This is a genomic window from Microbispora rosea (genome assembly GCF_044460045.1).
Lineage (GTDB): Bacteria > Actinomycetota > Actinomycetes > Streptosporangiales > Streptosporangiaceae > Microbispora > Microbispora rosea.
The window spans coordinates 794231-850801 of the sequence record NZ_JBITJO010000002.1 but is presented as its reverse complement, the minus strand read 5'-3'; the positions used below and the strand labels follow the sequence as shown (position 1 = coordinate 850801).

The window sequence follows — 56571 nt, the reverse complement described above, 5'->3', positions numbered from 1 at the left end:
GTGTTCCTGCTGTTCCGCCGGCTCACCGAGCGCGCTTTCGTGGCCTGCTTCGTCGCGGGGGCGTTCGCGATCCATCCCGTGAACGTCGACACGGTCGCCTGGATCTCCGCCCGCAGCAACCTGCTGGCCACGCTCTTCTCCCTGGCCGCGATCCTGGTCTACCTGCGATATGTCAGGTCGCTGCGCCGGCAGCCGCTGGCCTGGTCCGTGGTCCTGTTCGGGCTGGCCGCGCTGTCCAAGTCGACCGCCGTCGCGCTTCCCCTGGTGCTGTTCCTCGTGGACCACGTGCAGGGCCGCAGGCCGAGCCGGCGGCTGTTCCTGGAGAAGATCCCGTTCGCCGTCATCGCCGCGGTCACGGTTCTCGTCGCGCTGAACGTGCGGCAGGACGTGGTCCCCCCGCAGGGATACACCGTTGCCGACCGGATCCTCCTGGCCTGCTCGGCGGTGGTCAACCACCTGGTGCAGGCGGTCTATCCGTTCCACCTGTCCCTCGCCTACGCCTACCCCCACAAGCCCTTCCCCTGGTACCTCTACGCCTTCCCGCTGGTGCTCGCAGCCGGGGGCGCCGCTTTGTGGCTGGTGAGGCCGGCGCGCAGAATCGTCGTCTTCGGGCTCGGGTTCTTCGCGGTCACCATCGCGCCGACCCAGGCCGTGCTTCTCATCGACGGCTACCACGCGAACCGCTACGCGTACCTGCCGTATCTCGGCCTCTTCTTCATTTGCGGATATCTCGCGGACGCGGCGCTCCGGCACCGCGATCGCCGGCTGCGTGCCGGTGCGATCGGGGCGATGGCGGTGTTCGCGGTCCTCTTCACCATGCTGACGGTCATCCGGAACACGGCCTGGCGGAATACGGAAACCATCATGAGCGACGCCATCGCCAAAGAGCCGGGCATCGCGCTGGCCTACAGTAGCCGGGGCATCGCGAGATTCCGCGGCGGCGACTACACCGGCGCCACATCCGATCTACAGCGCACCGTGGAACTCGACCCGGACTTCGTCCTGGCGCACCACTATCTCGGTCTGATCAAGTACTACAACGGCGACTACACCGGGGCGCTCGGCGAGCTCGACTATGAGGTGTCGCGGCTTCCGACCTTCGCGGTCGCCTACAGCGAGCGCGGTAAGACGAAAATCGCGCTGAAGGACTACTCGGGCGCGTACGCGGACCTTTCCACGGCCATCGCCTACGACCCGCAGCAGGCGGAGGCCTACTACTCCCGCGGAGTGGCCGCGATCGGACTGGGTGACCCGCGCGGGGCGATATCCGATCTGAACGCGGCGCTCGGGCTGATCCCCCAGTATGCCGACGCGTATCACCAGCGTGGAGTGGCCGAGTCGCGGCTCGGCGACACCGGCGCCGCCTGCGCCGACTGGAACACGGCGGCGTCCCTCGGCAACCCCGACGCGAACACGTCCCTCAGCGACAACCACTGCACGGGGTGACCGGACGTCCTCGGGGGGCTCCGCTTGACCTTGACACGATGACAAGGTCTTCACTGTGGCCCGAGGAGGTGGTCGCGATGACCATGCCGGAAGACGACACGAACACGTTGCGCGCTCTTCGAGGATTGGAGGACGGCAACTCGTCGGTGCGGCTCAAGGCGGTGCTGGCGGTCGGCACGAACCCGGACCCGCGGCTCGTCGACAAGCTCATCGAACGATGCGCGATCGAGCCGGATTTCTACGTGCGCGACATGCTCACGTGGGCGCTCACCCGCCACTCGTCGGCGATGACGGTTCCGAAGCTTGTGGACGAACTTCGTTCGGAGCGTGCGCAGGCGCGGAGCCAGGCGTTGCACACGCTGTCCAAGATCGGGGATCGGCGGGCGTGGCCGGCGATCACACGGGCGCTGCTGACCGACGCCGACGACGAGGTGGCGCGGAGCGCCTGGCGGGCGGCGGTCGTACTCGCGCCCGAGGAGGAAGAATGCGAATTGGCCGAGGTGCTGGCGGCACAGCTCGGACGCGGCGGGCGTGAGACGCAGTTGAGCCTGAGCCGGGCGCTGATCGGGCTCGGTGAGGTGGTCGTGCCGTTCCTGCGCGGCGCGATGCGGAATCAGGACCCTGGCGTGCGCCGGCACGCGATCGCCACGGAACGGCTGCTGCGCGATCCGGATGCGGGATTCGAGTTCGCGATCGAGGAGGCGAAGCGCGTCGCGGTCCTCGGCACGGCCGGCCAGGAGGGGTGACAGGCGGTGTTGATCGGTGAGGTGGCGAGACGGTCCGGGGTCAGCGCCCGCATGCTCAGGCATTACGAATCGCTCGGCCTGGTGCGGCCGACCGGTCGCAATGAGGCCGGCTACCGGGAGTACTCCAGCGAGGACATCCGGCGGATCTTCCATATCGAGAGCCTGCGGTCGTTGGGGCTGTCGTTGCGTGAAGTCGGGCGCGCACTGGACGATCCCGGCTTCACGCCCTCGGAACTCGTCGACGACCTCGTCAGCCGTACGCGGGAACGCATCGCGGCCGAGACGGAGCTGCTCACGCGGCTGCGCCGGATCGGTGCCGCGGAACCCACCGGGTGGGAGGACGTTCTCCGGATCGTGGCACTTCTCCAGGCCCTGGGATCGGAGAGCGCCGGCAAGCGCCAGCACGCGGCCCTGTCCTCGACCGACGAGGCTCCGGCGCCCGTGGAGGCTCTGGTCGAGGCGGCGTTGAGCGAGACGGACCCGAACGTCGCCGGAACCCTTCGATGGGCTCTGGCGCGATCGGGCGAGGGCGCGGTGGCGCTGCTGGCGGAGGGCCTCGGCTCACCCGTGGCCGAGGTGCGCAAGCGTGCCGTCCAGTCCGTCGCCGAGATCGCGGGCGACGCGGCGACCGCACTCCTGCGGGACGCTCTCACGAACTCCGACGTCGTGGTCCGCAGGTGTGCGGCTCTGGCGCTGGGGGCACGCGGTGCAGCCGGCGCGGTGCCGACGCTCATCGACATGATCGTCGAGGGGGCGAACGACGTCGACGCGGCCGACGCGCTGAGCGGGCTGGCGGCCGATCCCGCGCTGGCGGATCAGATCGCCACCGGGCTCGTCGGCCGCCTCGCCCAGGGCGGCGTCGAATCGTCCGCACGCCGGCGGCTGACACAGGCGCTCGCGGACATCCCGGGGGTCACGACCTCACGAGCCCTGGCGGACCTGTCGAACGACGACGACCGTGCCGTCGCGCTCACCGCGACATACCTGCTCACACTGCGTGGCACGCAATGACGGATCTCCTCCGGGGAGACCGGGTGGTTATCTCAAGGCCGGGGTTTGCTCCCGCGGACATCGAGCGAGCCCTGGCCGAGGATCAGGGACTCCCGGCTGACCGTCTCCCCGTCTGTCCGCACTTGGTGTGGGCCACCGAAGGCATCGGAACGGAGCCGGAACCGGCTCACGTCGTTCACGTCGAGAACGCGCAGCCGCCAATTCCGGCTCGGGGACTCTCCGGTGGGCGGGTGCGCGAGAAGCACGACGGCGGAGGAGTCCCTCGGCGTCTTGTAACGGGTGTGTGCGGCTGTGTACTCGGCGAGCCGGAGCTCAGCCTTCAGCGGTGGGTCGAGATCCTGCCCTGTCCCGAGGTGCGGGAGCGCCGCCCTCTGTGCGGTGACTTCTTCGATCCATCCTCTGGTGGTGTCCGGGAGCAGTTCCGAGCTGGCGACCTGACGTAGCTCATCGGTGAACCAGGGTGCCAGAGCGGGACCGCCGTTCTCGATCCACGTCTCGACCAGGTCGCGGAAGGCTCTCTCGCGGCGTCCGCCTCGGAGGGCGCCTGCGTCCAGGATGTCCGTCCCCGCGCCGACGAGCGCGCCGGCAAGCAGCCGGACGGGGATCCGATCGGCGTAGTGGGTGGCGTAGCCGGCCACGCGGATCTCCAGCATCACGATGTGCACGAGCCTGGCGGCGACCAGGGCCGCGGCCTCTGGCCGCGGTCGCCGTCGCTCAGGTGTGCGGCGGGGCCGTTTCTCACGAGGCGGGGTCCGCTGGTCGGCGGCACGGCCGGCGGTGGAAAGACGCCAGGTCGGGTCATCGAGATACACAGTGCCGCTGGTGGCGCGCAGCCTTCCGCCCGCGCCGACACCGATGACCGTCTCCTCCGCTCGGCAGCGCAGGACGGCTCCCCGCCGGTCGTCGGAGTCGAATCGTACGTCGGTGACATCCTCCAGCAGCAGGTGCAACTCGGGCGGATCTCCCGCCTGCGCGCCGCCGTCGTAGCGGCGCGAGGCGACCAGGACGAGTGACCCGGTCAGTCGTGTGCCGACACGTTCGATCAGCAGGGAGCGGACCTCGGCGGCGGCGAGGTCGTAGTCGGTCGCGAGTTCGAGCGCGGCGTCGGCCGTCAGTGGCATGACCGAGGGAGTCACGTGCCCTTGGTAGTCCCTGGTGCGCAGGGGTCTCGCTACCGGCGGCGGCAGTAACCGTTCCACCGGATGCCCCGCCGCCGCGGCCTGCTCGACCATCCAGCGCCGCCGCTCCGATCCGAGCTCGGCCATCCACGCAAGGGCTGCGCGGGCACGCCGTTCCCGCCCGACAGAGATGCGGGCGGTCGCAGCGTCGAACAGAGGGAAGGTGTTGTTGTCCCACGCGTCCGCGACCTCGTTGATCGTTCGCCGGTCGTACGTCCGCGCGTCTGCCGAGGCCTCCGCGATCTGCGCGAGCGACCTGTCCAGCAAGGAGCCCAGGGCGCCCAGTGCCGTCCCCTGCCTGGTCAACCGGTGTACCGATGAAGGACCGGTTCAGGGCGGCCGGCAGGACGGCGGGGGGTGGGGAAGTCGCGTAGGGGGTGGAACGGGCTGAGCAGCAGGATCGCGACCGAGAGGAGCTGGATGACGGCCATCAGGATCATGGTCTCACGTACGCCGATCGCGCCCCCGAGCAGTCCGCCGAGCAGCCCGCCGAGGGGGATCGCGCCGTAGTTCAGGGCCGAGGTGCTCGCGGTGATCCGTCCGAACATGCCGGCTGGGCAGTAGTGCTGGCGGAAGGTGCTCGTCAGGATGTTCGAGGCCACGATGCCGAGGCCGGTGCCGAAGCCCGCGGCGCCGAACAGCACCAGACCCGCGCCGCCGGTGCCGATCGGCCCGAGCAGAGCCATCGGTGCGGCGAGCGCCTCGCACAGCAGGAACCCCCGCGCCGTTCCGAACCGCGTGGCCATCCGGCCGGACAGTGCGGCGCCGAACAGCCCGCCCGAGCTCGCCACCGCCAGCACGACGCCCACCTGTCCCGCGCCCGCGCCGAGATCCCGGGTGAGAAACACGATCTGGATCGACGAGTAGCCCATCAAGGCGATGTTGGACATCGCGCTGAAGGCGGTGAGCGTGCGCAGGTACGGATCGTGCGCGACGAACCGTAGCCCGTCGCCGATCTCCGCGCGCAGCCGCCGTTTCGCGTCGGTCTCCCGGCGGGTCTCGCGCGTGCGCACCGAACGCAGGCACACCACGGCGATCGCGAAGCTGACCGCGTCGGCCAGCACGCCGCTGACCGCGCCGAACCACTGCGCGAGCAGCCCCGCCAGCCCGGGGCCGGCGATCTGCGCGGCCGATTCGCTGCCCTGGAGCTTGGCGTTGGCGTCCAGCAGCCGCTCACGCTCGACCAGGACGGGCAGGTAGGCCCGGTAGGCGAGGGTGAAGAACACCTTCGCCGCGCCGGCGGTCGTCGCCGCCACGAGCAGGTGCGTCGTCGTCAGCGCACCGAGCCATGCCACGATCGGCACGCTCGCGAACACCACCGTCGACACGGTGTTGCACACCAGCATCACCGGCCGTTTCGGCATCCGGTCCACCCACGCGCCCGCGGGCAGCCCGACCAGCAGCCACGGCAGCCACGCGGCCGCGGTCAGCAGCCCGACCGTCAGGGGGCCGGCGTGCAGTGTCACGACGGCGACCAGCGGAAGCGCGACGCCGCCGACGGAACTGCCGAGCGTGCTCGTCGTCTCGCCGATCCACAACAGCCGGAAGTCGCGAGTCGCCGGCAGCCCGCCGCGTACGTCCGGAGTGGTGGTCACGGCCGGCCCGGCACGGCGCGGACGGTGAGGAAGACCAGATTGCGTTCTTCCCCGTCGTCGGGGACCTCCCGGTCGGCCAGCGAGGAGAACAGGGCGAAAATCTTCTCCTCCAACTCGGCGAGCTCGGCGACCGACAGCCTCGCCCAGTGGTCGGTGGTGAACGCCGCTCGCCGCCACGCCTCCGGATAGCCGTCGCGCTCGGCGAACCACTGCCGTACGAGCGCGGTCTGCCGGTCGAGGACGAGGGATTCCGCCGCCGCGGCCACGGGATCGTCGGGGAAGTCCGACGCCGACCAGCTGAGGACGTCCGGCGACCTGCGCCACCAGCGCTCCCGGCGGTCACGCGCGAGCTCGGGCACCTCCTCGACGAGTTCGCTCGCGGCGAGGACCTTCAGGTGATGGCTGATGTTGCCGACGGCCTGCCCGGTCCTTCCGGCGAGCACCGACGCCGTCGAGGGCCCGTCCACCCGCAGGATGTCGAGCAGCCGCCGGCGCAGCGGGTGGGACATCGCGGCCAGCACCTTCGAGTCGCGCACTTCACGCGTCGGACGATCGCTCACCCGCTCACCCTAGACGTGCAAGAGTTGTTGTGCAATTGCTCTTGTGTATCTGGACGCCCCGTCGCGTGGCCACCTGGACACGCCGCGTTCGCACGTGGTGGGGGACGCACGCGAGCCGTCTTTTGCCAAGGCAAGGCCCTACGGGAACCACGAGAAAACCACTCTTTGCGTAGGTTGAATACCCGAGATTCGACGTATCGAGGGCGCCCTATGGCTACTTTCTGGGACCTCAAGCACTGGTTGACCGACGCGATCAACATGCACGACATCCGGGGAATACTCTCCTGCTACAGCCCCAACGCCGTGTATGTGACGCCGTCAGGCGTGGCGGAAGGCCACGAGCAGATCGCCTGGATGTACCAGCAGTTCTTCACGGCCTTTCCGGATTTCCATGTGACGGCCTGGTTCGAGCTCGGCGACTGTGAGAACCCCGCCGTCACGGAGTGGACCTATACCGGCACCCATAAAGGTCCATTCCTGTTGCCGGACGGGCGCGAGATAGAGGGAACGGGCCGTCACATCGCCCTGCGCGCCACCTGCTCGACCTTCGTCAAGGACGACAGGATTGTCACCCACCGCGAATACTTCGACCAGCTGGAGCTCTACAGCCAGCTCGGCTTCGGGCTGACGAAGATCGAGCACGGGTGACCGCGGCCGGGAGGCGTCGTCCTCCCGGCCCGCATCGGTGTCCGCCGGCAGGCGGTCACATGTCAGAGCGCGGAGACGATCTCCTCGACGCGCTGCCGGGCGTCGCCGAAGAGCATCCTGCTGTTGTCCCGGAAGAACAGCGGGTTCTGCACCCCGGCGTAGCCCGTGGCCATCGACCGTTTGAAGACGATCACGTTCTCCGCCTCCCACACGCGCAGGACGGGCATCCCGGCGATGGGGCTGTCCGGGTCCTCGACGGCCCCGGGGTTGACCGTGTCGTTGGCGCCGATGACGAGGACGACCGACGTGGTGGCGAAATCGTCGTTGATCTCGTCCATTTCGAGGACGATGTCGTACGGCACCTTGGCCTCGGCGAGCAGGACGTTCATGTGACCGGGCAGACGGCCGGCGACCGGGTGGATGCCGAAGCGCACCTCGACGCCGCGCTCCCGCAGCCTGCGGGTGAGTTCGGCGACCGGATACTGCGCCTGCGCGACCGCCATGCCGTACCCGGGGGTGATGACGACGGACTTGGCCTCCGTGAGCAGGTCGGCGGTCTCGACGGCGGTGATCTCCCTGTGCTCGCCGTAGTCGTGGTCGCCGCCGGGGCCCGCCTCGATGCCGAAGCCCCCGGCGATCACGGAGATGAACGACCGGTTCATCGCCTGGCACATCACGTACGACAGGTAGGCGCCGGACGAGCCGACGAGGGCGCCGGTGACGATCAGCAGGTTGTTGTCGAGCAGGAACCCGGACGCCGCGGCCGCCCACCCGGAGTAGCTGTTGAGCATCGAGACGACGACGGGCATGTCCCCGCCGCCGATGGAGGCGACCAGGTGCCAGCCGAGCAGCAGCGCCACGGCGGTCAGCGCGACGAGCAGCCCGAGGTTCGGGGAGACCACGAAGAGCACGGTCAGGACCGCGAACGCCGCGAGCGCGCCCAGGTTCAGGGAGTTCTTGCCCGGCAGCATCATCGGACGGGAGTCGATCCGGGCCGACAGCTTGAGGAACGCGACGATCGACCCGGTGAAGGTGAGCGCTCCGATGAACACGCCGATGGACACCTCGGCGTGGTGGACGCCCAGCAGCGAGCCGGACACCTCCGCCTGCGCCCCGCCCCCGTTCTCGACCTCCAGGAAGCCGTTCCACCCGACCAGTACGGCGGCGAGGCCGACGAAGCTGTGCAGGATGGCGATGAGCTCCGGCATGGCGGTCATCTCGACGATCCGGGCCCGCCAGAGCCCGACGGCGGCGCCGATCGCCATCGCGACCAGGAGCAGGACCACCGCGAGCGTTCCGCTGCCGTCGGCGGTGAGGACGACCGTCGCGGCCAGCGCGATGACCATGCCGGAGATGCCCAGGACGACGCCGGAGCGGGCGGTCTCGTGCTTGGACAGGCCGGCGAGGCTGAGGATGAACAGGAGAGCGGCGACGATGTAGGCGGCCTGCGCGGCCGTGGAGAGGGTCACGGTCAGCTCCTCGTGAACATGCCGAGCATGCGCCGGGTCACGGCGAAGCCGCCGACGATGTTGACGCTCGCCAGCAGGATGGCGACGAATGACAGGACGGCGACGACCGCGCCGCCCTGGCCGATCTGGAGCAGCGCGCCGACCACGATGATCCCGGAGATGGCGTTGGTGATCGACATCAGCGGCGTGTGCAGCGCGTGGTGGACGTTGCCGATCACGTAGTAGCCGATCACGATCGACAGGACGAAGACGGTGACGTGCTCGATCAGCGCGTTCGGCGAGAAGGCGGTCAGGAGGAACAGCGCGACGGCGACCGCGGCGGTGACCAGATGACGTCGCCGCCCGGGCGGCGAGGGCGGTCGCCCGGCGGGCGCCGCCGCAGTTTCCCGCACCGGGGCGGGGGCAGCGGGGGCCGCGCTCACCGGCACGGGCGGCGGCGGCCAGGTCTTCTCGCCGTCGCGGACGACGGTCATCGCGCGCTGCACCACGTCGTCGAAGTCCAGCACGAGCCGGCCGTCCTCGCCAGGGGTCAGCAGCTTCATGAGGTTGACGACGTTGGTGCCGTAGAGCTGCGAGGCCTGCGCCGGCAGCCGCCCCGCGAGGTCGGTGTAGCCGATGATGGTCACGCCGTTCTCGGTGACGACCGCCTCCCCGGGCCGGGTGCCCTCGACGTTCCCGCCCTGCGCGGCGGCCATGTCGACGATGACGCTGCCCGGGCGCATGCGCGCCACGTGCCCGGCCGTGAGCAGCCGGGGGGCGGGACGCCCGGGGATCAGGGCGGTGGTGACCACGATGTCCACGTCGGCGGCCTGCTCGGCGTACATCTCGGCGGCGCGGCGATCGTAGTCCCGGGAGGTCTCCCGGGCGTACCCGTCCGTGCTCGCCGCCTGGGCGACCCCGACGTCGAGGAACTCCCCGCCCAGCGACCGCACCTGCTCGGCGACCTCGGGACGGGGGTCGGTCGCCCGCACGACCGCGCCCAGACTGGTCGCCGTGGCGACGGCCGCCAGCCCCGCCACGCCCGCGCCCGCCACCAGGACCTTGGCCGGGGGGACCTTCCCCGCCGCGGTCACCTGGCCGGTGAAGAACCGCCCGAACGCGTGCGCCGCCTCGATGACGGCGCGATAACCGGCGATGTTCGCCATCGAGCTCAGCACGTCGAGCGACTGCGCACGGGAGACGCGCGGCACGGCGTCCATCGCGAGCACGGTGATCGGCCGTCGCGCGAGCGCGTCGACCAGGTCGGCGTCGGCCGCCGGGCCGATCAGGGAGACGAGCGTGGATCCGTCGTGCAGCGCCGCGATCTCGTCTGCCGACGGCGCGTTCACCTTGAGCACGACGTCGGCGTCCCAGGTCTCCTCGCGGCCGGCGATCCGCGCCCCGGCTGTGGCGTACGCGTCGTCGGTGAAGCCCGACCGTCTGCCCGCGCCCGATTCGACGATCACCTCGTAGCCGAGCGAGACCAGCTGCGGGACGGTCGCCGGGGTGGCCGCCACGCGCGTCTCGCCCGGCGTCGATTCGGCGACCACGCCCAGGCGTTGCGCTGATTGACTCATCACGAACCTTTCTGTCGGGCGGGTCGGGTTGGCCGACCCTGCGGTCGCCGCCGTCCTCCGCTCACTCGTGGGTCGCGGTGGTATGGAACGGCGGCATGCCACGCGTCGCCGTACGGGCGGCGGTGAAAGGGATGCATGCGATTTGACGTGAATATCGGGGAAATTGTCCCGACTTTCCGGCGTACGGATCAAGGTGTACCTGCCGGCGGCTGTCCACACGGCATGAGTTCTCGATTCTCCCAGTTCAGAGACGCTGTTCAGTGGCGCTGTTCAGTGAGCATTGTTCGGCGGGTGCTGTTCGGCGTGCGCTGTTCGGTGGGTGCCGTTCAGGGGAGTTCGGTCCACCCGGCGCTGCAACTTTCATCAGAAGCGCCGGACGCCCCGGCTCGTCAGGGCGGAAACCCGAGGTCACCGCGGCTCGCGCGGGCGGCCCCCGGAGCCGCCCTGGCGCGAGGCCTCGGGCGGTTGGCATCATTGGCGATCATGGCGCGGCCGCCGCTCGCCGTGTGGGGCCCAGGGGGAGTAGCAGGTCCGGGGATGGACCCCGCTTCGAGCCGTAAGGACACGTGCTCCGAAGCGATAGGACCCCGCGCGGCGAGGACCGGCAGGTGCGAGAGGAGACGGCACGTGACGGCTTTCGTCGAGGAAGCTGAGCACGACCCCGAACGCGGGGAGCGTACCGGGCCGGACGGGGAGGCCGCCGGGCACAAGGGTCTCCCCGGTGGCGAGACCGCCGCCGAACCACTGCGGCGCAGCGCCACCGTCCGGGACGCCCTGCTGCTGTGGGTGGGCACCAGGGCGGGCATGCTCCTCGTGGCGGTCTACGGAGCCCTGATCGTCTCCGGTCAGAACCACGCCCCGCTGCTGGAGCGGTGGAAACACTGGGACGTCGGCCTGTTCCGGAAGATCGCGGAGTTCGGATACGACGGCGATCCGAAGCTGGAGCCCGACCCCGGGCTGCCGGCCATCTTCCCCGGCATGCCGCTGGCGATGCGCCTGGTGCATCTGGTGGTCGGCGACTGGATCCTGGCCGGCCTGATCATCTCGTTCGTGGCCGGCGCGGTGGCCGTGGTGGCGCTGGCCAGGCTCGCCGACGTCGAAGGGCCCGTCGGTGCGGGCCGCTGGGCCGTCGTGGCGCTGCTGCTGTGCCCGCCCGCCGTCTTCCTGTTCGCCGGTTACTCCGAGGCGCTGTTCCTCGCCTTCGCGCTGCCCGCCTGGCTGGCGGCCCGCCGCCGTGCCTGGCCGCTGGCCTGTGCCCTGGCCGCCGGGGCGTCCTGCGTACGGATCACCGGCCTGTTCCTGGCCGTCGCCCTGATCGTCGAGTTCGTGGTGAGCCGCATCCGGAGGGACGGCTGGGCGGGCTGGCGGCGGGGAGCCTGGCTGGTGCTGCCGTTCGCGCCGCTCTTCGCGTACGCCGCCTATCAGTACTCCCGTACGGGTGACTGGCTGGCCTGGAACAACGCGCAGCAGACCGGATGGGGACGGACACTGGTCTGGCCCTGGGAGGCGTTCCGCACGACCTGGGACTCGACCGGCGGTGACGAAGGGTTCGGGCCGATGTTCCGGCTCGAGATCGCGGCGGCGATCGTCGGGGTGCTGCTGCTCGTCTGGCTGCTCGTCACCCGCCGCTGGGCCGAGTTCGTCTACGTCGGGCTGCAACTGGGCGCGCTGGTCACCTCCACGTTCTACATGTCGATCCCCAGGTCGGCGCTGCTGTGGTGGCCACTGTGGGTGCTCGTCGGCAGGGCGGGCGCCCGTCACCGTTCGGTCATCATCGTCTACGCCACGGTGATCGGCCCGCTCATGGTGCCGATGCTGATGTCCTTCCTCAACAGCTCCTGGACCGGCTGAACCGCCGCCCTGACGACAGCTCGACACGGTGGTGCCGCCGCCATGGCCACTCCGGGGAGGCGTACGGGTTCGGTGACGTGCGGGCGGGCGGGCGAAGACAAATGCAGATGCGAATGTTTCATCCGGCTTGACAGGATCGCGGGGTGGATCGACAACTGCTCAGCGCCATCGCCCATCGTGATCACCCCATCGCCGCGCCCGTCTCGGCCGCCAACCTCGACCGGCTGCTGCGCCGGGCCGCGCTGCCGGAGGGCGCCCGCATCCTCGATCTGGGATGCGGCGCGGGCGAGTGGTCGCTCCGGGCGCTCGAACTCGTCCCGTCCGCCGGCGCCGACGGCGTGGACATCTCGCCGCACGCCGTGGCGTCCGCGAACGAGGCGGCCGTCGGACGAGGGCTGGCCGACCGGCTGACGCTGCACACGATGCCTGCCGACGCCTTCACGCCCGCCCAGCCGTACGACCTGGCGCTGTGCGTGGGGTCCACGCACGCCTTCGGCGGGCTCGCGGAGACGATGGAGGCGCTCGCCCGGTTCGTACGGCCCGGCGGTCTCGCGCTCGTGGGGGAGGGCTACTGGGAACGCCCTCCCGCTCCCGAGGTCGTCGAGGCCGTGGGCGAATATCCGGATCTCGCGGGCACGGTGGACGCCGCCGAGTCCAAGGGGTGGCTGACCGTCTACGCCCACGTGAGCGACCTGGCGGAGTGGGACGAGTACGAGTGGTCGTGGACCGGCACGCTGGCGCGCTGGGCCGCGGACAACCCGGGCCCCGACGGTGAGCAGGCCCTCGCCGTGATGAAGGAGCATCGCGGCATGTGGCTCGGCGGCTACCGGGGCGCCCTCGGTTTCGTCACCCTGCTCCTCCGCCGCATGTGACCCCCGGCGGTCAGCGGCGCAGCAGCCGTACCAGGCGGAACCCCGCGAGGACGCCGACTCCGAGGTGGGCCGTGACGAGGGCGATCTGGAAGACCCGCTGACCCGCCGTGAGGTCGGCGACGTAGCCGCCGTCGTAGAAGCCGGACATGAAGGCGAGCACTCCGGCGACGATCAGGAGGGCCGAGGCCGGGACGGCGACGCCGCGGCGACGCCGGGTCGCGCCGACGACCAGCAGGACCTGCGCGATCATCATGGGAATCGGGGCCGACAGGCGCGCCTGCGGCCCGAGGGCGTCGAGCAGGGTCGGGCTGAGGCCGGCGGACAGGGAGATGATCGCGCCGGCGACGTCCATGGCGATCAGCAGGCCCACGCCGGCGACGAGCGCGGACGCGAGCGGGCGGGCGGCGGGCACGGTGGGGGGCGCGGTGGCGGGTGTGGCGGTGGGTGCGGACATGTCCTCTCCTCGAAGAACGCAGTGAATGGGTGCGGGTTCGAGAGTCCGGCAGGGGACGTCCGGCCGGCATGAGCCGCCGGTCCCGCGCACGACGGGACATCTCGTCCCGTGACGACGGGACACGCGGATGGCAACATCCCCCTCATGACGCATAGATCGGCCAGGCGTGCCGCCGTGGCGGCGGGCGCGCTGCTCGTCCTGGTGCTCGGGACGCTGGTCGTCGAGCCCCGGCTGCGGCAGCTCGGCGTGACGGGGATCGTCGAACGGTTCGACGCCTTCCGCGCGGTCGCGGCGCTGTCGTTCGGCGTACCCGGCCTGTTCGTGGTGGCGCAGCGGCCGGGCAGCCGGGTGGGTTGGGTGATGGTGGCCGTAGGAACGGCCCAGGGGCTCGGGCTCGCCCTCGGCGCGTACGGCCTGCTCGGCATCAACGACGGCGTCAACGACGGCACCGGCGGCGGCATCGACGACGGCGCGGCCGGTGGTGGCGCCGGCCTGCCGGGGGACGACTGGGCGATGTGGGTGTCCAACTCGCTGTGGATCCCCGCCTACCTCCTGGTCCCGACGATCTTCTTGCTGATCTTCCCGGACGGCAGGCTCCCCTCGCGCCGATGGTGGCCCGCGCTCGCCGCGGCGTACGCCGGCATCGGGGTGCACACGCTCGACTGGATGCTCCGCCCGGTGACCTACGAGCAGGTCCCCGGGCTCTTTCCCCGGGGGTACGCCGGCGTGCTGGCCGGACTCACCGGGGTTCCTGACGCCCTCAGGACCGCGGGCACGGTGTGCACGGTCGGCGCGGTGCTCGCCGCGGTCGGCTCGCTCGTCGCCCGCTACCGGTCGGCGGACGAGGAGGTGCGACGGCGGCTCCAATGGGTGCTGGCCGCCGCGCTGCTGACGGTGGGCCTGCTCGGCGTCGCCCTGTTCGTGCCGTGGGGGCCGGTCATCGTGGCGCTCGCCGCCGTGCCGCTGCCGGTGGCGGTGTCGGTGGCCGTCGTCGCGCACCGCCTCTGGGACCTCGATCTCCTGCTGTCGCGCGCGCTCGCGTTCGGCGCCGTCAGCGTCGCCCTGCTGGCCGCGTACGCCCTGGTCGCGGCCACGCTCGGAAACGCGATCGGCTCCGGCGCATCCGCGCTGATCGTGGCGCTCGCGGTGCACCCTCTCTACCTGCGGGTGTCCGCCGCCGCGAACCGCCTCGTGTACGGCGATCGCGACGACCCGGCGCGTGCGCTGCGCCGCCTCGGTGTGCGGCTCTCGGACGCGGGTGCGCCCGGCGACCTCCTGGAGCGGATGGCCGCGGAGGTCGGGCGGGTCCTGCGCATCCACTACGTGGCCGTCGAGGAGCCGGGTGGGGTCGTGGCCTCCTGGGGCTGCCCCGGCGGCGTCGGCGCCGACGCGACTGAGAGTGTCCCGCTCCTCTACCAGGGCGAGCGGGCCGGCACGCTGGTGCTGGGGGAGCGGCTGCGCCCCAAGGACCGTGCGCTGCTGGCGCAGCTCGCGCCGCACGTCGCGGTGGCCGTGCGGGCGCACCGCCTCGGGGCCGATCTCGAGCGTTCGCATGGGCGGTTGCTTGCGGCCCGGCAGGAGGAGCGTGACCGGCTGCTCTACGAACTCCACGACGGGCTCGGCCCCACGCTGGCGGCCCTCGCTCTGCAGGTGGACCGTGGCCGGCGCCTGGTGGACATCGACCCCGACGGCGCCAAACGGGTGATGGACGAGCTGTCGGGCCGCATTCGCGGCACGGTCGAGAACGTCCGTGCGATCGTCAACGACCTGCGCCCGCCGCCCCTGGACACCCTGGGGCTCACCGGCGCGCTGGCCGAGCTCGGCAGGGGCTTCGCGGGCGACCTCGCGGTCGAGGTGGAGGTCCCGCCCGACCTGCCCGCCCTTCCGCCGCCGGTCGAGCTGGCCGCCTACCGGATCGCGGCCGAGGCCATGACGAACGCCGTACGGCACGCCATGGCGTCCCGGTGCACGGTCAGCCTGCGGGCGAGCGGCGCGCCGGGCGTTCTGGAGTTGCGGGTCGACGACGACGGCGTCGGGGTGGGGGCTCCCGCCCGCAACGGGTTCGGCCTCGCCTCCATGCGGCGCCGGTCCGAGGAGCTCGACGGCACCTTCGAACTGCTCGACCAGGCAGGGGCGGGCACGCACCTGGTCGTACGGCTTCCGCTGGCGGTCCGATGATCCGCGTCATGGTGGTGGAGGACCACCCGGTGTTCGCCGAAGGGCTGGTCGCGCTCTTCCGCGATCTGCCCGAGGTGGAGGTCGCGGGTGTGGCGGGCACCGGCGAGGCGGCCGTCGAGCTGGTGGACCAGGTCGTTCCCGACGTCGTCCTGATGGATCTGCATCTGCCGGGCATGAGTGGGATCGAGGCGACGTCCCGCATCACGGCCCGGCATCCCGGCGTGGCTGTGCTGGCCCTGACGATGCTGTCCGACGACGCATCGATCCTCGCCGCCGTGCGGGCCGGCGCCCGCGGCTACCTGCTCAAAGAGGCGACACCCGCCGACATCGTGCGCTCGCTGGAGGCGGTGGCCTCGGGACAGGTCGTGTTCGGCGCGGCGACCGGAAGCAGGGTGCTGGCCGCTCTCACCGCGTCGGCCGTGCGGCCCCGGCCGGTGCCCGAGCTGACGGAACGCGAACTGGAGGTGCTCGACCTCGTCGCCGCCGGTCTCACCAACCACGCCATCGCGCGTCGCCTGTATCTGAGCGAGAAGACCGTACGCAACCACGTGTCGAACATCTTCGCCAAGCTCGGCGTCTCCGATCGCGCCGCGGCGGTGGCGCGCGCCAGGGACGCCGGCCTCGGCGGGCGGTAGGGGGCGGCGCCTGTCACCTCCTCACTTCCTCTTGACCGCGATGACGGATCCACCAGCATGCTGGAGAGTCCGGAAAGCTTTCGGCGAACAGCGCCACCGCCGGAGCCGTGTCCTCGCTGCGAACTGCCGGGGCGTCGACGAGACGGCTTCTCAAGGCGTGCAGTCGGCTCATGCCCTCTCCTCGGCGCACACGGAGATTCGGAGTTTCTGGCGGGGCTTCTGAGATATCGCCGAAGCGGCTGCGGAATGTCACGAGATTCAGCGCGAAGAGCACCGGAAACCGGCGCGGCATGCCGTCGCGGCGAGTGCGTACAGTGAAGAGGTGCTGATCCACCCCTGGGACGCCGGCACGGACGAGGAGGCGCTGGCCTTCGTCCGCGCGAACGAGTTCGGCCACCTCATCGCGTCCGGACGTGACCGCGACGTGCCGGTGGTCGTGCCGACGCAGTTCCTCCTCACCGACGCGTCCACGATCCTGCTGCACCTCGCCCGGCCGAACCCCGTCTGGCCGGCGATCGAGGAGAACCCCGCCGTGGTCATGGCCGTGGCCGGCGACTGGGCGTACGTCGAGGGGGCGTGGAAGGCGCTGCCCGGCACCGATGAGGATCCCCGGCTCGGCGTCCCCACGACGTACTACGCGGCTGTCCAGCTGGTCTGTCACGCGGAGATCGTCGACGACCCCGACGGGAAGCTCGGCATCCTGCGTGCCCAGCTCGCTCGCCTGGACCACGATCTCGCCGACCCCGCCGAGCATCACCGGCGCCTGCCGGGCATCCGCGGTCTCCGGCTGACCGTCCAGAAGGTCAACGGCAAGTTCAAGTACGGCGGGAATGTGGACGAGGACCACCGCCGATACGTCGCGGAACGCCTCGCTGAGCGGGGCGGCCCCGGCGACCGCGCCGCCTGCGAGCACCTCCTGCGCCGGCTCGGCTGACCCCCGGCGCGAACCGCCCGCGCGGCGGCCAAGGAGCGATGACATGCCGAGCCCGGCCCTCGACGCGCGAGAACTGGCCTTCCTGCGAACACTTCGCAGAGGTCAGGTCGTCACGGGAAGAGTCATCCGCTGAGGCCGGGGACCGGGAGCGGGACCACAAGACCGCGCGCGTGCAGCTCAGAAGGCTGCCGGCCACACGCCGGACTCCGGCAGCTCGGACTCCGACAGCTCGGAGTCGCGCAGTGAGTAGGAGACGGTATGTGGCGAGAGGGGCGCCGGGCGGCTACCGGATCTGGGACAACAAAGCCCGCCGATGGTGGGGAGATCTCTACGAGCTGTGCCCCGACGATCTGCTGGACGAACTGAACGGCGGCGCGAACCACGCTCCCGGCGCGGCCCACGGCGTCGCCGGCCGGCAAAGCTGCACGGCGACAAGGGATACGACTACGCCCACCTGCGCGCCTTCCTCCGCGGTCGGGGCATCGTCCCGCGCATCGCCCGCCGGGGGATCGAGTCCAGCCAACGCCTCGGGCGCCACCGCTGGGTCGTGGAGCGGACCGTCTCCTGGCTCGCCGGCTGCCGCCGCTTACACCGCCGCTATGAACGCCGGGCCGACCACTTCGCTTCCTTTGTCGCCATCGCAGCCGCTCTCATCTGCTACCGCCGGCTGGCCAAATGAGACGACCTCTAAGAGGCCTGTCACCAGCGGAAACGCGGCGGCGGGACCGGCGAACACGACGAGCCCTCCACGGCACGATCAACGCGGTGGAGGGCTCGTGGTCACGTGTGGCCGGTGCCGGAAAACGCCGACCTGGGCCGTGCCGTCAGGCCTTACCGAAGCAGCGCTTCAACTCGTTCAGGTCGTAGAAGGCACTGCCCTTGCTGATCGGCTTGCAGGAGGGCTTGAAGGCGGTCTCCTTCTCGTTGTAGAGCATCCGCACCAGGTAGTCGGCGCCCTTCGCGCTGCCGGTCGGTTTGCCATTGTGACCGCTGTGGGAGGTCCTGGCGTACAGGTCCCACTCGATGTTCGCGCTCATCGGAGCCACGTTCTCGCCGCGCCAGGGGTTGTTCTGGTAGCTGTACGGCTGGTCCAGCGCCGCCGCCTTGGTGCTGCCGGGCAGGTCGAGCAGCACCGCGAGTGGCTGGATCTCCTCGGCGTGGGTGAACCGGAGCACCGCCCCGGTGTCATCGGTGCCGTCGGCCTTGGCCTCGACCTTGGCGAACAGGTCGTCGAGCAGGACGCCGGCCATGTCATAGGTGATCGTGCGCCCGCTGAAGGACGGGCCCTTCGTGTAGAACTCCTCGGCGTCGTCGAGGTAGGCGAACCAGCGGGCGTCCTCGGCCGGAAGGAAGGCGTCGAGATCGACGTTCGGCGCCTCGACGCTCAGGGCCGGCACCGCGCTGTAGAGCGCGTACAGCGAGCGTGCGAAGGAGATCTGGTCGTCGCCGGACATCGTGGCGACAAAGCCGGGGGTGAACAGGCGCGAGACGACGTGCGCGGCCGACTTCGCGGTGGCCGGCTCCCGATCGATCTTGGCCAGGACCGCGGCCAGATCGGGGTCATTGTCCACGTACTCCTGGTACTCCGCGTTCTGCGGCTGCTTGTGGAAGTACAGCAGATCCTTGTCGGTCACCGGAGCCTGGATCAACCCGGCCACCGCGGAGTTACCGGCGGCAAGGCCGCTGGTGAAGGCGTTGGCGCTCGCCACGGCGCGGTCGACGCCGGAGGTCACGACCTTGATCGGCTCCTTGTCGTCGGCGATGGTCGAGAAGAGCGTGGGCATGCGGCGCTCCATGCGCAGCGCGATCCCCTGCTGCTCCTGCACGCCGCGACCGGCGAGATTGCCGAAACCGATCGACGACCCGCCGGCGAGCAGCGCCTGTACCTGCGGCGCGAGTTGCGCGCCGAGCTTGGTCAGCGCACTCTGTGACTGCGCGGTCTGCAGCACCGCGAGCACCGCGTCGCCGTCGTCGCCGTCGCTCATGGCACGCGACCCGTGCCGGACGACGTTCTCGGCGAAAACGGGAGCAAAGCCCTTCGGCGGCGCCTGGTAGGAACCGATCCGCTCCTGCGGAGCGTACGGGGTCTTCGTTGTGTAGTAGTGCGGACCCGTCTGAGCGGGATGTGACAGATCCTGTGCCGATGCGGCACCGGCCGGGACGGCGATGGCGGCGGCCACCAGAGCCGCGGTCAAGGCAGCGCCGGAGGCGAGAATGCGCTTCAAGGGGAGTCCTTTGGGGCAGGCCACTGGGTTGTTGATCAGGAATACGGCAGCCTCGTATGGTGGCAAACTCCCCGGAACCACCAGAGAAGGGTTCATTTCCCAAAAGTGAGGCGGAGATGAACTCGGTCGCCGGTTACATTTGCTACCGCCGACTGGCCAAATGAGACGACCTCTAAGGGGCGGCTGCCGGAGCTGTTCTGCGGGTTCGACCGCCAAGAGTTCCCCGTGCCCGTGCCGTACCCGACCTCGTGCTCGCCGCAGGCGTGGGCGTCGGCCACTCCGATCCAGCTCGTGCGGACTCTCCTGCGCATGGACCCGTGGGTGCCCAGCGGCAAGCTCTGGATAGCTCCCACCTCGCCGGGACCAGGATCACCGTCGAGACGGGGACGGCAGCGAGGAGGTGCCCGTCGTCACTGGGCTGCCCGAGGAAATCAGCCTGATCGCCGGGCCACGCCCAGCGAGCACCGCCTCTCTCCACGCGGCGCGGCAGAGCGGCTGGAGCAGCAGCTCGAAGACGCGTATCGCGCGCTCCCACTGCTCGGTGGCGACCACAGGCCCAGGGGAGTTGGCCGGCGTTTGACCTAGGGCTTCCTAGCCTTGTCGAAGCGGGCCGCGTCGACGTGGTGCGGCGCGGGGCGTCGGTCCCCGACGGCGCGACGTCCGAACCAGGTGACCGGTCATCTGTGACGTGCATGTCCCAGGCTCCCGGGAGGCCGGCATGACGAACGTTCAACAGGGCGGCAGGGTCGCCCTCGTCACGGGCGCGAGCAGGGGAATCGGCGCGGCCGTGGCCCGGTTGCTGGCATCCCGGGGCATGCGGGTCGTCGTCAACTACCGCAGCAGCCGCGACGAGGCGGACGACGTGGTCGCGTCGATCAGGTCAGCCGGCGGCCAGGCGATGGCCGTGCAGGCCGACGTGCGCGACGGGCCCGCCGTGCTCGGCATGGTCGAGCAGGTCCGGGTCGCCATGGGCGAGGTGGAGGTCATGGTCCACAACGCCCTGATCCCGTACGCCGTCAAGTCGTTCGAGGAGATCTCGTGGGACGAGCTGGGCGGCAAGCTGGAACAGGAGATGCGAGCGGCTTTCCTGATGACGAAGGCCGTCGTCCCCGGCATGACCAGGCGCGGTTACGGACGGATCGTCTACCTCGGCACCGTTTTGAGCCGGCGGCCGCGTGCGGGCATGATCGCGCTGGGAACCTCGAAGGCGGCCCTGAGCCAGTTCGCCCGCTTCGTCGCGCAGGAGTTGGGTCCTCGCGGAATCACCGTCAACGTGGTGGCCCCGGGGCCGGTGGAGACCACCATCACCGATGTCTTCGGTCAGGAATTCAAGCAGCGCCACGCGGCCGAGACGGCACTGGGCCGCATCGCCACTCCTGACGACGTGGCCCGGGCCGTCGCCTTCTACGCGGGTGACGACAGCCGATTCATCACGGGCACTACCGCGCCGGTCAACGGCGGACTGGCCATGGACTGACGCATCCCGGAAAGGAGTCCTCGCTGTGCACGCCATCGACCTGCCCTACGTGGGACTGGGAATTCACGAGGAACCGGTCGCCCTTCCAGGCAACGCTCAGCGTCCAGCAAGCGCAGCGGTCAGGAGGCGAGGACGGCGAGGCCGGTGGCGAGGTGGTCGAACGCTTGGCCGATGAGCGCTTGCAGGCCCTCGATCTCCGTTTCCGGATTCCACGTTATGAAGGCCGAGCGGAAGATCGACCCGGTTGCTGACGCGAGCAGTCGCGGATAGAGGCTGCCCGGAGGGCATCCGATGCGGTCGGTGAGGACGTCGACGAGCCTGTCCTCAAGGCGGAAGACCGCGTGCAAGGTCTTCGTCCTCAGTTCGGGAGACGCGCTGAACAGCTCCTTGCGTGCATGCCAACCGGTCTGTGCGGCGAAGCTGGGCATGGTGTCGTCCATCGCCCGACGCAGGGCCGTGAGCGGTGGTTCAGATGATGGCCGCGCGGCGAGCCTGGAGGCGAGTTCGTCGGTGAGGCGCTGGTCCCAGGCGAAGAGTGCTGCCTCCTTGCTCTCGAAGTAGTTGAAGAAGGTCCGGCGGGAGACTCGGGCGGCTTCGCAGATGTCGTTCACGGTGACCGTCGAGGGGTCCTGCTCCAGGAAGAGCCGGATCGCGGCAGCGCGCAGGGCCTCACGAGTCTCGGCCTTCTTGCGTTCACGGAGTCCTGGAACTGCGCCCTGCATCGATCAAGTCCTCTCACAGCCGGCGAGGGCCAGCGTACTCATCATAGATGTTGCACGGGTGCAGTGTTGCACGAGTGCAGGAATCGCTAGCCTGAGCAGCATGGCATCTGCGCACACAAAGAAGAAACGCCCTGGTGAAATCATGCGGACACTCGCGATGGGGCTCTGGCTCCCCGCGATCTTCCTGGCCGGACTGCTCTTCTCCTTTCTGCTGGCCTTCCACAACCCGACGCCGCACCACATCGAAGTCGCAGTCGCCGCCCCGCCGGCCACGACAGCGCAGCTGCAGTCCCAACTCGACACGGCCATCCCGGGCGGCTTCACCCTCCAGCCGGTCGATACCGCGGCCGAGGCACGCTCGGCGGTCCTGAACCACGACGCGGTGGCGGCATTCATGCCGGCTCCGCACCATCCCCAGCTGTACGGCGCCAAGGCGGACGGCCCCGCCATGGAATCCATCATTCGCGAGGTCTTCACCTCCGCAGCTCAGAAGCCCGGCACCACCCTCGCCTTTCACGAGCTGGTCTCGACAAGGCCGGGAGACGGCCTGGGCATCAGCCCGCTGTACCTTCTGATGGCCTGCACTCTCCCCGCCTACTTCCTGGTGGTCGCCATGCAGCGCGCGGTGGGCTTCAGCCGTCGAGCACATGTGGCCACGATGGTCGGAGGCGGCGCCGTCGCCGCCCTCGCCTGTTACCTCACGGGTGCCTACGGGATGGATGCGATCCCGCAGCATCCGCTCGCGCTGCTGTACTTGTTCCTGCTGACGCAGGCCGTGTCACTGACCTCGTACGGGTTCGTGCCCTTTCTCGGCCCGTTCTTCCCAGGGGCCGCCGTCACGCTGTTTGTCCTGCTCGGAGTGCCTTCCAGTGGCGGCACCGTCCCCGTCGACCTACTCAATGGCTTTTTCCGCTTCCTCCACCCCGTCCTGCCTATGGGCAATGCCGCCGATGCTCTGCGCCTCGTCGACTACTTCGACGGCCGGCAACTGGGCCGACCCACCGCGGTGCTCTGCGCCTGGATCGCGACAGGCGCCGCTCTCATCGTGCTCGGGTACCTCAAGCAACTACGGCAGCTCGTGCGCGAGGCACAGGCAGGCATGACGGGATACGTCCCCGCGCCTCCCGCGGAAGATCCCACCGTGGAGCTACCCGAGCCGGTCGCTCTCCCCCCGCACCGACACCATTTCGGCGAGCAACTACCGATACTGACCGGGAGAGTAAGCGGTCTTGCCGGAGAACCACTGCCGGCTACGATCACGGTCACCGACCCGCACGGCCGCCAACTCGTCCGCACCCGTACGGACCAGAACGGCGAGTACGCAGCCACCGGCTTCCACGACGGGTTCGCCATCGTCGTCGCCGGCGCCCCCGGCCGGCAGCCGGCCGCCTCACGCCTACTGCTCAGCCCTGCCACACCCGTGAACCAGGACTTCATCCTTACGGCTGGCCAACAGGCCGTTCCGGGATATGCCCGCTGAGCCCTTGGCCGACGGCCGGCCCCGCACCTCGAAACAGCCGCCTTGCCGTGTGTCAGTAGTCGCCCACGGCCTTAGGCCGAGGTCGATGGCATCTACGCACCCAAGTGAAAACACTCTCCTGAAGCGGTACCGGGCCCTCAAGCGCTGATCGGTCGCCACGCGCCTCCCGATCCCCGCGGCTTCCCGGGAGCGGCAACTCCGGCCTCGGGACCGGGCCGGCGATGAACGCGCACGACCGTGCACCGGGGTTGCGCGACTTGTCGTACCTGAGGTGTAGAAGTGTGGCGTGGCCGCTGAGACGACCTGGGCGCAGGTGCTCGCCTGGAGGCTGAGACGGCAGTTCGTCGAGCCCGCGGGCGGCGGCGACGCGGTGGCGATCGCCCGGCGGCTGTGCGGGGTGCAGGCGCAGGTCGCCTCGTCGGCGGCGCTGGCCGTGGCCGTACGGCAGGCGAGCCCGCGTCCGGGAGAGATCGAGGACGCCCTGTGGCGTGACCGCACGCTGGTCAAGACCTGGACGATGCGCAGCACGCTCCATCTCCTGCCCGCCGACGAGTTCCCCGCCTACCGCGCAACCCTCGGGGCGCTCCGGTTCTGGGAGAAGGCCTCCTGGCAGCGCGGTCACGGGGTGTCCGCCGGGGAGATCGAGGCCGTCGTGGACGCGGTTCCGCGCGCGTTGTCCGGTCGGGTGCTGACCCGCGAGGAACTGGTCGAGGCGGTCATCGAGGTGACCGGGGACGCTCATCTGCGCGAGGCCCTCACGTCCGGCTGGGGCGCGCTGCTCAAGCCGCTCAGCTTCCTGGGCGAGCTGTGTTACGGCCCGCCGCGTGACCGGAGGGTCACCTTCACCACCCCGGCCGACTGGCTTCCGGGCGGTCGAGGGGAGGTGCTCTCGCCGGAGGAAGGGGGAGTGCGGGTGCTCCGCGCGTTCCTCGGCGCCCACGGCCCGGCCACCCCCCGGATGTTCGACGCCTGGCTGCTGCGCGGCGTCACACCGAAGGCCGTGCTGCGCGGGTGGTTCGGGGAACTCGAGGGTGAGCTCGCGCAGGTCGAGGTGGACGGCATGCCCGCCGTGCTGCCGGCGGAGCTTCTCGACGACCTGCTGGCCTGCCCGCCGTCGGCGGACGTACATCTGCTGCCCGGCTTCGACCAGTTCATCCTGGGTGCGCCGCGCGACCTGGAACCGCTCCTGCCGACGTCCGCGCGGCCCAAGGTGAGCCGGGCGGCGGGGTGGATCTCGCCCGTGGTGGTCTACCGGGGCCGGGTGGCGGGGGTGTGGGAGGCCAAGGAGGGGCGTCCCGTCGTCGAGCTCTTCGAACCGGTGCCGGAGCACCTCCTGGCCGCGGAGACCGACCGCGTCACCACGCTCCTCGACGGGCTGTAGCCCGCGGCCGGGGTCGCGGCCGGTCAGGTCACCTCCTTGCGGAGCAGGCGGACCAGGCCCGCGGCCATGGGGATGACGATCCAGAAGACGGCCGACGTGGCGAGCCGGGCTCCCTCACCCCAGGTCATGTCGCCACTGGTCAGCGGAGCACATGTGGTGTTGAGGTCGAGCCACTCGGCGAGAGCGGCGCCGACCGGGCCGAGCCTGCCGACGACGGCCCACAGGACCGGCGTCGTCAGGCTGATCACGATCGCGGCGGGTGCGTTGAGGAGCAGCGCGCCGAGGGCGAGGCCCTGCGCGGCCACGAGCACGTTCACTCCGGTCCAGCCGAGCAGCCAGATCGGCTGGACGTCCCAATCGGCGGGAATGCCGCCGACCTCGGCCACGACGGCCGTGACCGGCACCGCGACCAGCATGGCGAACAGTGAGAGCGCCACCGCCGCGACCAGGGGCGGCACGCTCTTGGCGGCGAGGACGCGATGGCGGCGCGGTTCGAGCACGAAGGTGGTCAGCGCCATGCGGTGCGTCCACTCGCCGGTCATGGTGAGGATGGCGAGCACCGGGAGCAGGGTGCCGAGGGCGATCCCGGCGGTGCCTGCCAGGGTCTGCGGCTTCGGCCCGACGACGGCGCCGCGCGCGACGACCGACGCGACCACCAGGCCGACCATGACCAAAGTGATGATCATTCCGCTGCGGGTGTCGACGAGCTTGCGGGCTTCGACCGCAAGCAGCCTGCGGAACGGGATCGGCCGGTCGGCGTTCGCTGTGCCGTTCACTGTGGCGTTCGCTGTGGCGTCCAACGTGTCGTCTTCCGTGACGGGGCTCGGCGTGGCCCGCGTGATGTCGTGGGGGTGGTGGCCGGCGCGGGTCATGCGGCGCCCCGGCCCGCGTCGACGCCCGGGAACGTGCCGGTGCCCGGGCTCCGGTCGGTGTGCGCGGTCAGTTCGAGGAAGGTCTGTTCGAGGCCGCGGCCCCGGCTCAGCTCCTCGACCGTGCCCTGGGCGAGCACCCGTCCACGGCCGATCATCACGATGCGGTCCGCCACCTGTTCCACCTCGTGCAGCAGGTGCGAGCTGAGCAGCACGGCGCATCCGGAGTCCGCGAGGTGGCGCAGCAGCAGGCGCATCCAGTGGATGCCCTGAGGGTCGAGACCGTTGGCGGGTTCGTCCAGGATGAGCACCTCGGGATCGCCCAGCAGGGCGTGCGCGATGCCGAGCCGCTGCCGCATCCCGAGTGAGTAGCCGCCGATCCTCCGCCGGCTCTCCCGTTCGGTCAGGCCCACCAGGTCGAGCACCTCGCCGACCCGCGTCCTCGGCAGTCCGAGGGTCATCGCGCCGAGGGTCAGGACCTCCCTGCCGGTGCGGCCCGGGTGCCGGGCCCCCGCGTCGAGCAGGGTGCCGGCCCGCAGGCCCGGGCAGGCCATCTCGGCGTACGGCAGGCCGAGCACGGTCGCCGAACCGGAGGAGGGCCGAGAGAGCCCCACCAGCACGCGCAGGGCCGTCGACTTCCCGGCGCCGTTGGGCCCGAGGAAGCCGGTGACGCTCCCGGGCCCGACGGCGAAGGTCACGTCGTCGAGCGCCCGCACCTTCCCGTAGATCTTGCTGACGTGTCTGAACTCGATCATGCCACTCAGTCCACCGCGCGGGCGGGCGCCGCCGCATCGGACCGGGGGTCGGTGCGTCTCGACGCGGGGCGCGGCCTTTCGCGTCTCGGCGATACCCGCGGCTGTCCACAGGTCGACCCAGGTCGCTAAAACCTGTCCGGTGCGGTCCATAAGCTGTGGGGCTGTGCACGGCCGACCGGACTACCAGCCACCCCTGGACAGGTGGGGTGTCGCGCTGCGTTACCTGTGTGCCGTGGTGCCGATGCTCTTCAACGGCATCGTGCTGGCCTGGCTCGTCTTCCGGGACGGCGACCGTCTTCCGCAGGTGCTGATCGACACGACGCTCGGCCTGACCGGGCTGGTCCTGATGGGGTGGCGGCGCCGGTGGCCGTGGCAGATCGCTCTGGCGACCGCCCTGCTGACCACGGTCTCGTCCACGGCGACCGGCCCCGCGTACGTCGCGTACGTGTCCCTGGTGACCCATCGCCGGTGGAGCCGGACGATCCCGATCGCGGCCGCGTACGTGGTGTCCCTGCTGGTCGGCGGGTCTCTGGGCGGCATCGACCAGGCCACGGTCGTCTCCTCGGTGACGGGGCTGACGATTCTCGGCGGGCTGACCGTGTTCGGCCTCTACCTGCGCGGACGCCGCGATCTGGAGCTGTCGCTGCGCGAGCGGGCGCGGGCCGCCGAGCGTGAGCAGCGGCACCGCATCGACCAGGCACGGCTGGCGGAACGCGTCAAGATCGCCCAGGAGATGCACGACGTGCTCGCGCACCGGATCTCCCTGCTGGCGATGCTGGCCGGCGGCCTGGCCTACCGGACCGACCTCGGCCCGGAGCAGACGCGCGAGGCCGCGCTGGCCATCCAGGAGAACGCGCACCAGTCGCTCAACGAGCTGCGCACGGTGCTGCGCACGCTCCGCGACGACGGCGCCGTGGAGGCGCCGCAGCCCGGCCTGAGCCATCTGGAGGCGTTGTTCGGTGAGGTCCGCGCCGCCGGCCAGCGAGTCGAGGTGGACGACAGCATCGACGGCCGGGAGTCGCTGCCCGCGCACACGGGCCGGCACGCCTACCGGATCGTGCAGGAGGCGCTGACCAACGCGCGCAAGCACGCCCCGGGCGCGAGGGTCACCGCCGATCTCGGCGGCCGGGCGGGGGAGGGCCTGCGGATCCGGGTGACGAACCCCACCCGGCCCGGCTCGGCCCCCGGTCCCGGCGGCAGGCTCGGCCTGGTGGGCCTGGCGGAGCGGACGAGGATGGCCGGCGGCACCTTCAGCCATACGATCCAGGACGGGCGCTTCATCCTTGATGTCCGATTGCCATGGGAGGCTGCGGATCGTGACCCGGCTGGTGATAGTGGATGACGACGCGATGGTGCGGACCGGGCTGCGTCTGATCCTCGGCGGCGAACCCGACTTCGACATCGTCGGGGAGGCCGAAGACGGGCTGCGCGCGATGGACGTGATCCGCGACCTGCGTCCCGACGTGGTGCTGCTGGACATCCGGATGCCCAACCAGGACGGGCTGACGACCACCGAGCTGCTGCGGGCCCAGCCCGGCCCGCCGCGGATCCTCGTGCTCACCACGTTCGACGCCGACGACATGGTGCTGCGGGCCCTGCGGCTCGGCGCCGACGGTTTCCTGCTGAAGGACACGCCGCCGCCCCGGATGATCGAGGCGGTCCGCGCCGTGGCGACGGGGGAGCCGGTGCTGTCTCCGAGCGTCGCCCGGCAGGTGATCGCCGCGGCGACCGGCGGGCCGGGACCGGCACTCCCGCAGGCGAGGCAGGAGCTGGGCCGGCTCACCGAGCGCGAACTCGAGGTCGCGGTCGAGGTGGCGCACGGCAGGTCGAACGCCGAAATCGCCGAACGTCTCTACATGAGCGTCGCCACCGTGAAGGCGAACATCACCAGGATCTTCGCCAAGCTCGGCACCGACAACCGCGTCCAGGTGGCGATGAAGGTGCGCGACGCCGGTCTCCTGTGAGCGCACCCCTCGACCGCCGGTTCGGCTGTGACTGCCCGCTCCCGCGCCCGCCGTCCGGCTGCGCCGGTCCGCGACGTCGGCGTCGGGGTGGCGGCAGGGTGCGCGGCCAGTGACTGGGACGGCGACCGGGAAGCCGGGCCGGCGATCAGTCCAGCCAGGCGGCAGGGGAGGGCAGGTGCCGGTCGAGTTCGTCCCACAGACCCGCCGGGATCGGGAGGGTGGCGAGGCGCACCGTCTCCTCGATCCGCTCGGGCTCCGAGACGCCGACGATGGTGGACGTCACCCGGGGGTCGCGCAGCGAGAACTGCAGCGCGGCGGCGGCGAGTGGCACGCCGTGCTCGTCGCAGGCCCGTCGCATGGCGCGGACCGCGTCCCTGACGGCCTCGCCGGTGTCCCGGTAGGCGTAGCGGGGCTGGGCGTCGGGTCCCTTGACCAGCATCCCGCCCCCGTACGGCGCGCCGTTGACGAAGGCGACGCCGCGATCGCGGGCCTCGTCAAGCAGCGGATCGGCCTCGCGGTTGACCAGCGTCCAGCGGTTGTGGCTGATCACGGCGTCGAACGCGCCGGTCGCGACGTAGTCGCGCAGCAGGCCGATCGGGCCGCCCGCGATGCCGATGTGGCCGGCGACGCCGGCGTCCCGCAGCGCCACCAGCGCCTCCACCGCCCCGCCGGGGCCCATGGCCTCCTCGAACGTGATGTGGAATTCGGGGTCGTGCAGGTACAGCAGCGGCACGCGATCGACGCCGAGCCGCTCCAGGCTCTCCTCGGCCGACCGGCGCACGCGCTCGCCGGAGAAGTCGCCGGTGTCGGGGTCCGCGTCGACCTTGGTGGCCAGGACGAACCCGGAGGGGACGCCGCCGCGCTGCCGGACCACGGCGCCGATGCGCCGTTCCGCGCTGCCGCCGCCGTAGCTGTTCGAGGTGTCGAGGAAGTTGAACGGCCCGTCGAACACGGCTTCCACCGTGGCCCGCGCGCGCTGCTCGCCGACCTCGTAGCCGTACAGTCCCGGCATGCTCGCCAGGGGACTGGTGCCGACGCAGATCGGGGTCACCGCCAGGCCGGTGCGTCCGAACGGCCGGCGCACCGAAGGGCCGGGGACCGGCAGGTCGTCGAGGGGCATCAGGGGTGTCCTTCCGTCAGGAGCCGTCGCCCTGACCGGGCGCCAGCCGGGCCACGGCCGCCGAGGCGAGCCGGTGTCCTTCCGCCAGCCGGGCCAGCACCGTGTCGGTCGCGGCGTCGGGCCGGGTCTCCTCCGGATGGGCGGACCGCCAGGCGTGCAGCCGCCTGGCCCCTTCCGCCCAGGTCACGACCGGCCGGAACGACGGGACGAACCGCCTGATCTTCGTGGTGTCGAACAACGCGGTGTGCTGGAGGTCGCCGACGATCAGGTCGGACCAGAACCAGTCCGGCGCGACGACCGGCAGGAACTCCGCGGGCAGGTGGAGGAGCCGGGCAGGCGCCGCGGCCGTCCGCCCGATGACCTCGTAGATCTCGTTCCAGGTCAGCGCCTCGTCGGAGGTGATGTGGAAGTCCTCGCCGACCGCCTGCCAGGCGCCGATCAGACCGACGAGGCCGACGGCGAAGTCGTCCGCGTGCGTGAGGGTCCACAGGTTGGTGCCGTCGCCGGGCACCACGATCTCGTCGCCGCGTGCGACCCGGTCCCACGCCGTCCAGTCGCCGGGCAGCGGCGGGTGCGCGTCGTCATAGGTGTGCGAGGGGCGGACGATCGTGACGGGGAAGTCGCGCTCGTCGTAGGCGCGGCGCAGGACGTCCTCGGCCGCGATCTTGTCCCGGGCGTACGCGAGGTAGGGGTTGCGGCGTGTGGTCGACTCCGTGAACGGCGCCCGCCGCACCGGCTTGTGGTAGATGGAGGCGCTGCTGATGTAGATGTACTGGGCGGTGTGGCCGTCCAGCAGGTCCACGGCCGCCGCGGTGTCCTCGGCGGTGAAGCCGAGGAAGTCGACGACGCAGTCGTACGTCGTCCCGGCCAGGGCGCGGCGCAGCGCGTCGCGGTCCCGCACGTCGGCGGTGAGCGACGTGACGCCCTCGGGCAGGGGACGGCGCCGGGCGGTGGTGCCCCGGTTGAGCACGTGGACGTCAAGGCCCCGGCGCACCGACTCGGCCACACAGGCCGAGCTGATCGTTCCGGTGCCGCCGATGTAGAGGACCTTCACGCGGACTCCGAATCGTGTGGCGGTTGACGGGCCGTGCCGCACCCGGTCGTGCGGGTGCCGGCCGGCCCAAAACTTTCGGGGAAATTGTGAAAATTGTCGGGTTCGGCAGCAACTTAGGACGCGACGTCGTCCCACGTCAAGAGCGCCTGCCACCCCACACCTCGGGGCCGGTCCGCCGCCGGCGACGCCGTCTCGCCGTCATCCGGAAAGAGATCGTGTCGCGTCCTTCAGGCGGCCAGGAGCTCGCGGATGCGAGCGGCATACGCGCGGGGGTGGGTGGTGTTGCCGTTGTGCCCGCCCGGGAATTCCCGCGCCTCGACCCCGAGGAGCGTGGCGAGCTCCCGCGCGCACCGGTAGTCGAAGACGTGCCGGGGCGTGGTGCGGCCGAAGGCCGGGATGACGCGGACCGGGGTGTCCCCGAGCGCGGCGACGTCCAGCGTGTCGCGGGCGATCGCGGTGAAGTCGTTGCGGATGAAGAAGTCGAAGCCGGCCCGCCGCCGGTCGTCCAGCGGATGCGGGGTCAGCCCGGGCTCGGTGTCCTGGGCGACGGGGTCGATCCCCAGCGTCTCCGCGATCTCGACGAACGCGTCGGCGAGCCCGCGCTCACGATAAAGGCGCTGCAGGTCCTCCAGCTCCCGCACGTGACGGGCGCGTTCGGAGGCGCGCAGGAGCCCCGGGGTCACCGGCTCGTGTGCGATCAGGGTGCCGAGCTGTCCGGGATGCTCGACGGCGAGGTGCAACCCGATGGCCGCGCCGAAGCTGCATCCGAGCATGTGCGCCGGCCGGTCGGTCACGGCGGAGAGCAGGCGGTGGACATCGTCCACGTGGTCGGCCATGGTCGCGCCGCGGCCGGGGTCGTCGAGGCTGCTGCGCGACAGGCCGCGCCGGTCGTAGGTGACGACGGTGTGGTCCCCGGCGAGGTGGCGGACCAGGTCGGTGGTGCGGTCCGCGTCGCCCTCGCCGCTCTGTGAGATGAGGAGCACGGGCCCGGCGCCGTGCATCTCGTAGTAGATGGCGGCGCCGTTGGTGCGGAGCATGCCGTTCATGAGGTCGTCCTCTCGGATCGGGTGATCCGGACGATATTCCATCCAATCCGATGCATCAAATCTGATGTATTGTGGAGTGATGAACGGAGTCGACCTCTTCCTGCTCGGCAGGACCCTCATGAAGATCGGCGAAGAGGCCATGCCGGTCGCGGACATCGCGCCGTCGGGTGCGACGCAGGCCGTCGGCGTCCGGACCGTGCTGGTGGTCGTCGCCGACCTGCGCGCTCATCCGGAGACCTCCGTCGGGGAGATCGCGGCTCGCACGGGGCTGCCGCAGAGCGCGGTGTCGGGGGCCGTCGCCCGGCTCAAGGAGGCCGGGGCGGTCGTGACGGCCCCTGATCCGGCCGACCGCCGCCGGGTCCTGATCAGGCACGCGCCCGGGCGGCCGGCGCGCGTGGAGGCGGTGCGGGCGGCCGGGATCGAGGAGCCCCTCGCGGCGGCTCTGGGCACCGGCGACCCGACGCAGGTCGCCGAGGTCGTCGCGGCGCTCGAGTTCCTCGCCCGCCGTCTCGCGCCGGGATCGGCCGCCCGCCGTCCCTGAGCCCGGGGACCGCCCGGATCGGCTCCGGGTTCAGAGGGACACCGGCACCTCGGCGTCTCCGGGCTCGTCGAGAGTGAAGGTGACGGACCGGCCGCCGGCCGTGACCTCGTACTCGCCGAGGAAGCCGTCGAACCGCACGCGGCCGTCCGCGTCGGTGACCATCGTCGTCGGAGGCAGCCACCACTCGCCCTTGACGAGGGAGTGCAGGGCGTCGTACGACGGCTTGGGGGTGCCGTCGGCGCGGACGAAACCTCCCGGCGCGCCGAGCCAGCCACCGTCCGACAGGCCCCAGTACGTCATGGCCTCCACGGCCGGGTGGGACAGCAGGGTCTTGTAGTGCCGGACGACCTCGTCGGCCTGGCGGGCCTCGCCCTCGGGCGTGGTCGGCCACTCGGGGATCTGGTAGTCGTTCAGGTCGACGATCTCCTCCGGCATGATGTGGCCGGAGACGATCGTCGTCTCGGTGAAGTGGATGGGCAGGCCGTACCGCGCGAAACGGTCGATCGTGGCGAGCGTCTTCTCCTCGCCCCAGTAGCCCTGGTGCATGTGGCTCTGCAGGCCGAGTACGTCGATCTTGATGCCCGCCTCCAGCACGCCCTCGATCAGGCACTCGTACGCCGCGGACATGTCGAAGTCGTTGAGCAGCAGCGTGGCGTGGGGATTGGCCTCGCGGGCCGCGTCGAAGACCATCCGGACCATCGGGATCCGGCCCATCTCCCGGCAGATCCGGGTGATGCCGTTGTCGTACTTGTCGAAGATCGGCATGATCACGGCTTCGTTGATGACGTCCCACATGTCGATGACGCCGGCGAAGTCCGTCATGTCGCGCCGGATCCGCTCCACCTGGGCCTTGGCGATCTCGGCGTTCGACAGATCCATCAGCCAGTCGGCGGTCTCGGTGTGCCAGGCGAGCGGGTGCCCCTTGACCGGGACGCCCCTGTCGGCGAACCACCGCGCCGTGGTGAGGAGCCGCTCGGTGTGCGGCCGGCCCCGGACCGGCTCGAACTGCCCCCAGTAGAAGGGCAGCGTGGCGAAGTTGAACAGGTCGAACCACAGGTCGGCGACCTGCTGGGACCCGGCCGCAGGGGCCTCGCCGAGCGACCGTCGCCCATCGGCGTCCGCCGTGGTCTCGCCGTTGGCCAGGGGGATGAAGTCGAACCCGATGCAGCCGAACAGGAACTTGTGCCGGCGCTGCGCGACGACGACCTCCTGACCGGCGAGGGGCGTGCCGTTCGCGGTCACGGTGAGCGTCGCGCCGGCGGTGCGGTGCTTCCTGATCAGCGGGTCGGGGGCGACGGCACCGGAGTCGGAAGCGAGGTGGGACGACATCGAGCGGCCTCCAGGGATCTCAAGGCGGAGAAGTCCCCTCCGGGAGCCTCTTCGCCCCGGCCGGAGAGGTCTGTGATCTCGAGCACATTAGCGCTCGTGACGCACGAAAGTGCACAGACATCTCCTTTGGCGCGATCAACGGCGGAAGCGGCGCGTTCAGCGGATGAAATGGGTGAAGCGGTCAGCGGGCTCGCCGCGCAGCCGTCCCTCGGGCAGCCGGCGGCCGCACAGGACCAGCACCAGGTCCTGCGCCGCGCCGGACAACGGGGTGCCCGTTCCGAGCGACCAGTCGACGTCGTCGGCGCGCAGTTCGACGCCGTCCAGGTCGACGCCGAAATACCTGCGGCTCCGCGGGGACAGCGCGTTGCCGAGCAGGACGCGCAGACGATCGCCGGGCACCCGCCGGTCGATCCCGAGCGCCACGGTGATGTCCATGCCGTGGATGACGTCGTGCGAGAGCGCGCCCGCGTAGCCGCCGCCCGGAGGCCGCCAAGGATGCTCGGCGTTGTCCCGCAGGCACGCGGTCAGCTCTCGCGGGCCGAGCGCCGCCGCGTCGCGGCGGGCGAGGCGGTCGGCCAGCCGGTCGAAGTTCCCCCGGGCCCTGACGAGACCGGCCAGCACGCTCGGCCCGGAGTGCCGGTAGGGCATCGTCATGTGGGCCACCACCTCCCGCACCCGCCACCCCGCGCACAGCGAGGGCGCGTCCCACGACCGCGGCGGCAGCTCGCTCAGCAGGTCGGCCAGTTCGCGGCGTTCCGCCGCGATCTGCTGCCGGATGTCGGTGTCCATTCGTTCGTCGCCCTTCCGGTCGTGTCCGTCCGTACGCCCCACCGACGAACGGGCCCGCGCCGGATGGACACCCTCCGCACCCGCACTCGGATTGCGTGACGCGCATCTTGTGCGTGCCACGCAATATCCCGTAGGGTCGCCGCGTGAACGACGACGACGATGACGACAGGGACCTTCGGGCGCGCAACAAGCAGGCCACCCGGGAGGCGATCGGCCGGGCCGCGCTGCGCCTGGCCATCGAGCGGGGTCCCCACGGGCTCGCCCTCGTCCGGGTCCACGACATCGCCACGGCGGCGGGCGTGTCGCCCCGCACCTACAACAACTACTTCTCCAGCAGGGAGGAGGCGATCTGCGCCTTCCAGGCCGACCAGTCCAGGCGCGCCGGGCGGGCGCTGCGGTCGCGGCCCGCCGGCGAGCCGCTGGACCAGGCAGTCACCGCGGCCGTGATCGGGCTCTACGCCGACCCCGAGCCCGACAAGGCGGGCCTGCTAATGATCATGATGACGCCCGAGCTGGAGGGTGAGGCGCTCAAGGCGTTCAGCATGGCGGAGGGGCCGCTCGCCGAGGCGATCGCGGCGCGCACCGGCACCGACCTCGCCCGCGACGTGTACCCCGCCGTCATGGCCGCCGCGGTCACCGGCGCCGTCCGAGTGGCGGGACGGCACTGGCTCGAACCGGGGAACACCGAGTCGTTCGCCGCCGTCCTGCGCCGCGCCCTGTCCTGCGTCTTCTCCGCCCAGCCGCCCGAGCCGCCGGAGCCGCCGATGCCACCCGAGCCCCCGGAGCCACCCGTGCCGCCCGCACCCTCTGTGCCGCCGGCGCCGCCGGTGCCTCGCGGGATCTCTGAACGTCAGGAAAGGAACAGCGGGAAATGAACGGCAAGGGCATCAACTTCGACACCGGCTTCGCGGACGCGGCCGCCCGCGCCGCCGGGCGCAGCACCCGGGAGCCCTTCGACCTCGACGTGGTCGAACGGGAGATGCGCGTCATCCGCGAGGACCTGCACTGCACCGCCGTACGGATCACGGGCGGCGACCCCGGACGGCTCAAGGCCGCGGCCACCCGCGCCGCCGAGGCCGGCCTGGACGTGTGGTTGTGCCCGTTCACCTGCGACATCACCACCGCCGAGCTGCTCGCGGTGATCGCCGACTGTGCCGAGCACGCCGAGCGGCTGCGCCGCGAGGGCGCGGAGGTCGTGCTGGCCACCGGCTCGGAGGTGAGCCTGTTCACCGACGGGTTCCTGCCCGGCGCCACATTCGGGGACCGGATGCCCCTGCTGGCCCGGCCGGAGGCCCTGCGCGAGGTGCTCCCCCTGCTGCCCGGCCGCGTCAACGCCTTCCTCCGTGAGGCGGTCGCGGTCGCCCGCGAGCGGTTCGGCGGCCGGATCGGCTACTGCTCGATCCCCTTCGAACAGGTGGACTGGACGCCCTTCGACGTCATCGCCACCGACGCCGGTTATCGGTCGGCGGTCACCGCGGCCCACTATCGGGACAACATCCGCGCCTTCGTCGCCCGAGGGAAGGCACAGGGCAAGCCGGTGGCGATCACCGAGTTCGGGTGCGTCACCCACCGCGGCGCGGCCGACCTGGGCGAGCGCGGCGACTCGATCGTCAAGTGGGGTGAGGACGGCGCTGCGGCCGGCCTGATCGGCGACCACGTCCGCGACGAGCACGAGCAGGCGGCCTACCTGCGTGAGGTGCTGGGGATCCTCGACGAGGAGGGAGTGGACGCCGCCTTCTGGTACACCTTCGCCCGATACGACCTGCCCCACCGGGACGACCCCCGTGAGGACCTCGACATGGCGAGTTGCGGCGTGGTGAAGGTGCTGGAGCGCCGTCCGGGCACGGCCTACCCCGGCATGCCCTGGGAACCGAAGGCCGCGTTCACGGCCCTGGCGGACTGCTATCGAACCTGACGTCGGCTCCGTCAGCCGAGGGCGGCGAGGCGGCGGGCGAGGTAGCGGCGCTCGGCGTCGGTGGCGGCCAGGCCGGCCGCCTCCCGGTAGGCGTCGGCGGCCTCCGCCGTACGGCCCAGGCGGCGCAGCAGGTCGGCGCGGGCGGCGGGCAGCAGATGGTAGCCGGCCAGGGCGCCCGTCTCCCGCAGGGCGTCGACCAGCGCCAGGCCCGCGGCGGGGCCGTACGCCATGCCGACCGCCACCGCGCGGTTCAGCTCCACGACGGGCGAGGGGACCAGCCGGGAGAGCCGCGCGTACAGCACGGCGATCTGCGCCCAGTCGGTGTCCTCGGGGCGGGCCGCGGTGGCGTGGCAGGCGGCGATGGCGGCCTGCACCTGGTAAGGGCCGGGCCGTCCCCGCCGCAGCGTGCCGTCCAGCAGGGCCACGCCCTCGGCGATCTGCCCGGCGTCCCACCGGCCGCGCTCCTGGTCCTCCAGCACCACCAGGTCGCCGGCCTCGTCGAGGCGGGCGGCGCGGCGCGCGTGGTGCAGCAGCATCAGCGCGAGCAGGCCCGCCGCCTCCGGCTCGTCCGGCATCAGCCGCACCAGCACCCGGGCCAGCCGGATCGCCTCGTCCGCGAGGTCGTGCCGCACGAGGTCGGCGCCGGCCGTCGCCGAGTAGCCCTCGTTGAACAGCAGATACAGCACGGCGAGCACCGCCGGGAGGCGCTCGGGCAGCAGGTGGGCGGGCGGCACCCGGTAGGGGATGCCCGCATGCCTGATCTTCTGCTTGGCCCGGGCCAGCCGCTTGGCCATCGCCTGCTCCCCGACCAGGAACGCCCGCGCGATCTCGGTCGTGCCGAGCCCGGCGAGGGTGCGCAGGGTCAGCGCCACCCTGGCCTCCAGCGCGAGCGCCGGATGGCAGCACGTGAAGATCAGCCGCAACCGGTCGTCCGGCACGTCCGGCTCGTCGCCGCCGGCGTCGTCCTCAATCCTGAGCACGCCCGCCACCTCCCGCAGTTTGGCGGCGCCGGTGGCCTCCCGGCGCAGCAGGTCCACGGCCCGGTTGCGCGCGGCCGTGGTCAGCCACGCCCCGGGCCGGCGCGGCACGCCGTCGCGCCGCCAGGTTCGCAGGGCCAGGGCGAAGGCGTCCTGCGCGCACTCCTCTGCCAGGTCCCAGTCGCCCGTCCAGCGGATGAGGGTGGCCACGACCTGCCCCCACTCCTCCCGGAAGGCCCGGTCGACGGCGGCCTCGACCGGCGGTGTCACAGGTCGATGAGCGGACGGATCTCGATCGTGCCGTACGCCGCGGCGGGGTGGGCGGCGGCGATCTCGATGGCGTCGTCCAGGTCGGGGCACTCGATCAGGCAGAACCCGCCGAGTTGCTCCTTGGTCTCGGCGAACGGCCCGTCCGACAGCAGCACCTCGCCCTCGCGGACCCGCAGCGTGGTGGCGTCGCTCGGCGGGCGCAGCCCGGCCCCTCCCCGGAGCACGCCGCGCTCCGCCATCTTCTCCGACCACCCGCCGCACCCTTCGTCGGCGTGCTCCGCCGCCGACTCGTCGCCGCAGATCAGCAGCACGTACTTCATGCGTCCTCCTCGGGCTGGAATCCCATCATGTCCCTACGACGAACGGCGACGGCCGTGATGGACGCTTCCAAGGGATTCGCGCGATGTCGTGGGCGTTCTCCACCATGATCTGTTCCTGCCGATCGTCGGAGGGAGAGCGGCATCGACCGGACCCGCCCCTTCCACCTCCCGCCCCTTCCACCTCCCGCGCCGGCTCGCCTCGTGACGGCGTACGGGGAACCGGGCGGCGGGGACGGGTCGTTGGCAGCGGTGAACGATCCGCGACCGAGGGAGTGACCGGTGTTCCGCAAGCTGATGGCCGCGCTCGGGGCCGGCGTGGAGGTCGACACGGTGCTGCGCGACCCGAATGTGCGTCCGGGGGAGACCCTGTACGGCGAGGTCCGCTTCAGGGGCGGGTCGTCCGACCACAAGGTGGACGGGATCACCGTCGACTTCACCGCCGTCGTGGAGGTCGAGCACGGCGACCAGGAACACCACGCGACCTACAGCTTCCTGCGGGCGCCGGTGTCCGGGCCGTTCGACCTGCGGGCGGGGGAGGCCCGCGCGCTGCCGTTCGCGATCCCGGTGCCGTGGGAGACGCCGGTCAGCGCGGTCGGCGGGCGCCCGCTGCCCGGCATGCGGCTCGGCGTGGCCACCGAGCTGGCGCTCGCGGGCGCGCTCGACAAGGGCGACCTCGACCCGCTGCACGTCAACCCGCTGCCCGCGCAGGACCACCTGCTCGGGGCGCTCGTCCACATGGGCTTCCACTTCAAGCGGGCCGACCTGGAGCGCGGCACCCTCCGGGGCTCGACCATGCCGTTCTACCAGGAGATCGAGTATCACGCCGGGCCGGAATGGCGTCGCCACTTCAGCGAGCTGGAGCTGACCTTCATCGCCGGACCGCACTCGATGGACGTGATCCTGGAGGCCGACAAGAGGGGTGGTTTCCTCACCTCCAGCCGCGACGTCTACAACCGGTTCCGCGTCGGGTACGGCGACCACCCCGGCCGGGTGGAGCAGGCGCTGCGCGACGGCCTCGCCGCCATGGCCCGGCACCGCGGCTGGTTCTGACCCCGGTCAGGAAAAGGGGCCCCCGGACGCCGGGCGTCTCGTGCTCCGGTCAGCCGGCGCGATGCCGGACGATGTCGGCCGGGCGTTGGTCGTGCCGGTGGCCGTCGAGGACGGCGTGGTGGTCCACGCCGTCGCGAGGCAGCGGATCGGCGTGCACGATGGCGGCCGTCAGCCGGGGGATGGCGTGGATCAGGTTGTGCTCGGCCTCGGCCGCGACCCGATGGGCCTCCACCACCGTGGCGGCCGAGTCGACGACGACCTCGCACTCGGCCCTGAGCCGGTGGCCGATCCAGCGCAGCCGCACCTGGCCCAGGCCGAGCACGCCGGGCGTGCCTCGCAGGGTCGCCTCGGCGCGGTCCACCAGAACGGGGTCGACGGCGTCCATCAGCCGCCGATACACCTCCCGCGCCGCCTGCCGCAGCACCATCAGGATCGCGACCGTGATGAGCAGGCCGACGGCGGGGTCGGCCCAGGTCCAGCCGAGGGCCGCCCCTCCGGCTCCGGCGAGCACGGCCAGTGAGGTGAAGCCGTCGGTGCGGGCGTGCAGCCCGTCGGCGACGAGGGCGGCCGAGCCGATCTCACGTCCGACCCGGATGCGGTGGCGGGCGACCAGCTCGTTCCCGGCGAAGCCCACGAGCGCCGCCGCCGCGACGGCCCCCAGGTGGGAGACCTCTCGCGGCTCCAGGAGCCGCCCGATCGCGGCGTACGCCGCGGCGATGGAGGAGGCGGCGATCGTCACGACGATGACGACACCGGCCAGGTCCTCGGCCCGTCCGTAGCCGTAGGTGTAGCGGCGGTTGGGCGGACGGCGGCCGAGCAGGAACGCGATCCCGAGCGGCACGGCGGTCAGGGCGTCGGCCGCGTTGTGCAGGGTGTCGCCCAGCAGCGCCACCGACCCCGACAGGGCCACCACGGCCGCCTGGACCAGCGTGGTCGCGCCGAGAACGGCCAGCGACACCCACAGCGCTCGCATCCCCCGGGCGGACGACTCCATCACCGGATCGATCCTGTCGGCGTGCTCGTGCGAGTGAGGGCGCAGCAGGTGCGCCACCCGCGCGCGAAGCGCCGCCACACCTCGCCCATGCCCGTGCCGGTCGCCGTGCCCGTGCCCATGCCCATGCCCATGGCCGTGCTCGTGCTCATGCCCGTGCTCATGGCCGTGGCCGTGGCCGTGCTCATGCCCGGGGGTGGCCGGTCGCTGGCTCATGACACTCACGATGCCGTGGAAAGTCCGTCGCAGCATCTCGACAAGAGCGGGTGCGGCGCAGTTGCGAACGCCCCGCACTGTCGAGCCCGCGGAACTTCCTTGCGGCGTCCCCGGGTCAGGCCGGCGCGTCGCCGGTGCGGCCGGCGTCCCCCACGGCCACGCGGATCTCGCGCAGGAGCGCCTCGCTGCGGGTCACGAGGTGGGGCAGGCCGAGCCGCCGGTGGGCGTCCCGTCCGGCCTCCGCGTGCGTCAGGGCGGCCGGAACATCGCCGACCCGGTGCAGGAGCCGGGCGACCACGTGGTGGAGCGTTCCCCACGACAGGCAGCCCGTGCCCATGGTCATGAGCTCGCCGGCGATCGGCCGCAGCTCGCCGAGCAGCTCGTGCGGGTCGGGCCGGCCGAGCTCCGCGGCGACCAGGGCCCACTGCCAGGCGACGAACTGCCACGTCCAGTCCCGTGGCCGCACCGCGCCCCAGCGGTCGATCAGGCGATGGGCCAGCTCGCGGTCGCCCGCACCCAGCGCGGCCAGGACCGCCGTGGGCCGCACGATCAGATCGGACTCGTCGGCCGCGGCCTCGACCAGGTCCGTCAGCAGTGGGCTGGGCCGTCCCTGGCACCAGTCGGCGAAGAACGCGTAGATCAGCTTGAGGACGTCCGTCCCCCACAGACTGGTGCGGCGGTAGCTGCCGGTGCCGATGACCGCCTGCCGGTCCATCTCCGCCCAGTCACCGGCCAGCATCGCCCGCCCGGCCGCGGCGTACGCGACCTGCGTCTCGATCTCCGGCATCCGCACCTCGGCGGTGAGCCGCAGGCAGCGGGCCAGTTCCGCGTCGTAGTCGGCGAGCATGCCCGCCTTCAGGAACTTGGGCATGCGGTGCAGGCGGGCGACGATCTCGGTGGCCCTGGGCAGGCCGGGCAGGCCCAGCATCTCCTCGGCCGCCCGGTAGCGCTCCTCCTCGTGCTCGGGTGTCCAGGCCGCGATGACGAAGTTGTTCAGCGTGCGCGCCAGCAACAGGGGGTCGCCGGTGCGCCGGGCCAGTTCCACGGCCTCCAGGGCGTGACGGCGGCCCTCCTCGCGCCGGTCGCCGTAGTACAGCTCGACGCCGAGCGTGCCGAGCAGCTCCGCGCGGGTGCGCACGGCGTCCGGGGCGAGCCGGGCGAGCTGGTCCTCCAGCACGCTCACCATGCGCTGGTCCACCACCCCGTACGAGCGCCAGTTCCACAGGGTGACGCCGCCGAAGACGGTGGCCGCCTCGATGACGGCCGCGTCGTCGCCGATGCCGGTCGCGAGCGTCACGGCCTCGTCCAGCGCGCTCCGGGCCCCCTCCACGTCACCGGTCACCCGCCGGGCCTTGCCCAGGCCGATCAGCAGGCCACACCGGGTGGCGGCGGGACCCGGGCCGCAGGCGTCGAGGGCCTGCTCCCAGTGCAGCACGGCCTCGTCGTAGGCGAGCCGGGCCGTCGCCTGGCCCGCCGCCTCCACGGCGTACGAGACGGCCTTGTCCGCGTAGCCGACCCGGGCGGCCAGCCCGAAGTGGTGGGCCAGGGTGGGCAGGCGCGACCCGGCCTCACCCCACCGCAGGGTCTCGATGGCCTCGCCCACCCGGCCGTGGAGCTGGGCCCGCTGTCTGCGGCTGAGCCCGGAGTACAGCGCCTCCTGCACCAGCGCGTGGGAGAAGCGGTAGTCCCAGCCGCCGTCCACCTCGACCAGCAGTCCGGTCGCGACGGCCGGTTCGAGCAGCATCATCACCCGGGCTCCGCCGACTCCGGTCGCGGTCTCCAGCACGTCGGCGTCCACGTCCCTGCCGATCACCGCGGCCGCCCGCAGCAGGGTCTGGGAGTCCTCGGGCAGCCGCGACACCCGCTGACCGATCACGTCGCGCACGCCGTCGGGCACCGCCAGCGCGAGCACGTCCGCCACGCCCACCCCGCCGTCCGGATGGGTGCTGGTCAGCAGGCGCAGCAGCTCGCCCAGGAAGAACGGGTTGCCGCCGGTCCTGTCGTGCAGCGCGGAGGCGAGTTCGGGCCCGGGGCCGGCCCAGCCCGTCTCGCGCAGGTAGTCGGCGATCTGCTCGGGAGTGAGCGGAGCGACGCTCATCCGTTCGGTGCCGCGCTGGCGGGTCAGCTCGCCGAGCGCCTCGGTCAGGGCCTGCCTGTCCACCGCGGGCTCGGGCCGTACGGTGGCCAGCACCAGGAGCGGAACGCGGTGCAGGTCGGCGCCGAGGAAGGTGAGCAGCTTCAGCGAGGCGGCGTCGGCCCAGTGCAGGTCCTCCACCACGACCAGCACGGGGGCGTCCGAGGCCCGCCGCGTCAGGGCCCGCGCCACGCTGTCGTGCAGCAGGAACCGGGCGGTGTCGGGGTCGGCCGTGTCCGTACGGTCGCCGTCGGAGAGGCGGTGGGCGAGCCGGGCGAGGTCGCCGCCCGCCTCCCCGGACTCTCCGGACTCGCCGGTCCCCGGGGCGCCATCCGCTGACGAAGCTCGGGACGTGTCCGGGGCATGCGCCGTTTCCGGGCCATGGGACGCTACCGGGGCATGGGCCGCCGCCGGGCCTCGGGACGTCTGCGGAGCCCGGCCGGCGCCCAGGGCGTTGAGCGTCTGAATCCAGGGCCAGAACGCGGGGGCGCCGCTGCCTTCGACGCACCGGCTCCAGGCCACCCCGACCCCGCGCTCGGCCGCCATACCGGCGGCGGCCTCCGCGAGACGGGTCTTGCCGACGCCGGACTCCCCGCTCACCAGGAACACCCCGCCCACGCCCCGGCGCAGGTCGTCGAGCCGCCCGGCGATCCGGCGCAGGTGGGGCTCGCGCCCCACCAGTCCCGGAGCGGCCGCGTCCCCGGCGCTCCTGTCCCCGGTGCTCCTGTCCCCGGCGTTCCTGTCCCCGGCGTTCCTGTCCCCGGTGCTCCCGCCGGCTGCGCCGCCCCCGGCGCCTACCCCGGCGCCTGCGCCCGTGCCTTCCCGGCCGCCTATCCCGCCGCCTTGCCCGGTGACTTCCCGTGCGCCCGCGGCCGTCTCCGGCGGCACGGCGGCCATGGGGGCCCACACGCCCGCCAGGGACTCGTTCTGGAGGAGGATGGCCTGCTCAAGCCGCCGCAGTTCGGGGCTCGGGTCGAGGCCCAGCTCGTCGCCGAGCAGCGTGCGGCAACGCTGGTAGGCGGCCAGCGCCTCGGCCTGCCTGCGCTCCCGGTAGAGGGCCCGCATGAGCAGCGCCCACAGGCCCTCGCGGTAGGGGTCCAGTTCGAGCAGGCGCTCGACCTCGACCGTCACATCGGCCGCCCGTCCCAGCGCGAGCCATGCCTCGGCGCGTACGGTCAGCGCGTGCAGGCGGGTTTCGCTCAGACGGGCGATGGTGGACCGGGCGAACGGCTCGTCGGCCAGGTCGGCCAGCGGCTCGCCCCGCCACAGCGCCAGCGCCGGGCCCAGGATCCGCTCGGCCTCCTCGGGACGGCCCGCGGCCAGCGCGGCGCGCGCGGCCTCGGCCGCCCGGCCGAACCGCTCGGCGTCGACCTGGTCCGGCTCGATGTCCAGCAGGTAGCCGGGCTCCCGCGTACGCAGCACCCGGGCCGGGGAGCGGGGGCTGCGCCGGGGTTCGAGCGTCCTGCGCAGGTGCGAGATGTACGCCTGGAGCGTTCCCGTGGCGCTGGAGGGCGGCTCATCCCGCCACAGCCGGTCGATGAGCTGGTCGAGCGGCACGACATGGGGCGCGTTCAGCAACAGCAGCGCCAGCACGGCCCGCTGCTTGCGGGGCCCGAGATCGAGGATCGTCCCCGCGCCGTCGGCGACCTCCAGCGTGCCGAGGAGGCGGAAGTCCAGAGCGGAGCCCCGGCGGCCGTCCAAGCCCGGGGGCGGCGCCGGTAATCGCGCGCCGTCGATGCTCATGCGCATCACAACTCCCGAAAGAGCCAGGTGGCCCAGGGCCGGATTTCTGGCTCATCATACCCGTATGTCCGCTCGTTCTCACGGGAGAAACCACGGTTCGTCGCGGCCCTGAAACCGGCGTTCCCCAGCAGGGAGCGCAGGCCGTCGTCCCGGGGACCGGGGAGGAACCACACGGCCCGCACGCCGTCCGCGCGCAGCTCCATCAGCAGGTCGTCGAGCAGGCGGCGGCCCAACCCTCGGCCCAACCCTCGACCCAACCCCTGGCCCAACCCCTGGCCCAGCCCCCGGCCGTGGCACGGCTCGGCCACGGCGAGCACGTGCAGCAAGGCCCACTGCGGGACCTGCCGGGGCGACGCGGTCTCCAGCAGCGCGGCGGCGAGCGGGGCGGCGCCGGCCGGCCGGGCGAGGTCGGTCAGCACGTAGAGACGGCACCGGGCGGCCGGGACCTCGCGCAGGACGTGTTCCAGCGCCGGGCCGATGATGCCGGCTCCCGGCGCGCCCGGGTGCGCCGGCACCTCGCGCAGCAGCAGTGTTCCCGGTGACGTGCCCGGTGACGTGCCCGGTGACGTTTCCGGTGACGTTTCCGGAGACGTGCCTGGCGACGTTTCCGGCGACGCGGCGTACCGCGGCGGGCGCTTCTTCGACGGCGACGACATCGCCCCAGCGTGCGGGGGCCGTCTTGGACATTCCTAGTGCGTCTCTAGGATCCCTTCGCGACGTCCTGCCGCACCCCGGCCCGGCAGGCGCAAGAAAACACCAAGACCCGGCTGCGACAACTGTCACCGTCACAGCAGACGACATCCGAAGGACGGACATGCACAGCACCATCGAAGACGCACTGCGGGGACAGGTCGCCGGCCGGGTCCTGGCGCCGGGACAGGACGGGTTCGAGGAGGAGGCCGCCGGGTTCAACCTCGCCGTGCGCCACCGGCCCGCTGTGATCGTCGCGGCGCGGGACGCAGGCGACGTGGCCGCGGCCGTACGGCTCGCCGCCGCGCACGGGCTGCCCGTGGCCGTGCAGTCGACCGGCCACGGCGCCGTGCAGGCTGCCGACGGCGCGGTCCTGATCAGCACCCGCGCGATGCGGGAGGTCGTGGTGGACCCCGCCGCCCGCACCGCCACGATCGAGGCCGGCTGCACGTGGGGAGAGGTCATCGCCGCCGCCGCGCCGTACGGCCTGGCTCCACTGTGCGGCTCGGCGACCGGCGTCGGCGTGGTCGGCTTCACGCTCGGCGGCGGCATCGGGCCGATCTCGCGGACCTTCGGGTTCGCGGCCGACCACGTGCGGGAGCTCACCGTCGTCACCGGGGACGGCGTGGCGCGCACCGCCGACGCGGTCCGCGAGCCCGACCTGTTCTGGGCGCTGCGCGGCGGCAAGGCCGGGTTCGGCGTCGTCACCTCGATCACCCTGGACCTGCTGCCGCTCACCGGCGTGTACGGCGGCGGCCTGTTCTTCGCCGCCGAGGACGCCGGGCGGGTCCTGCACGCCTACCGCGGCTGGGCCGGCACGCTGCCGGAGACCACCACCACGTCGGTCGCGCTGCTGCGCCTGCCTCCGCTGCCCGAGCTTCCGCCGCAGCTCAGCGGCAGGTTCGTCGTCCACCTGCGGGTCGCCCACGTGGGGGAGGGGCAGGAGGCCGAGGCGCTGCTGGCCCCCATGCGGGCCGTGGCCGAGCCGGTGCTCGACGCCGTCGGGCCTCTGCCGTACGCCGCGATCGACTCCATCCACCAGGACCCGACCGGGCCCATGCCGGTCGCGGAGCGGGGCGCGCTGCTGCGCGAGCTGACCGCGGAGACCGTGGATGCGCTGCTCGCGGTCGCCGGCCCGGCCGCGCAGGTTCCGCTGGCCGTGGTCGAGCTGCGTCAGCTCGGCGGCGCGCTCGCCCGTCAGCCCAAGGAGCCCAACGCCGTGGGCGGGCGCGACGGCGCCTTCACGCTGCTGGCCATCGGCGCGCCGGTGCCCGAGCTGATGGACACGGCCGTCCCCGCGGCCGTACGGGCCGTGATCGAGGCCCTCGCGCCCTGGTCGACCGGCGGCGCACTGATCAACTTCCAGGGCGGCGCCCTGGCTCCCGAGCAGATCTCCCGGGCCTGGCCGCAGGAGACGCTGCGGCGGCTGGCGAAGCTGCGCGAGGTCTACGACCCGGCGAACCTGTTCCGCTTCGGCCACGTCGTCCCCCGCCAGGGCTGAGCATGGTCCTGTGACGGATGCTCGTGTGCTCGGCGTCGACGCGTGCAGGGCGGGCTGGATCGGGGTGGTCCCGCCCGCCTGCCCCCGGGACGGGGGCGCGGCGCGTGCCTACTTCGCGCCCGGCGTCGCGGACCTGGTCGCCCTGGTGGACGCGGACGGCGAGGTCGCCGTCGTGGCGGTGGACATGCCGATCGGCCTGCCCGACGGTCTCCGCGATGTCCATCCCGATGCTCCCCCCGGCGGCCCTGCGCCCCCTGGAGGCCCTGCGTCCCCTGGAGGCCCTGCGTCCCCTGGAGGCCCTGGGGGCCGGGGCCGCCGCCGGGCCGACGTGCTGGCGCGCAAGGAGCTCGGCCCCCGGTGGCGGTCGGTGTTCATGACCCCGGTGCGCGCCGCGATCGAGGCGGACGACTACGCCACGGCCGTGGCCGTCAACCGCCGGCTGACCGGCGAGGGCGTCTCCCGCCAGGCGTTCGGGCTCAAGGAGAAGCTGCTGGAGGTCGAGCGCTGGGTGCGGGAGGCGGGCAGGCGCGTCGTGGAGATCCACCCCGAGCTGAGCTTTGCCCGGCTCGCCGGGGCGCCCCTGCCACACCCGAAGACGACGTGGGCGGGCGCCGAGCGGCGGCGTGAACTGCTGGCGGCGGCGGGCGTCGTGCTCGCGGGCGACCTCGGCCCGGCCGGGGCGGCGGCGGGAGTGGACGACGTGCTCGACGCGGGCGCCGCCGCCTGGACGGCCCTGCGGGTGGCATCCGGGGAGGCGCGGCCCCTGCCCGATCCTCCCGAGGTCTTCTCCGACGGCATCCCCTGTGCCATCTGGGCCTGACCACGCCCGGCCGGGGCGGTGAGACAACCCCGGACATGGAGCCGTACGCCGCGTCCCCGGGAGGTGCGGCGTACGGCCGGGGGAGCTCAGGCGAGGTGCTCGGCGAGCCGGTCGAAGAACTGGAGCCAGCCCGCCTTGGCGGCCTCGGCGTGCGCCTCGTCGGTGTTGTAGCCCTCCTGCGTGAACCTCATCTCCGTACGGCCTCCGAGGTCGGTGAGCGTGACGGTCGCGACCGAGGCCACGGCGCCCTCCTGGTTGTCCGGGTCGCCGGTCGTGAACACCAGCCGCTCGGGGGCCGTGATCTCCCGGTAGACCCCGCTGAGAGGGGCCTTCGCGCCCTCCGGCGACACGAGGCACGCGCTCCACTCCCCGCCGGGACGCAGGTCGATGGTGATCAGCGAGACCGGGGTGGTGAAGCCGCGCGGGCCGAACCACCGGCTGAAGCGCTCCGGCTCGGTCCACGCCTGGAAGACGGTCTCGCGGGGAGCGTCCAGGACGCGGGTGATGGTGTATTCGAGGTCGGGGGTGTTCGTCATCGTCATGCCCTTCGTGGTCAGGAATCCGGACGTGCGGTCTCGCAGGGAAGGTCAGGGGAAGAGTCGGGAGAGCCAGGACCGCCAGGCGGCCTCGACCTGCTCCTGGTCGGCGTCCTCGGCGAAGACGTGGTGTCCGAGGACGACCACGTTCCCCCGCTTCGGGCCGGAGTGGATGAACCGGTAGAGCCCGTCGGCGGTCCGCAGGCCGAGGAAGGCCGGGAAGCCGGTGTAGTCGACCACCCCCTCCTCGGGCGGCAGCCCGTCCACCGCGAGCCGTACGGGGTCGCCCTGCCGGACCGTGGCCGGCAGCCCAAGCGCGTCCCTGATCGCCGCCCAGGCCGGCTCGCTCTCGGCCGCCTGGGGGCGTGCGGCGGACACGACCGTGACCGGGCGGCCGCGGAAGTAGGTGAGGTACTGGGCGAGCTTGTGCAGGTACATGTCCCAGCCGACGCCCATCGCCTCGAACTCGGTCTCCCAGTCGTCGCCGAGGAACCCGTGCTGGACCAGGCGCAGGACCGTGCTGCCGTGATCGCGTCCCTCGACGAGGTACTCCATCGCCATGAACGTGCCGTCGGGGTTCTCGTCGCTCCGGAACGCGAACCGCTTGCCGGGCTCGTACCCGGTAACGGTGGTGCTCTCACTGTTGCCGAACATGGTGAACCGGCCGCGGCCGCCCTCGGCGGACGGGATCTCGGTGCGTCCCATGAACCAGGAGTCCACCCCCGGGCCGGTGGCGATCGCCTCCCAGACCTGCTCGGGGGTCGCGTCCAGCTCGATTTCCTTGCGTAGCTCGAACTCGTGGGGCACGCTTCAGCGCTCCTCGGTGTCGGCCGTCCGGGGGACGGCGGGATGGACGGCGACGACCAGCCGGTGCTCGCGCCCGCCTTCGGCCGAGTCGTCGTGGTACTTGCTCACGAGCGCGGCCACGGCGGCCGACAGCTCCTCGGCGAACGCGGCGCGGTCGGCGGCCGAGGCGAAGCGCACCCGGCCGTCGATGGCGAACGTCGCGAGCTTCTTGCGTGCCTGGGACGCCCCGATGATCAGCGTGCCCACGTCGCGTACGAGCTGGGCGGCGAGCGCCAGCAGCCACCGCGCCGACAGCCGGTCGGGGGCGCGCGACGGGTCGGGCGCGACCGACGCCAGCGCGGCGGGGGAGATCACGAACGACGCCGCCGTCGCCCGCATCACCCGCTCGTTGACGTTGCCCTTGCGGCGCTCCTCGACCAGCTCCACGAGGCCGTGCCGCTCCAGCGTCTTGAGATGGTAGTTCACCTTCTGCCTCGGCAGCCCCACCTTGGCCGCCAGCATGGTCGCCGAGCTGGGTTCCGTAAGCTCGGCGAGCAACCGTGCCCGCATCGGATCCAGCGATGCCTCCGCCGCCGCCGGGTCCTCGATCACCGCCACGTCTTTCATGCCTCAAGGATGGCCTCCGACAAACTAATTTGTCAAGGCAAAGAGAGATGTCGGCGAGGCGTCGGCGCCTGAGTGCCAAATCGGCCTTATCTACTCATTACGCCTATAACGTTGTGCGACTGATCTGTCACGCGATGTAATCACATCGGCGATGGGTCGGACCTACTGGCTCCGAAGGAGTGAATATGACGTTCACAGCTATGAACCCCACGACCATGGCGACCACGCTGGGGTACGGCGCTCAGCACCAGATCTCGCCCCTGCAGCAGCTCGGTCAGCAGATCCTGGGGGCGCAGCACCAGCTGTCGCCTCTGGCGATGATCCAGCAGGAGGAGCACATCCTCCCGCAGGAGCACCTGGTGAGCCCGGTGACCTTCTGGACCAAGGTCGCGCGGTACAGCGTGCGTTACGGCGCTCCCGCTGCCCGTCAGATGCTGGAGGGTGTGCTCTACCAGCACCAGGTCCGCGAGCAGATCCAGCAGCAGGTTCAGCAGCAGGTGCTTCCGCCGCAGGTTCTGCAGGCCCTTCAGGCCATCCAGGCCCAGGCCCAGCAGATCCCGCAGGTTTACGGCCAGCCGTACGCCACCCAGGCGTACGCGCAGCACCCCGCTCAGCAGGCCCTGCAGCTCGGCATGCAGCCCGTCATGCCCCAGCACATCCAGGCGGCGTACGGGCAGCAGGTCCCGCTGACCATGCAGCCGCTGTCGCAGGTTTACGGCCAGGGCTACGGCCAGGGCTACGGCCAGGCCTATGGCCAGGGCTACGGCCAGGGTTACGGCCAGATGCACCAGCAGGCCGCTCAGCAGGTCCCGGTGCCGGCCGGTGCCGCACTCTGATCGGAGGAACACCGTGGAGTCGATGGGTCCCGGGATGAGTCCGGTGACGCCCCCTGCCGTGGGAGTCGCGACGGGGTATCCGGCACAGGTCGCGCCGTTGCAGGCGCACTGCGCCGCGACGCTCCAGCGGCTGTACGGCTGGCTGCAGGCGTCACTCCCGCAGGCGCCCCAGGTCGCGGGGATCATCCCGCTGCTGGTGCAGGCGGTACAGCTGTACCGGGCCGGGCGGTACGACGCGTGCCTCGCGCAGATCCAGTTCGCGCTCGGCGCCGTCGCTCCCGGACGGCCCACGGTTCCACTGCTGTGACGTGATCACCTCGGTGGCCCGGACCGGTCGGCGGCCGGTCCGGGCCCCCGCCGTCCCGAGACCGGCGAAATGTGATGACAGAGCCTGAGCTGCCGTCCGCGCCGTACGAGGCGTGGCCGGCCACACCAGCCTGAGCTGGGGAGAGTCGAGACGTTTGTGACCAGTAACGACAAGCCCAAGGACGGAAGCGAGGAGCCGCGCCCGGCGTCACCGCGGGGGCGGCAGGCGTCCCGCCAGGCGCCGCAGCCGGTGGAGCCCAGGCCACGGCGCTACATGGTGGCCGCGCTGCCCCAGCCGCATCCGGCGGTGCCGGGAGCAGCCGTGCCGGCTCTCGACGGCGACACGGTGCGCAGGCTGCTGGAGGACGACCCCGAGGTGCGCGTGCTGCGCCGCCTGCGGGGAACGGCGGGGAACCCGGGGGCTCAGGCCCCCGGGTTCCCCGCTGTGGTCGTGGCGGAGATGACCGCCGAGCACGTCGAGGCGCTGCGGCGGCAGTATCCGCAGCTCTACTTCGAGCGCGATCGGCTGCTCACCTACAGCGACGTGCCCCAGCCGCCGCGCAGGCGGCGGTCCGCCCCGGCCGTGGTGCCGCCGGGCGTGGAGAGCACGTTCGCCTTCCTGGTCAGGGACGCGGACGGCACACCGCTGCCCGGCGCGAGCGTCCTGGTGACGGGGCACGGCTGGCCCGCCCAGACGTCCACGGGGACCGACGGCCGCGCGGTGGTCACGATGGTCGGGGAGACTCCGGAGTCGATCAACGGGGTGACGGTCCGGCCGCGCTCCGGCTACTGGAGCGTCCACATCGACCGCCCCGCCCTGTCCACGACCCGGGACAACCTGATCGAGCCGATGCGCCTGTCGGAGACCTTCAACGGTTTCCCCGGCAGGCAGGTCTTCGGCTGGGGTCAGCAGGCGATGAACCTCGACCGCCTGCCGCCCACGCTGCGCGGCGCGGGGGTCAGGATCGCCGTCATCGACTCCGGGGCCGACATACGGCACCCCGACCTGCGCGACCGCGTCCACGCCGGCGTCGACCTGGTCGGCGGCGAGCCGGACGGCTGGTCCGTCGACGCCGCCTACCACGGCTCCCACTGCGCGGCCGTCGTCTCCGGCGCCGACGACGGCCGCGGTGTCGTCGGCTTCGCCGTCGAGGCCGAGGTGCACGTCTGCAAGATCTTCCCGGGCGGGCGGTTCAGCGACCTGATCGAGGCGCTCGACTACTGCGTCGAGCAGCGGATCGACGTCGTCAACCTGAGCCTGGCGAGCAGGCACCACTCGCCGCTCGTCGCCGCGAAGATCGAGCAGGCGCGCGAGGCGGGGGTGGCGTGCGTGGTGGCCGCGGGCAACGACGGAGGACCGGTCGGCTTCCCCGGCATCCTGCCGGGCGTGCTGACCGTCGCGGCCGTCGGCAAGTCCGACGCGTTCCCGCCCGGCACCGCCCACGAGGCGGAGATCCGCGGGCCGGTGACCGGCGACGGCTTCTTCTCGCCGCGCTTCACCTGCCATGGTCCGGAGATCGACGTGTGCGCCCCGGGCGTGGCCGTCCTGTCGGCCGTGCCTCCGGACGGGTACGCCGCGCTGGACGGCACCTCCATGGCCGCGCCGCACGTCGCCGGCCTCGCGGCACTGGTGCTCGCCCACCACGGCGACTTCCGGGGCCTTTTCAGCGGACGGGACGCACGGCGGGTCGATCACCTCTTCCACATCATCAGGTCGAGTTGCGTCCCGCTGAACCTCGGCGACCTCCACCGCACCGGTGCGGGGATGCCGAACGCGCTGCGCGCTCTCGCGCCGGCCCTCGCGCAGATCACGCCGGAGCCGGTCGAGGCCGACACGCTGCTCGGGCAGCTCACCGCCGAGATGACCGGCGCGGGACTGCTCGTGCCGGCGGGCGGGGGCCCGGACGGCGACTCCGGGCATACGGGCCGGGGCGGCAAGACGGGCCCCGGGGCGCAGCCCGGCATGACCCCGCAGGCGGCGTACGGCGCGGGTGCGACGGCCAACGGGCCGGTGCCCGGCGGTCTCGTCACCGGTGGGCGGCGCGGGCGCGCCACGTCGACCGGCGGCGCCTCGCCGGCCGGCCAGGGCGGAGCGCCCGGCGGCACGGGAACACGGGGCAAGCGAGGGGGGACGGCCGCCGACCGGCCGTACGCCACCGGGCCCGGCGGGGGCCGGCCGCCCGGCGGCGCGGCGGACGACGCCCCGATGGCTCCCCGTACGGCGAACGGCATGCCGGCGGGCGGGATCGGCCCGTCCGGAGGCGAGCAGGCCGCCATGGCCTGGCTGAGGGAGGAGATGCGGGCCGCGGGGCTCCTCGGCGAGGACCCGGCCGACCCCACGGAATGAGACAGATGACGCCGTGGGCTGCGGACGCCGTTGAAAGAGGACGTTGTGGACTCAGGACGCGGTGGACTGAGGACACCGTCGCATGGGGTCATCGAGCGCGGCGTGGACTCCCGGGGGCTCCGGTGGAGCCCCCGGGCGCGCGGCGCTCTCCGCTACCTGTCCCGTCCCGGGCGCTCCGGTCTCCGGCCGGCGCGGGCCGCTGCCTGTGTCGCCGCCGGAGATCGGGTCGCGGTTTCAGTACGCCTCGTAGGCGGGACCGGCGAGCTGGGCCACGTCCTCCGCGCCGTCCCCGATGAGTTTCGCCCCCAGGTCGGCGAGGGCCCGTCCGGCCGCCAGCTCGTCACCGATCTCGGGCACGGGCCTGTCGGACGGGTTGCGGCGAGCTCGGCCGACGCTTTCGTGGCGTTGCCCCGCGGGCGTGTAGAGCACGGCGGTCGCGGTGGTGACGTCGTCGTTGTCGTCCTCGTTCACGAAGATCTCGACGGTCCAGCGCTTCGATTCCATGTCGGACCACCTCCAGGACTCCAGCATCCCTCCCGGCCGGGGGGCCTCGACACCGGCCCCGGGCTGAGGACCTACGACCCTGGAGGGCCGTGGCCGGCGGTGGTCACATGGAGGAGGGCTCCTGGCAGGAAAGGCCAGTGAGGAAGGAAGGAGCGTCCATGCCCGGCCCGATCATCGTCGGCACCGACGGTTCGCCCGCCGCGACGGCCGCCGTGCGGTGGGCCGCGGACGACGCCGCCCGGCGCGGCTGCCCGCTGCGCTTCGTCTCGGTCGTGGACCACTGGGCCTACGGCATCCCGAAGTTCCCCGTCTCGGGCGGCGACCCGCTCACCGCGCACGCCGAGCGGGCGCTGTCCGCCGCGGAGGCCGTGGCCCGCGAGCGGCAGCCGGACGTGAAGATCAGTACGGAGATCATCGAGGGCATTCCCTCCCGCGTCCTGCGGGACAAGGCCAAGGAGGCCGTCGAGATCGTGCTCGGCAGCAGGGGACTGGGCGGCTTCGCCGGAATCGTCCTCGGGTCGGTCAGCACCAACGTCGCCGGGCACGCCTCGTGCCCGGTCGTCGTCGTACGGCCCGGGTGGAGCGGCGAGAGGGGGGAGATCGCGGTGGGCGTGGACGACTCGCCCGAATGCGAGCCCGCTCTGGCCTACGCGTTCGAGCAGGCCAGGGCACACGCCGACACGCTTCGGGCCGTGCACGCCTGGCATCTGCCCGCCCATCCGCTCGCGCCCGAGATCACCTATGACGTGGAGGAGGTGCGCGAGGCCCACCAGCGCGTCACGCAGGAGAAGCTGGCGGACCCGCGGAAGCGGTATCCCGAGGTGCCGGTGCGCGAGGAGCTCGCCTACGGGCATCCGGTCGACGCGCTCGTCCAGGCGTCGCGCGCGGTCGGCCTGCTCGTGGTCGGGTCCCACGGCAGAGGCGCGGTGGGCTCGGCGATGCTCGGCTCGGTCAGCCGGGGGGTGCTGCACCACGCCGAGTGCCCCGTCGCCGTCGTACGGTCGCCGTCGGCGCCCTGAGCCGAACGAGCTCCGGCCTGCCCGCGCCCGAACGAGTTCCGGGACTGCCCGCGCAGAACGAGGCCTTCCTTCACGCCTAACGAGCTCGGGCCCGTCCGCGCGGCGCGGACGGGCCCGGCGTGGGCCGCCTCAGCTCTGCTGCTGCCCGCCTCCCGGCTTCTCGATGGGGATTCGCCTGCGCTCCTCCCGCTCTTCGGCGAGCCGCACACTCACCTCGAGGATGCCCTTGTCATAGGTGGCCTTCACGTCGTTCTCGTCCACGTTCTGCGGCAGCACGACCGACCGGGTGAAGGCCCCGTACCGGAACTCGGTGCGGTGCGCCTGCCGCTCCTCGTGGCGGCGTTCCGCGTGAATGGTCAGCATGCCGTTCGACACGCTGATCTCCACGTCCTTGTCCGGGTCGATCCCGGGCAGTTCGGCGCGCAGCACGTACCGGCCGTCCTTCACGTAGTCCTCAAGCCGCATCTGCTGTCCGGCCATCGGCCGGAGCGCGGCCATCGGCGCCTCCAGCAGGTCGAACAGGTCGGGAACGAGACCTCTGGACTCCCGTCGCATCGGAGCGCTCATGCCTGTCACCTCCGTCCGGCAGAACTCATCACTAACGAAATACCCGGAAGAAATCGGACAAATCACCACGACTGGGCCGCTACCTTGTGCGATGTTCCTTCGATATCCACCATCGCCGGCCGCTCTGATACCGGGCTGTCGCCGTCCTGACGCCATCGTGGATCATGTGAGCCTGCCCCCGCCGAAGGTGCACCTCACGCGGCTGCGCCTCCTACAGCCGGGCCCGCACCGCAAGGTCACCCTGCAGGTAGGCAACAGACCGCCGGGACAACGGGAAGACCGCGCGCAGCCTCGCGCCCGGGCTGTGCGGGACCACCTGGAGGGTCCCTCCGTGAGCCCGGGCGATATCCCGGGCGATCGGCAGCCCCAGCCCCGAGCCCCCCGTGTCCCGGGCGCGGGCGTGGTCCAGGCGGGTGAAGCGGTCGAAGACGCTGGTGTGGTGTTCCGGGGGGATACCGGGGCCGTCGTCCACGACGTCGAGGACGGCGTGGTCGCCCGGAGACGTGAGGGTGACGTGGACTGACGTGGAGGCGTGACGGACCGCGTTGTCGACGAGGTTCGCGACAAGGCGGCGGAGTCGGTCGGCGGAGCCGTTGACGAGCAGGTCGGGGGTGAGATCGAGATACACGTGGACGTCCGGACGAGGGCGCTTGCGGACGGCCTCCTCGGCGACGACCTGGGCCAGGTCCAGTTCCTCGGCCCGCAACAGGGGTTCGCCGGCATCGAGCCGGGCCAGCAGGAGGAGGTCGGCGGAAAGGGACTGGAGGCGTGCGACATCGTCCAGTGCCGCAGTCGCCAGCGGCTTCTCGGCGGGCCGGGCCAGCTCCAGCCGGGTTCGCAGGACCGCCAGTGGGCTGCGGAGTTCGTGTGCGGCGTCGGCGACGAACTGTCGCTGCGCGTCGACGGCGGTCTGCAGTCGGTTGAGGGTCGCGTTGACGGTGCGGGCCAGTGCCGCGATCTCGTCTCGGGTATCCGGTTCCGGTACGCGTTCGTGCAGGCCGTACGCGGTGATGTCGGCGACCTTCGCTCTGATCGCGGAGACCGGCCGCAGCACTCGGCCGACCGCCAGCCAGGTGAACAGCGCGACCACTGCGAGGAGCGCCGGAACCCCCGGGATCAGCAGGTTCCTCAGCGTGGTCATCGCCGCCAGAGCGGGTACCTTGGAAGCCTTTCCGAGGACGGTGACCGGGCCGTCCTCGGTCTCGAACGTCCGTTTGACCACGAGCACGGCCTCGCCGGATAACGGGGGGCCGTCGGCTTCGCCAGTGGCAGCCGAGCCCGGCATCGGTCCCTTCCCGCCAGGCGGCACCGGTCCCTTTCCACCCGGCGGCACCGCTCCGTCTCCGTCCACCGGCTCACCCGGCCCCGACTCCGCCTTCAGGTGTTCCATCTTTGCCTTGGCGTCGTTCGCCGCCAACTCCTTGGTGGAGGTCGTCAGGCTCGAGTCCAGCGCGGCGAACAGCGCGATCGAGGCCAGGCAGAGCGCCGCCGCCACCGCCGCGGTGGCCGTCAGCGTCGTGCGCAGGCGTACTCCCATGTCAGCCCTCCAGCCGGTAGCCCACGCCCCGCACGGTTTTCAGCGTCGTCCGCCCGAACGGTTTGTCGATCTTGCGGCGCAGCGCGCTGATGTAGACCTCGACGACGTTCGAATCGCCGTCGTACGCGAAGTCCCACGCCTGGGCGAGCAACTCGGACTTGGTCACCACCTCGCCCGTGTGCCGCGTCAGGCAGTGCAGGATCGCGAACTCCTTGGGTGTCAACGCGATCTGTACGTCCCCGCGACTGCACCGCAGCCCCGCCGGATCGACCCGGAGATCTCCGACGGTCAGCACCGTCGGCCGCTCCCGCACCTTGCGCCGGGCCAGTGCCCTGAGTCGCGCCAGCAGTACGACGTACGAAAACGGCTTGGTCAGATAGTCGTCCGCGCCGGTGTCCAGTGCCTCCGCCTCGTCGTACTCTCCGTCCTTCGCGGTCAGCATGAGGATCGGCGTCCAGTTCCCGGCCTCCCGCAGCTTCGCGCAGACCCCATAGCCGTGCAGCAACGGCAGCATCACGTCCAGCATGATCACGTCGTACGAATGCTCGGTCGCCATCCACAGGCCCTCGCGCCCGTCGTAGGCGAGATCGACCGCGAAGCCCTCTTTGGTCAGGCCGTCTTTGAGCAGCTCGGTCAGCCTGCGTTCGTCTTCCACCAGAAGTAGGCGCACGTCAACAGGGTGAAGGCACGCACCTAAGGTAAACATGAAGATCGTCTTTTACCTCTTCAGGGTCGCTTCAGGTGTAGGGGCCCAAACTGCTGAGCGTTTCGTCAACCGATCATGGGCAGCCGATCTAGGGAGTGACCAGAGAGTGAAGAAGAGGAGCATGATTCTCGCGGGGGTCGTCATGACGGTGGGCCTCGGCGTCGGCGGCGCCACGGCCGCGTCCGCGACCTCCACCGGCGCCCCGAAGCCGGGGGTCGCCTGCGTCGTGAAGGGGAGGCCGACGACCGCGGAGGAGGGCAAGTCCACCGTCAAGGTCGACCGCGACGG

At 71.8% G+C, this 56571-nt stretch carries 51 protein-coding genes and 1 pseudogene (1 of these 52 running past the window's edge); 25 read left to right on the top strand and 27 right to left on the bottom strand.

The window, feature by feature from the left end:
• The 3 genes from ACIBK1_RS11200 to ACIBK1_RS11190 form a co-directional block, all read left to right on the top strand.
• Positions 1-1446 carry the 3' portion of a tetratricopeptide repeat protein gene (locus ACIBK1_RS11200; RefSeq protein ID WP_197042385.1) on the top strand. Its footprint begins 243 nt before the window's first position, so the window shows 1446 of its 1689 coding nt (coding positions 244-1689); the start codon falls outside the window, past its left edge; its stop codon occupies positions 1444-1446.
• 83 nt (positions 1447-1529) lie between these two features.
• On the top strand, positions 1530-2192 hold the full coding sequence (locus ACIBK1_RS11195) for a HEAT repeat domain-containing protein (RefSeq protein ID WP_396734121.1): 663 nt from the start codon (positions 1530-1532) through the stop codon (positions 2190-2192).
• A gap of 6 nt (positions 2193-2198) precedes the next feature.
• Positions 2199-3203 carry a MerR family transcriptional regulator gene (locus ACIBK1_RS11190; RefSeq protein ID WP_030505634.1) on the top strand — a complete coding sequence of 335 codons (1005 nt, stop codon included), beginning with the start codon at positions 2199-2201 and terminating at the stop codon, positions 3201-3203.
• A gap of 32 nt (positions 3204-3235) precedes the next feature.
• Here ACIBK1_RS11190 and ACIBK1_RS11185 read toward each other — a convergent pair whose 3' ends face one another.
• The 3 genes from ACIBK1_RS11185 to ACIBK1_RS11175 are packed head-to-tail and all read right to left on the bottom strand — an operon-like array spanning position 3236 to position 6536.
• Positions 3236-4687 (bottom strand): hypothetical protein, encoded by a 1452-nt coding sequence (locus ACIBK1_RS11185; RefSeq protein ID WP_396734118.1) that lies wholly within the window; start codon positions 4685-4687, stop codon positions 3236-3238.
• A complete protein-coding gene (locus ACIBK1_RS11180) occupies positions 4684-5976 on the bottom strand; it encodes an MFS transporter (protein WP_396734115.1) in 1293 nt (430 codons plus the stop codon). The genes ACIBK1_RS11185 and ACIBK1_RS11180 overlap by 4 nt, the downstream gene beginning before the upstream one ends.
• The gene (locus tag ACIBK1_RS11175; RefSeq protein ID WP_030505631.1) at positions 5973-6536 is read right to left on the bottom strand and encodes a winged helix-turn-helix domain-containing protein; all 564 of its coding nucleotides are present in this window, start codon (positions 6534-6536) and stop codon (positions 5973-5975) included. Before ACIBK1_RS11175 ends, ACIBK1_RS11180 begins: the two co-directional genes overlap by 4 nt.
• A gap of 210 nt (positions 6537-6746) precedes the next feature.
• Between ACIBK1_RS11175 and ACIBK1_RS11170 the strand changes: the two genes are divergently transcribed.
• Complete coding sequence (locus ACIBK1_RS11170) at positions 6747-7184, top strand: ester cyclase (RefSeq protein ID WP_030505630.1); 438 nt, start codon at positions 6747-6749, stop codon at positions 7182-7184.
• Positions 7185-7246: 62 nt separating this feature from the next.
• Here the strand turns inward: ACIBK1_RS11170 and pntB are convergent, their stop codons facing one another.
• Positions 7247-8653: a Re/Si-specific NAD(P)(+) transhydrogenase subunit beta gene (gene pntB / locus ACIBK1_RS11165; RefSeq protein ID WP_030505629.1), complete on the bottom strand. Its 1407-nt coding sequence runs from the start codon at positions 8651-8653 to the stop codon at positions 7247-7249.
• 2 nt (positions 8654-8655) lie between these two features.
• Complete coding sequence (locus ACIBK1_RS11160) at positions 8656-10209, bottom strand: Re/Si-specific NAD(P)(+) transhydrogenase subunit alpha (protein ID WP_396734110.1); 1554 nt, start codon at positions 10207-10209, stop codon at positions 8656-8658.
• A 627-nt stretch (positions 10210-10836) separates the two neighbouring features.
• Between ACIBK1_RS11160 and ACIBK1_RS11155 the strand changes: the two genes are divergently transcribed.
• Positions 10837-12060 carry a hypothetical protein gene (locus tag ACIBK1_RS11155; protein WP_231513714.1) on the top strand — a complete coding sequence of 408 codons (1224 nt, stop codon included), beginning with the start codon at positions 10837-10839 and terminating at the stop codon, positions 12058-12060.
• A gap of 143 nt (positions 12061-12203) precedes the next feature.
• A complete protein-coding gene (locus ACIBK1_RS11150; RefSeq protein ID WP_396734107.1) occupies positions 12204-12932 on the top strand; it encodes an SAM-dependent methyltransferase in 729 nt (242 codons plus the stop codon).
• 10 nt (positions 12933-12942) lie between these two features.
• Here ACIBK1_RS11150 and ACIBK1_RS11145 read toward each other — a convergent pair whose 3' ends face one another.
• Positions 12943-13386 (bottom strand): hypothetical protein, encoded by a 444-nt coding sequence (locus tag ACIBK1_RS11145; protein ID WP_396734104.1) that lies wholly within the window; start codon positions 13384-13386, stop codon positions 12943-12945.
• Positions 13387-13530: 144 nt separating this feature from the next.
• Here ACIBK1_RS11145 and ACIBK1_RS11140 point away from each other — a divergent pair, with 144 nt between their 5' ends.
• The 4 genes and pseudogenes from ACIBK1_RS11140 to ACIBK1_RS11125 form a co-directional block, all read left to right on the top strand.
• Positions 13531-15564, top strand: a complete 2034-nt coding sequence (locus ACIBK1_RS11140; RefSeq protein ID WP_396734101.1) for a sensor histidine kinase — start codon at positions 13531-13533, stop codon at positions 15562-15564.
• Positions 15561-16199, top strand: coding sequence for a response regulator (locus ACIBK1_RS11135; RefSeq protein ID WP_030505623.1), 639 nt, complete (start codon positions 15561-15563; stop codon positions 16197-16199). The genes ACIBK1_RS11140 and ACIBK1_RS11135 overlap by 4 nt, the downstream gene beginning before the upstream one ends.
• A gap of 322 nt (positions 16200-16521) precedes the next feature.
• Positions 16522-17133: an FMN-binding negative transcriptional regulator gene (locus tag ACIBK1_RS11130; protein ID WP_396734098.1), complete on the top strand. Its 612-nt coding sequence runs from the start codon at positions 16522-16524 to the stop codon at positions 17131-17133.
• Between the two features lie 382 nt (positions 17134-17515).
• Positions 17516-17812: pseudogene (locus tag ACIBK1_RS11125) on the top strand (transposase); the annotation flags it as partial.
• 145 nt (positions 17813-17957) lie between these two features.
• Here ACIBK1_RS11125 and ACIBK1_RS11120 read toward each other — a convergent pair.
• Positions 17958-19358: a histidine-type phosphatase gene (locus tag ACIBK1_RS11120; protein WP_396734095.1), complete on the bottom strand. Its 1401-nt coding sequence runs from the start codon at positions 19356-19358 to the stop codon at positions 17958-17960.
• A gap of 718 nt (positions 19359-20076) precedes the next feature.
• Between ACIBK1_RS11120 and ACIBK1_RS11115 the strand changes: the two genes are divergently transcribed.
• On the top strand, positions 20077-20835 hold the full coding sequence (locus ACIBK1_RS11115; RefSeq protein ID WP_396734092.1) for an SDR family NAD(P)-dependent oxidoreductase: 759 nt from the start codon (positions 20077-20079) through the stop codon (positions 20833-20835).
• Between the two features lie 119 nt (positions 20836-20954).
• On the opposite strand, the gene ACIBK1_RS11110 is transcribed toward ACIBK1_RS11115, so the two are convergent.
• Positions 20955-21557, bottom strand: coding sequence for a TetR/AcrR family transcriptional regulator (locus tag ACIBK1_RS11110; protein WP_030505618.1), 603 nt, complete (start codon positions 21555-21557; stop codon positions 20955-20957).
• 100 nt (positions 21558-21657) lie between these two features.
• On the opposite strand from ACIBK1_RS11110, the gene ACIBK1_RS11105 reads away from it, so the two are divergent.
• Both ACIBK1_RS11105 and ACIBK1_RS11100 read left to right on the top strand, forming a co-directional pair.
• Entirely contained in the window at positions 21658-23037 is a 1380-nt protein-coding gene (locus tag ACIBK1_RS11105) for a carboxypeptidase regulatory-like domain-containing protein (protein WP_396734089.1), read from the top strand.
• 286 nt (positions 23038-23323) lie between these two features.
• A complete protein-coding gene (locus ACIBK1_RS11100; protein ID WP_396734086.1) occupies positions 23324-24418 on the top strand; it encodes a winged helix DNA-binding domain-containing protein in 1095 nt (364 codons plus the stop codon).
• 23 nt (positions 24419-24441) lie between these two features.
• Here ACIBK1_RS11100 and ACIBK1_RS11095 read toward each other — a convergent pair whose 3' ends face one another.
• Positions 24442-25290, bottom strand: coding sequence for an ABC transporter permease (locus tag ACIBK1_RS11095; RefSeq protein WP_396734083.1), 849 nt, complete (start codon positions 25288-25290; stop codon positions 24442-24444).
• A complete protein-coding gene (locus ACIBK1_RS11090; RefSeq protein WP_076434508.1) occupies positions 25287-26042 on the bottom strand; it encodes an ABC transporter ATP-binding protein in 756 nt (251 codons plus the stop codon). The genes ACIBK1_RS11095 and ACIBK1_RS11090 overlap by 4 nt, the downstream gene beginning before the upstream one ends.
• A 163-nt stretch (positions 26043-26205) precedes the next feature.
• Here ACIBK1_RS11090 and ACIBK1_RS11085 point away from each other — a divergent pair, with 163 nt between their 5' ends.
• The gene (locus ACIBK1_RS11085) at positions 26206-27384 is read left to right on the top strand and encodes a sensor histidine kinase (protein ID WP_396734080.1); all 1179 of its coding nucleotides are present in this window, start codon (positions 26206-26208) and stop codon (positions 27382-27384) included.
• Positions 27359-28006 carry a response regulator gene (locus ACIBK1_RS11080; protein ID WP_231513712.1) on the top strand — a complete coding sequence of 216 codons (648 nt, stop codon included), beginning with the start codon at positions 27359-27361 and terminating at the stop codon, positions 28004-28006. The genes ACIBK1_RS11085 and ACIBK1_RS11080 overlap by 26 nt, the downstream gene beginning before the upstream one ends.
• 145 nt (positions 28007-28151) lie before the next feature.
• Here ACIBK1_RS11080 and ACIBK1_RS11075 read toward each other — a convergent pair whose 3' ends face one another.
• From ACIBK1_RS11075 to ACIBK1_RS11065, 3 genes are all read right to left on the bottom strand, one after another.
• Entirely contained in the window at positions 28152-29126 is a 975-nt protein-coding gene (locus tag ACIBK1_RS11075; protein ID WP_051761172.1) for an aldo/keto reductase, read from the bottom strand.
• 16 nt (positions 29127-29142) lie between these two features.
• The gene (locus ACIBK1_RS11070) at positions 29143-30180 is read right to left on the bottom strand and encodes an NAD-dependent epimerase/dehydratase family protein (protein ID WP_063754528.1); all 1038 of its coding nucleotides are present in this window, start codon (positions 30178-30180) and stop codon (positions 29143-29145) included.
• Between the two features lie 227 nt (positions 30181-30407).
• A complete protein-coding gene (locus ACIBK1_RS11065) occupies positions 30408-31226 on the bottom strand; it encodes an alpha/beta fold hydrolase (RefSeq protein WP_396734077.1) in 819 nt (272 codons plus the stop codon).
• Positions 31227-31305: 79 nt separating this feature from the next.
• Between ACIBK1_RS11065 and ACIBK1_RS11060 the strand changes: the two genes are divergently transcribed.
• Complete coding sequence (locus ACIBK1_RS11060; protein ID WP_030505608.1) at positions 31306-31767, top strand: MarR family winged helix-turn-helix transcriptional regulator; 462 nt, start codon at positions 31306-31308, stop codon at positions 31765-31767.
• Between the two features lie 30 nt (positions 31768-31797).
• Here the strand turns inward: ACIBK1_RS11060 and ACIBK1_RS11055 are convergent, their stop codons facing one another.
• Both ACIBK1_RS11055 and ACIBK1_RS11050 read right to left on the bottom strand, forming a co-directional pair.
• Positions 31798-33096, bottom strand: coding sequence for an endo-1,4-beta-xylanase (locus ACIBK1_RS11055; protein WP_396734073.1), 1299 nt, complete (start codon positions 33094-33096; stop codon positions 31798-31800).
• A 156-nt stretch (positions 33097-33252) separates the two neighbouring features.
• Complete coding sequence (locus ACIBK1_RS11050) at positions 33253-33885, bottom strand: maleylpyruvate isomerase family mycothiol-dependent enzyme (RefSeq protein ID WP_363533338.1); 633 nt, start codon at positions 33883-33885, stop codon at positions 33253-33255.
• Positions 33886-34028: 143 nt separating this feature from the next.
• Between ACIBK1_RS11050 and ACIBK1_RS11045 the strand changes: the two genes are divergently transcribed.
• Positions 34029-34760 (top strand): TetR/AcrR family transcriptional regulator, encoded by a 732-nt coding sequence (locus ACIBK1_RS11045; RefSeq protein WP_396734070.1) that lies wholly within the window; start codon positions 34029-34031, stop codon positions 34758-34760.
• Positions 34757-35800, top strand: coding sequence for a hypothetical protein (locus ACIBK1_RS11040; protein ID WP_396734067.1), 1044 nt, complete (start codon positions 34757-34759; stop codon positions 35798-35800). Before ACIBK1_RS11045 ends, ACIBK1_RS11040 begins: the two co-directional genes overlap by 4 nt.
• A gap of 11 nt (positions 35801-35811) precedes the next feature.
• On the opposite strand, the gene ACIBK1_RS11035 is transcribed toward ACIBK1_RS11040, so the two are convergent.
• Together ACIBK1_RS11035 and ACIBK1_RS11030 are read right to left on the bottom strand one after the other, a co-directional pair.
• Positions 35812-37047 carry an RNA polymerase sigma factor gene (locus ACIBK1_RS11035; protein ID WP_030505603.1) on the bottom strand — a complete coding sequence of 412 codons (1236 nt, stop codon included), beginning with the start codon at positions 37045-37047 and terminating at the stop codon, positions 35812-35814.
• Positions 37044-37367, bottom strand: coding sequence for a YciI family protein (locus ACIBK1_RS11030; RefSeq protein ID WP_030505602.1), 324 nt, complete (start codon positions 37365-37367; stop codon positions 37044-37046). Before ACIBK1_RS11030 ends, ACIBK1_RS11035 begins: the two co-directional genes overlap by 4 nt.
• 279 nt (positions 37368-37646) lie before the next feature.
• Between ACIBK1_RS11030 and ACIBK1_RS11025 the strand changes: the two genes are divergently transcribed.
• On the top strand, positions 37647-38417 hold the full coding sequence (locus ACIBK1_RS11025; RefSeq protein ID WP_231513710.1) for a sporulation protein: 771 nt from the start codon (positions 37647-37649) through the stop codon (positions 38415-38417).
• A 49-nt stretch (positions 38418-38466) separates the two neighbouring features.
• On the opposite strand, the gene ACIBK1_RS11020 is transcribed toward ACIBK1_RS11025, so the two are convergent.
• From ACIBK1_RS11020 to ACIBK1_RS11010, 3 genes are all read right to left on the bottom strand, one after another.
• Entirely contained in the window at positions 38467-39624 is a 1158-nt protein-coding gene (locus tag ACIBK1_RS11020) for a cation diffusion facilitator family transporter (RefSeq protein ID WP_396734064.1), read from the bottom strand.
• 115 nt (positions 39625-39739) lie between these two features.
• Positions 39740-43507, bottom strand: a complete 3768-nt coding sequence (locus tag ACIBK1_RS11015; protein WP_081903203.1) for an ATP-binding protein — start codon at positions 43505-43507, stop codon at positions 39740-39742.
• Positions 43507-44016, bottom strand: coding sequence for a hypothetical protein (locus ACIBK1_RS11010; RefSeq protein WP_030505598.1), 510 nt, complete (start codon positions 44014-44016; stop codon positions 43507-43509). Before ACIBK1_RS11010 ends, ACIBK1_RS11015 begins: the two co-directional genes overlap by 1 nt.
• 299 nt (positions 44017-44315) lie before the next feature.
• Between ACIBK1_RS11010 and ACIBK1_RS11005 the strand changes: the two genes are divergently transcribed.
• Together ACIBK1_RS11005 and ACIBK1_RS11000 are read left to right on the top strand one after the other, a co-directional pair.
• Complete coding sequence (locus ACIBK1_RS11005; RefSeq protein WP_030505597.1) at positions 44316-45692, top strand: FAD-binding oxidoreductase; 1377 nt, start codon at positions 44316-44318, stop codon at positions 45690-45692.
• Between the two features lie 10 nt (positions 45693-45702).
• The gene (locus ACIBK1_RS11000) at positions 45703-46512 is read left to right on the top strand and encodes a DUF429 domain-containing protein (RefSeq protein WP_396734059.1); all 810 of its coding nucleotides are present in this window, start codon (positions 45703-45705) and stop codon (positions 46510-46512) included.
• Positions 46513-46598: 86 nt separating this feature from the next.
• Here ACIBK1_RS11000 and ACIBK1_RS10995 read toward each other — a convergent pair whose 3' ends face one another.
• The 3 genes from ACIBK1_RS10995 to ACIBK1_RS10985 are packed head-to-tail and all read right to left on the bottom strand — an operon-like array spanning position 46599 to position 48461.
• Positions 46599-47054, bottom strand: a complete 456-nt coding sequence (locus tag ACIBK1_RS10995) for an SRPBCC family protein (RefSeq protein ID WP_143734203.1) — start codon at positions 47052-47054, stop codon at positions 46599-46601.
• Between the two features lie 45 nt (positions 47055-47099).
• Positions 47100-47855 (bottom strand): SRPBCC family protein, encoded by a 756-nt coding sequence (locus ACIBK1_RS10990; protein WP_030505594.1) that lies wholly within the window; start codon positions 47853-47855, stop codon positions 47100-47102.
• Between the two features lie 3 nt (positions 47856-47858).
• Entirely contained in the window at positions 47859-48461 is a 603-nt protein-coding gene (locus tag ACIBK1_RS10985) for an ArsR/SmtB family transcription factor (RefSeq protein ID WP_030505593.1), read from the bottom strand.
• A 185-nt stretch (positions 48462-48646) separates the two neighbouring features.
• Here ACIBK1_RS10985 and ACIBK1_RS10980 point away from each other — a divergent pair, with 185 nt between their 5' ends.
• The 3 genes from ACIBK1_RS10980 (at position 48647) to ACIBK1_RS10970 (ending at position 51950) form a co-directional block, all read left to right on the top strand.
• On the top strand, positions 48647-49297 hold the full coding sequence (locus ACIBK1_RS10980) for a hypothetical protein (RefSeq protein ID WP_357317184.1): 651 nt from the start codon (positions 48647-48649) through the stop codon (positions 49295-49297).
• Between the two features lie 43 nt (positions 49298-49340).
• Positions 49341-49604 carry a hypothetical protein gene (locus tag ACIBK1_RS10975; protein WP_156080711.1) on the top strand — a complete coding sequence of 88 codons (264 nt, stop codon included), beginning with the start codon at positions 49341-49343 and terminating at the stop codon, positions 49602-49604.
• A 156-nt stretch (positions 49605-49760) separates the two neighbouring features.
• Positions 49761-51950, top strand: a complete 2190-nt coding sequence (locus ACIBK1_RS10970) for a S8 family serine peptidase (RefSeq protein WP_387072064.1) — start codon at positions 49761-49763, stop codon at positions 51948-51950.
• Between the two features lie 234 nt (positions 51951-52184).
• On the opposite strand, the gene ACIBK1_RS10965 is transcribed toward ACIBK1_RS10970, so the two are convergent.
• Entirely contained in the window at positions 52185-52454 is a 270-nt protein-coding gene (locus ACIBK1_RS10965) for a DUF1876 domain-containing protein (RefSeq protein WP_030505589.1), read from the bottom strand.
• A gap of 158 nt (positions 52455-52612) precedes the next feature.
• Here ACIBK1_RS10965 and ACIBK1_RS10960 point away from each other — a divergent pair, with 158 nt between their 5' ends.
• Positions 52613-53473: a universal stress protein gene (locus ACIBK1_RS10960; protein ID WP_357317179.1), complete on the top strand. Its 861-nt coding sequence runs from the start codon at positions 52613-52615 to the stop codon at positions 53471-53473.
• Positions 53474-53602: 129 nt separating this feature from the next.
• Here the strand turns inward: ACIBK1_RS10960 and ACIBK1_RS10955 are convergent, their stop codons facing one another.
• The 3 genes from ACIBK1_RS10955 to ACIBK1_RS10945 form a co-directional block, all read right to left on the bottom strand.
• Complete coding sequence (locus ACIBK1_RS10955) at positions 53603-54040, bottom strand: Hsp20/alpha crystallin family protein (protein WP_030505587.1); 438 nt, start codon at positions 54038-54040, stop codon at positions 53603-53605.
• Positions 54041-54251: 211 nt separating this feature from the next.
• A complete protein-coding gene (locus ACIBK1_RS10950) occupies positions 54252-55577 on the bottom strand; it encodes a sensor histidine kinase (protein WP_396734055.1) in 1326 nt (441 codons plus the stop codon).
• Between the two features lies 1 nt (position 55578).
• Complete coding sequence (locus ACIBK1_RS10945) at positions 55579-56247, bottom strand: response regulator transcription factor (protein WP_076434530.1); 669 nt, start codon at positions 56245-56247, stop codon at positions 55579-55581.
• Positions 56248-56571 lie beyond the last annotated feature (324 nt).

What these genes read in the sequence shown, in the direction of transcription:
- ACIBK1_RS10950 (WP_396734055.1), bottom strand. Translation starts at nt 55,577, where the DNA reads ATGGGAGTACGCCTGCGCACGACGCTGACGGCCACCGCGGCGGTGGCG.
- ACIBK1_RS11095 (WP_396734083.1), bottom strand. Translation starts at nt 25,290, where the DNA reads ATGACCCGCGCCGGCCACCACCCCCACGACATCACGCGGGCCACGCCG.
- ACIBK1_RS11075 (WP_051761172.1), bottom strand. Translation starts at nt 29,126, where the DNA reads ATGCCCCTCGACGACCTGCCGGTCCCCGGCCCTTCGGTGCGCCGGCCG.
- ACIBK1_RS11050 (WP_363533338.1), bottom strand. Translation starts at nt 33,885, where the DNA reads ATGGACACCGACATCCGGCAGCAGATCGCGGCGGAACGCCGCGAACTG.
- ACIBK1_RS10985 (WP_030505593.1), bottom strand. Translation starts at nt 48,461, where the DNA reads ATGAAAGACGTGGCGGTGATCGAGGACCCGGCGGCGGCGGAGGCATCG.
- ACIBK1_RS10995 (WP_143734203.1), bottom strand. Translation starts at nt 47,054, where the DNA reads ATGACGATGACGAACACCCCCGACCTCGAATACACCATCACCCGCGTC.
- ACIBK1_RS11040 (WP_396734067.1), top strand. Translation starts at nt 34,757, where the DNA reads ATGAACGGCAAGGGCATCAACTTCGACACCGGCTTCGCGGACGCGGCC.
- ACIBK1_RS11005 (WP_030505597.1), top strand. Translation starts at nt 44,316, where the DNA reads ATGCACAGCACCATCGAAGACGCACTGCGGGGACAGGTCGCCGGCCGG.
- ACIBK1_RS11160 (WP_396734110.1), bottom strand. Translation starts at nt 10,209, where the DNA reads ATGAGTCAATCAGCGCAACGCCTGGGCGTGGTCGCCGAATCGACGCCG.
- ACIBK1_RS11105 (WP_396734089.1), top strand. Translation starts at nt 21,658, where the DNA reads ATGGCATCTGCGCACACAAAGAAGAAACGCCCTGGTGAAATCATGCGG.
- ACIBK1_RS11140 (WP_396734101.1), top strand. Translation starts at nt 13,531, where the DNA reads ATGACGCATAGATCGGCCAGGCGTGCCGCCGTGGCGGCGGGCGCGCTG.
- ACIBK1_RS10965 (WP_030505589.1), bottom strand. Translation starts at nt 52,454, where the DNA reads ATGGAATCGAAGCGCTGGACCGTCGAGATCTTCGTGAACGAGGACGAC.
- ACIBK1_RS11055 (WP_396734073.1), bottom strand. Translation starts at nt 33,096, where the DNA reads ATGTCGTCCCACCTCGCTTCCGACTCCGGTGCCGTCGCCCCCGACCCG.
- ACIBK1_RS11195 (WP_396734121.1), top strand. Translation starts at nt 1,530, where the DNA reads ATGCCGGAAGACGACACGAACACGTTGCGCGCTCTTCGAGGATTGGAG.
- ACIBK1_RS11170 (WP_030505630.1), top strand. Translation starts at nt 6,747, where the DNA reads ATGGCTACTTTCTGGGACCTCAAGCACTGGTTGACCGACGCGATCAAC.
- ACIBK1_RS11015 (WP_081903203.1), bottom strand. Translation starts at nt 43,507, where the DNA reads ATGCGCATGAGCATCGACGGCGCGCGATTACCGGCGCCGCCCCCGGGC.
- ACIBK1_RS11030 (WP_030505602.1), bottom strand. Translation starts at nt 37,367, where the DNA reads ATGAAGTACGTGCTGCTGATCTGCGGCGACGAGTCGGCGGCGGAGCAC.
- ACIBK1_RS11090 (WP_076434508.1), bottom strand. Translation starts at nt 26,042, where the DNA reads ATGATCGAGTTCAGACACGTCAGCAAGATCTACGGGAAGGTGCGGGCG.
- ACIBK1_RS11110 (WP_030505618.1), bottom strand. Translation starts at nt 21,557, where the DNA reads ATGCAGGGCGCAGTTCCAGGACTCCGTGAACGCAAGAAGGCCGAGACT.
- ACIBK1_RS11060 (WP_030505608.1), top strand. Translation starts at nt 31,306, where the DNA reads ATGAACGGAGTCGACCTCTTCCTGCTCGGCAGGACCCTCATGAAGATC.
- ACIBK1_RS10955 (WP_030505587.1), bottom strand. Translation starts at nt 54,040, where the DNA reads ATGAGCGCTCCGATGCGACGGGAGTCCAGAGGTCTCGTTCCCGACCTG.
- ACIBK1_RS11145 (WP_396734104.1), bottom strand. Translation starts at nt 13,386, where the DNA reads ATGTCCGCACCCACCGCCACACCCGCCACCGCGCCCCCCACCGTGCCC.
- ACIBK1_RS11065 (WP_396734077.1), bottom strand. Translation starts at nt 31,226, where the DNA reads ATGAACGGCATGCTCCGCACCAACGGCGCCGCCATCTACTACGAGATG.
- ACIBK1_RS11020 (WP_396734064.1), bottom strand. Translation starts at nt 39,624, where the DNA reads ATGAGCCAGCGACCGGCCACCCCCGGGCATGAGCACGGCCACGGCCAC.
- ACIBK1_RS10980 (WP_357317184.1), top strand. Translation starts at nt 48,647, where the DNA reads ATGACGTTCACAGCTATGAACCCCACGACCATGGCGACCACGCTGGGG.
- ACIBK1_RS11135 (WP_030505623.1), top strand. Translation starts at nt 15,561, where the DNA reads ATGATCCGCGTCATGGTGGTGGAGGACCACCCGGTGTTCGCCGAAGGG.
- ACIBK1_RS11115 (WP_396734092.1), top strand. Translation starts at nt 20,077, where the DNA reads ATGACGAACGTTCAACAGGGCGGCAGGGTCGCCCTCGTCACGGGCGCG.
- ACIBK1_RS10960 (WP_357317179.1), top strand. Translation starts at nt 52,613, where the DNA reads ATGCCCGGCCCGATCATCGTCGGCACCGACGGTTCGCCCGCCGCGACG.